We start from the raw sequence: 57,386 nt of genomic DNA, 5'->3' as shown, positions 1-57,386 counted from the left end.
GGCAAAGCCGCCCTGGAACCAGCCCCAGCTGACTCCCTTGTCGTTCAGCAGGTCACCGATGTTCTTGCCCTGCATGCCGGCGAGGTTGTTCTTGCTTGCATGGCTCTTGTTGGAGCAGTCGTCATAGACCGGATCCGGGTCCTCCGTCATGGTGCCTACGCCGTTGGCGTCGGGGAACTTGACCGTATAGTCGCTGCTTGCGGGCTTGACCGGCTGTCCGTCCGCAGTGAACTCCGTGACGCCGTGGGTTTGGCCAGACACCAAGTTGAGCGCGCCGGGGCTGGACGGGCCGAAGACGGTGCTGAAGTGGGAATCGCTCATGGCGAAGTTCTGGGCGTAGTTCCAGATTCCTGTGACCGTGTTGCCGTCGTAGTAGTCCATGGTGAGCCCAGGGCGGCCGAACTGGCCACCCGAGCAGGTATCCATGCTGGTGTTCTCGACGAACTTGTTCATCAGGCCACCGTTGTAGGCCTTCTGCTCCGCGGTGTACTCGTGGTCCTGGTCGCAGGTGATTGCCTGGCCTGGCGTCAGCCGCTGGGGCTGGGCCGAGTTGGGGTTGTTAGGTGCCAGCAACTTGTCGTGGGCGAGGGTGGCGATGTTCTTGGGGGTGTTCTTGGCCGCCGTGAACGTCGGAGCCGCTGCGCCACTGCCTTGCTGGGTTTCGCCCGCGGTGTTTGCGGCCTGGGGGTACGTCGCGAAGTAGTGGTCGAAGGAGACGTTCTCGCCGAAAATCACCACAACGTGCTTGATGGGCGTCGCGGTTCCTTTATGGTCGTCATTGGACGAGGCCGAGGCGGGCGTCATGCCGAACCCGATCATGCCGGCGGCGATCGTGGATGCGGCGAGGGCCGTCGCCCCGCTCGCCAGCAAAAAGCGCTTGTTTGGAATTTTCATGGAGTTCCCTTCAGGTCACGGGCAGCGCCCGGCCGGATATCCGGCTGTCGGGGTTGGTTGGGGGTGAAGACGCACAAAGTAATGTATCCCTCGAGCTTCGGCACAAACGCGGATTTGGAGGTCCAGCACGGACTGTTTGGGAAGTGTTCACGTTCCGCTAGCGACCTCTTGCGGGACGGTCGAAGCCGTATTCATGTCCCCTCCGACCGTGTGACAACAGGTCCAAGAGCCGCATCGGCTAAACTTGGCTGGTAAGAGCCCCGGAACTCTTGCTGATCCCGCCGGTGAACTTTTGCGAAAGTCTGCAGGCAGGGCCGAAAGATTCGGGGCGTTCTCATGTACGGCGCTGAGCCTTGGTGACCCCGCCAGGACCGGCCCGAAAGAATGGGGGAGGATCCCATGCCAGCTATCGTGATCGTCGGAGCCCAATGGGGCGACGAAGGCAAAGGCAAAGCAACCGACCTGCTCGGTGGCCGCGTTGACTACGTGGTCAAGCCCAACGGCGGCAACAACGCCGGGCACACCGTTGTGGTGGGCGGTGAGAAGTATGAGCTCAAGCTCCTTCCTGCCGGCATTCTGAGCCCGAACGCGATTCCGATCATCGGCAACGGCTGCGTGGTGAACCTCGAGGCGCTGTTCCAGGAGATCGATGGACTGGAAGCCCGCGGCGCGGACACGTCCCGTTTGCGCGTCTCAGCCAATGCCCACCTCGTAGCGCCGTACCATCAAGTGTTGGACAAGGTCACGGAGCGCTTCCTCGGCAGCCGAGCCATTGGCACCACAGGCCGTGGAATCGGCCCGGCCTACATGGACAAGGTGGCCCGCTTGGGCATTCGCGTCCAGGACGTCTTCGACGAATCGATTCTCCGCCAGAAGGTGGAAGGCTCGCTGCGCCAAAAGAACGAGCTCTTGGTCAAGGTCTACAACCGCCGCAACGTGGTGGTAGACGAGATCGTGGAGTATTTCCTGTCCTACGCCGAGCGCCTGCGGCCGCTGGTCATTGACAGCACCCTGGTCCTCAACAACGCTCTGGACGAGGGCAAGGTGGTCCTCATGGAAGGCGGCCAGGCCACGTTCCTGGACGTCGACCACGGCACCTACCCGTTTGTGACCTCCTCCAACCCGACTGCTGGCGGCGCGTCCGTCGGCTCGGGCATCGGACCCACCCGGATCTCGCGCTCCATCGGCATCATCAAGGCCTACACCACCCGTGTGGGCGCCGGTCCGTTCCCCACGGAGCTCTTCGACGAGATGGGCATGTACCTGCAGAAGACCGGTGGCGAGTTTGGCGTGAACACCGGCCGTCCGCGCCGCTGCGGTTGGTACGACGCCGTTCTGGCGCGCCATGCTTCCCGCGTCAACGGCTTCACGGACTACTTCGTCACCAAGCTGGACGTGCTCACCGGCATCGAGCAGATCCCCGTCTGCGTGGCCTACGACGTCGACGGCGTCCGCCACGACGAAATGCCAATGACCCAGACCGAGTTCCACCACGCCGTGCCGATCTTCGAGTACTTCGACGGTTGGACCGAGGACATCACCGGCGCCAAGACCCTGGAAGACCTCCCCGAGAACGCACGCAATTATGTGCTGGCCCTTGAGAAGCTCTCCGGCACGCGCTTCTCCGCGATCGGCGTCGGGCCGGACCGGGACCAGACGATCGTGGTGCACGATCTGATCGAGGATTAGACACCAAAGCCAAATCACGACGGCGGGTCGCCCTTTCAGGGGGCGGCTCGCCGTCGTGCGTTGAAGCTATTTGGAACCCAATATCTTCCTGCTTCCGATCGATGACTTGAGCTGGACAAACGTGATGAGGGTGTTCAGCTGTTGAGTGCAAGGACCCTTGTTGGGTGTGCCAAGGATGGTGATCGTGATGGTCTCTGCGGTTTCGGCGATTCTTGCCCGGTTGGGAGCGCTGCACTCGAAATTTGAGGTTGTTAAGTACACCCGATTGTCCGTATCATCGATTCGATTCAGGGTCCATGGCAGAATTGGCGAGCCATCCTCGGGGCCGGTCTCGATGGGCATCCCGGCGTTCGTGCTGGTCGGGGTGGAATCCGGGTATGGTCCGAGTGCGTTTTGATCGTTCCGACCGCAGCTGAGGAGCGTCCCTGCGAGACACACGGACACGGTCAGGGTCACAGTGCGTGCGCCTCGCGAGCGTGCTGACTTAACAATGGGCAACCGACACTCCAAAGGTACTGGGCACGTTGTTGATATGGGTGAAGTAAAGCTGGGTTCCACCCAACCTTAGGCCTTGATCAACGCCAAAAACGGGCTCGAAAAAAACTTTTGGAATACGCGTAACCCTTTGGGGTGCCCCGACGATTACCTCTTTGAAAGGCCGAGCTGAAATTTGTCCCCCATCAGGTTTCAGCTCGGCCCTTTTCATGTCTGAAGGGTTTCGTGGATGTACACAGTCCGGGAGAGGCGAGCCTCCGGAACGGAAAGCCGGTCCTTGGGCTTCATGGGAGCAGCGGTTAAGCTAGGTGAGGTTGTCCGGCCGTGCGGCATTTCGGCGGCAACAAGGATCTCGTTTCAATCCGGACATTTGCTCCCCAACGAAAGCCACGCTTCTGTGACCGACGTCTTGACCGATGCAGCCTTGCGCGCCCTGCAGGACCGGGAAGCTGAACTGTTCAGTGCCGTGTACCAAGCCTTCGCGGGCCAGGTGCTCGGCTACCTGACAGCAAAAGGCGTCTCGGATCCTGAAGCTGTCACCCAGGACGTCTTTCTTGCGGTCCTGCCGCGTGTTGAGACCATCACCGGCGGCGTCAGTGGTCTGCGGACATTTGTATTTTCGGTAGCCCACGCCCGGATGGTGGATGACCATCGTCGGCAAAGCAGGGCCCCGGAGCACCACGAGTTTGAACCTGAGCGTGACGCTCGCCAGTCGAGTTCGGCGGAAGCCGAAGCGATGGACCGTGTTTCGCCCCGGGAAGTCATGGGCCTGCTGGGCCTCCTTCGGGAAGACCAGCGGGAAGTCCTGTCACTTCGGATCGTTGCTGGTCTGACAGTGGAACAGGCCGCCGAAATCATGGGGAAAAGCCAAGGCGCGGTCAAGCAACTGCAGCGCCGGGCGTTGAATGCACTCCGCGAGCACTCGGTAGTAAAGGAATACGTGGCCCCATGATGCGTTGGGATTGCAAGGACATTGACCGCGACGCGATCATCCACGAGCTCCTGCTTGAGGCTGGACTGGCGGACGCTCCCGCGCTCACGGACTCCTTGAAGGCGCTGGAATCGTTCGCGTCCATGCCCGCGCCGATCCCCGGCCAGGCGCTTGCTGCGCTCCTGGCCGGTACCGCCGTGGGAGTTGGCCCCGTTGCCGGAGTTGGCCTGGCGGCCGGAACCGGGGCGGCCGGAACCGGGGCGGCCACTGCCGACCCTGCGGAAGAATATCCCCTCGATGAGCTCGGCAAGCGTCGTCAGCTGCGCAAACACCGCCCTGCCGTCATTGGTGCCGCGGTCCTGACCGCCATGGGCTTGGGCATCGGGGGCGTTGCGGCCTCGAGTTCCGGATTTAGCAAGGGCACTCCCGATTTCATGCAGTCGCTGATCTCCGACTGGGCGCCGGGCTGGACCACTGCTCCGCCGTCGCTGGTACCTCCAGCCCCGGCCGGCGATTCCCCGAAGGTCACCACCCACCCGGCGCCTGTCGATCTGCCTGCTCCTGCCGTAGCACCGGAACCGGTCATCGCGCCTGTCCCCGAAGCAGCCCCGCCGCCTGCGGTTGAGCCTTCCCCGGACGTGGTGCCGTCGCCCACGGATCCCGCCGAAATGAAGGATTCACCAAAGCAGGGGACCGTGGGGCGGCCCGGAGTACCGAAGACAGCGCACACCGAGCCCAAGACGGATTCCCAAGGCGTACTCAAGCAGGCAACGGACACCTTGCCGAAATGGAGCAGCAAGGAGTTCCAGGATGGACTGCAACAGGTCCTCCAGGACAGCAAGGCCGACCCCTCGGGAAAGTCCCAAGGAGCGTCCCTGCGCTGGCTCTTCGGACTGGCCCGCTAACATCGCCTGGCACGAATCCCAGTCAATAATTCGGCCAAGTGACCCGCAAAACCACGGTAGTAGGCTTGGGGTATGACACATGTCAACGATCCGGCAGTCATCGACCGGCTTATGCGAACAAAGGGCCGCTGGGCAATCGTGGGACTCAGCACGAATGAGTGGCGCTCCGCGTTCGAAGTGGCTCTCTACATTCGCGACACCATGGGCATGGAGATCGTCCCGATCAACCAAAAAGGCGAAGACGTCCACGGCGAAACCGGCTACAAGTTCCTTGCCGACGTGCCCCTCGAACAGCCCATCGACGTCGTCGACTGCTTTGTGAATTCCTCGCGCGTTGGCGGCGTGGTGGACGAAGCAATTGCGGTGGGAGCGAAAGCAGTGTGGCTCCAGCTCGGCGTGATTGACGAGGATGCGGCGGAGCGGGCTAAGAAGGCGGGCCTGGACGTCGTGATGAACGCTTGCCCGGCGCAGATGGGCTGGCGAAGCGACAACTAGTGGCGCCTTCTGTTAACCGGCCGCTGTTACACTCCGGGGGCAATCACCCGAATTCGAAACCAGGGAACCCAATGTGCGACGACCATCCCTCCACTGCCAGCCGACGTACTGCGCTCGGCCTCCTTGGGGCATCCCTCGTGGCAGGGCTCGGAGCTTGCGCTGCTCCCGGAAACCTGTCCGGAGAAAGCCCGACGGCGGCTCCCGGCAGTGCGGGCGCCGCGCCGTCGTCGTCGGGATCGCCAAGCATCGCATCGGGCCCCACGCCTAGCCCGGGGCTCCCCAAGCGGCTCCGGCGCTCCTTTGTCCCTGACTTTGCCCTGCCGCCTATCCAAGGCGGGCTGGCTCCTGTGATCACCAAAATCCCCACCAAACATCCCGTGGTGTTCCTGACGATCGATGACGGAGTGGTCAAGTCCCCGGAAAGCGTCCGCCTCCTCGCGGAGAATGACTACCCGGCCACACTGTTCCTGACGAGCAACACGGTCCGCGACAACCCCGGGTTCTTCAAGGCGTTCATGGCGCAGGGGAGCTTGGTCGAAAACCATACGGTGAGCCACAACGTCAACATGGCCACACAGTGGGGTTACCAGCGGCAATTGGATGACATCGCGGGCATGCAGGATTTTGCCGTCCAGCAGTACGGCCGCAGGCCCACCCTGTTCAGGCCACCTGGGGGTGGCTACTCCACCACCATGAGGCAGGCAGTGGCTGCCGCGGGCCTGAAAGCGATCATTACCTGGGAGGTCAAGGCAAATGCCGGGCGCATGGACTACCAATACGGAAATTCGCTACGTCCTGGCGACATCGTCCTGATGCACTTCCGCCCCGAATTCGCGGCCGATTTTGCGGCATTCCGTTCCGCGCAACTCGCCGCCGGACTGGAAGTGGTGCTCCTGGAGGACTTCCTGGGCGTTGCGTGAGGCTGGGTCTCCGTTAGTCTCAGTGCATGGATGCTGCTACCCTTCGCCGAATCTGCCTGGGCTTCCCCGGGGTTTTTGAGGACTTTCCCTTCGGCCCGGAAACGTCGGTTTTCAAAGTCCGTTCCGCCGTGTCCGGGGGAGCCAAGCAGGAGGGCAAAATGTTCGCGGCCTCCGCCATGGACGACCATAACCTGGCGGTGAGCCTCAAATGCGATCCTGCCCTGGCTGTGCAATTGCGGGCGGCCCATCCGGAAATCACTGGCGCCTGGCATATGAACAAGACGCACTGGAATGGCGTGCGGCTGGACGGCGCACTGCCGGACACCATGGTCCGGGACATGGTGGAGGACTCCTATGACTTAGTAGTTTCGTCATTGAGCCGCAAGCAGCAGGAACAGTTGGGCTGGGCTCGCCTCGCGAAGGAGTGACACGCGGACCCTGTCCACTGCTTCGGCTAGATTGTCATTGCACCGCACCTTCCAACGCCCCGAAGCAATCAAGAGGAGCCAGATGCTTGAACAAGAGACCCTCGATGAGCTGTGGGCTTTTGAGGACCCCGCGCTGTCGGAAGCCCGCTTTCGCGAAGCCATGGAGGATCCTGCCTACGATGCTTTTGAACGGGCCGAGCTCGCCACCCAATTGGGCCGGGCCATCGGTTTGCAGGGCCGCTTCGAGGAGGCGGATGCCCTCCTGGACGGGATCGACGCCGAAGAGGAGCCGACCCTTGCGGTGCGGATTCTCCTGGAACGTGGGCGCTTGCTCAACTCCGCGGGCCACCCGGCCATGGCGGTTCCGCTCTTTGAGCAGGCGGCCGAATTGGCGGACCTCTTAGGCGAAGATTTCCTCGCCGTCGACGCGCTTCACATGCTCGCTATTGCGGACTCCGGACACCAGGAATCATGGACGCGCAGTGCGCTCGAGTACGCCTCCGCCGTCGAGCATCCCCGCACCAAACGGTGGATGGTTTCCCTGCACAACAACCTCGGTTGGGCGATGTACGACGACGGTCGCCGCACCGAGGCAATGGTGGAGTTCCAGCTCGCGGAGCAGTGGGCTGAGCGGGTAGGAACCGAGCAACAGCGGCGATTGGCCCGCGAGGCCGTTGCTGAGTGTGCAAAATCCTTGAATTTACGGGGCTAAACAGGCCGAATGACCCCTCCGGAGCGGCAGTCTCGTCAGATCACATTTTGACAAAAGTTGATTGAAACTGCCCTCAAATATTGCTTTTCAATCATTCGTGGTGAAGTATGTCACACGAAGGGCGCGTCGCAGCGGCGGTGCCCGGACCGATCGACTGCCGGCCGAGGCGCCGTCAGAGTTCGGTACTACGAGTCTCTGGAGGGTTTTAGGATGAACGTTCAGCAGCAGTCCTTTGCACGTCGTGGTTTCCTCCGCGGCGCGCTTGCCGCGGCCGTGCTTGTGCCGTTGGCCGGCTCGGTGGCCTCCTGCGCAGCCGGTGGCGGCGGAGGATCCACCGGTCCTACGGGGACCGTTTCAGATGCCAACCCATTCGGTATGGCAGACAAGTCCACCGTTGACGCGGTGATCTTCAAGGGCGGTTACGGAATCGACTACGTCGACTTCGCGGGCAAGGCCTTCGAAAGCGCACATTCGGGTTCCACCGCCAAGATTGCTCCCTCCACGGACATCGCGCAGGAACTCCAGCCGCGATTCGTTGGAGGCAACCCGCCGGACTTGATCGATAACTCCGGTGCCAAGGCAATCGGCTTCAGTGCCATCCTGCCGCAGCTTGAAGACCTCACAAGCGTCATTAATGCCAAGAACCTCGAGGGCAAGGTCATCAAGGACACCCTCTACGGCGGCGTGCTCGCCCCGGGTACTTTCGACGGCAAGCTGGCCGCCTTGAACTACGTGCTGACCGTTTACGCCATGTGGTACTCGGATTCATTCCTCAAGGACAATGGTTGGACCGTGCCGAAGACCTGGGACGACATGTACGCCCTCGGCGAGCAAGCCAAGGCGAAAGGCAAGTACCTGTTCGTCTGGGGCAAGGAAGCAGCCACTTACTACCAGGAAATGGCGATTGCTTCCGCCATCAAGGAAGGCGGCCACGACGTTCGCCTCGGCCTTGAAAACCTGAAGGCGGACGCCTGGTCCCACCCGGCCATCCAGAGCGTCTTCAAGGCCTTGGACAAGATCGTCAAGGCGGGCCACTTCAAGCCAGGTGGCTCGGGTACGCAGTTCACGGCAGCACAGGCACAGTGGAGCAACGCCCAGGAAGCCGTGTTCTACCCGTCCGGCTCGTGGATCGAAAACGAGATGAAGGACCAGACCAAGTCCGGATTCAAGATGACCGGCGTTCCGATTCCCACCGTGACCTCGGGATCCAAACTTCCTTACGAGGCAATGCACAGCGCTTCCGGCGAGCCCTTCATTGTTCCTTCCCAGGGCAAGAACGTTGCTGGCGGCAAGGAATTGCTGCGTGTCATGCTCTCCAAGGATGCTGCCACCAACTTTGCCAAGACCAAGCTCGCCCCAACCATCGTCAAGGACACCGTTCCCGCCGATGGCTTCGGCTCCACTGCCCTGGTTTCCCAGACCACCCTTCTCAATGCGGCCGGATCGAACATCTTCACGTGGAACTTTGTTGACCTCTACGGGATGAACAAGGACCAGTTGGTTGTCTGGAACACCTTCCTGGACGGAAAGTCCGACGTCGCCACCCTGACGTCGGCCCTGCAGAAGATCACCGACAAGGTCCGCAACGACAGTTCGGTGACGAAGATTGAAGTGAAGTGACTCCAGTGAAAACCCGAACGAGCCGGAACGACGTCGGCCCCACCGCCGTCGTTCCGGAAAGTGCTCCACCGGTGGTCAGGCGGAGGCGCAAGCCCCTGACGTGGGACAAGGTCAGCTTCTTTGGAGTGTTCCTTGGCCTTCCGCTGGCCATCTACATTGTGTTTGTGATTTCGCCCTTCGCGCAGGCGTTCTACTACTCCATGACCGACTGGTCCGGGTTCTCGTCCAAGATGAACTTCATCGGCCTAGAGAACTATCGCAAGATCTTCACGGACGACATCTTCATGAAGGCCTTGGGCAACAACATCCTCCTGGTGATCTTCCTGCCGATCATCACCATCATCCTCAGCCTGGTGCTGGCGACCTTGGTGACGGTGGGCGGGAGCAGCAAAGGCCAGATCAAAGGCCTGAGGAATTCCAGCTTCTACCGGGTCGTGTCCTTCTTCCCCTACACGATCCCGGCGATTGCCATCGGCATCATGTGGGGCCAGATCTACGATCCTTCCGGCGGTCTGTTGAATGGCATGCTGACCTCCTTGGGGCTTGACCAGTTCAAGTCCTATGCCTGGCTGGGTGACAAGAGCACCGCCATGATCGCCACGATGTTCGTTATCGTGTGGGGTTTCGTCGGCTTCTACATGGTGCTGTTCGTCGCAGGCATCAAAGGCATTCCGGCCGAAACCTTCGAAGCGGCGAGGATTGACGGCGCAGGGCGGTTCCGTACTGCCGTGTCCATCACTATCCCGCTGATCCGCGACAACATCCAGACCGCCTACATCTACATGGGCATCCTGGCCCTGGATGCCTTTGTCTACATGGCTGCGCTGAATCCCGGCGGTGGTCCGGACAACTCCACGCTGGTGATGGCCCAGCAGCTCTTCTTTACTGCTTTCACCAAGAGCCAGTTCGGCCTGGCTAGCGCCATGGGCGTTGTGCTGGCCATAGCCACCCTGATCTTCTCGGGCATCGTGTTCCTGGTGAACAGGCTCACTGGCGGCGACAAGGATGTGTCCAACTAATGACTAGCAAACTCGCCTCGGAGCAGCGCACCTCGCTGCACTTCAACCCGAGCAAGTCGGCCACCACCACCAGCGACAAAGTGGTGGGTGCCGTTTCGCACACAGCGCTCACCATCTGGTCGCTCATTGTGATCCTGCCCTTGCTCTGGACTTTCATGTCTTCCTTCAAGACGTCGAGCGAGATCTTCGCCTCTCCGTTCGCCTTGCCCTCGCAGTGGCGATTCGACAACTACCTCCGAGCCTGGTCCGAAGCCGGCATTGGAAGCTACTTCCTGAACTCGGTCATTGTGGTGGGATCGGCCTTGGTGATCGTCATGGTACTGGGCGCCATGTGCGCCTACGTCCTGGCGCGCTACACCTTCCCGGGCAGCAGGGCCATCTACTACCTCATGTTGGCCGGGCTGACCTTCCCGATCTTCTTGGCCATGGTTCCGCTGTTCTTCATCATGAAGAACCTCGGCCTGCTCAATACCTTGCCGGGCCTCATTCTTGTGTACGTCGGCTTCGCTTTGCCCTTCACAGTGTTCTTCCTTTTCTCCTTCTTCAAATCCTTGCCCTTCGAAATCGGTGAGGCGGCTTCCTTGGACGGAGCGGGGGAGTGGCGGACGTTCTTCCAGGTCATGTTGCCGATGGCCAAGCCAGGTCTCGCTTCCGTGGCCATCTTCAACTTCCTGGGCTTGTGGAACCAGTTCCTGATTCCGGTAGCGATCAACGCAGCCGGACCGCGCGTTCTGTCCCAAGGGCTTGCTGCCTTCGCAGGCCAGATGGGCTATGCAGTGGACTTCGGCGCTTTGTTCGCTGCCGTCACGGTTACCGTGGTTCCCGTGCTGATCGTCTACGTCATCTTCCAGCGTCAGCTTCAAGGCTCCGTGTCGCAGGGTACGTCCAAGTAGCACGACCAAGCTAAATAAGCGCCCGACGGCGGTTCTCACCTTTGGTGGGGACCGCCGTCGTGGTTTTCCTCAGCGGTGGCGCCTCTAGGCGCGGGGCGCCATCAGAGCCGCTGGTAACGGGAGCGGAACAGGGAGAAGATCCCGTAAGCCATGAGTCCGAGGCTTACGAACACCAGCACCCATCCGCCGAAGGGTTGTTGCAGGAAGGCCTTGAGCGCCGCGTCGAGGCCGCCTTGTTGGGATGGGTCGTGCGCGGCCGTGGCGATCAGGACGAGCAGTCCGACGGCGCCGAGCGCGACCCCTTTCGCGCAATAGCCCACCACGCCCAGCACAGTGAAGGCATCCCCCAAAGGCCCGCACGGTTTTCCGCGCAGGTTCTTTTCGTACCTGCGCGTGATCCCCAAGAAGACGTAGGTGCCAGCAGTTGCCAGCAACGCCGCCCCGATGATCACCAAAAGCACAGTGCCCGGGGTACTGGACATGAGGTCTGCGCTGGCCGTCCGGGATTTCTCACTGCTATTGCTCGGACGGCTGAGCGCAAAACTGCCGAAGGTCACAGCGGCCGCAGCAAAGACGATCGCCTGCCCGGCCGCCTTGAGCCTCTTTTGCAACTTCTTGGAAGCACTGCGTCCGCTCCACCCCATGACCGCGTCGCTCGCCATGTAGAGCGCTAAGACTGCGCATGCCACCAGGCCTGCCCACAGGAGGACGACGCCGCCAGGCGTGGCAGCCATCTGGGCCACCGCTCCGCTTTGGTCGGCTTGCCCGGATTCGCCCAACGCGATCCGCAAGGCAATGAACCCGACCAAGAGGTGAATCAGCCCTAGGGCGACGAAGCCCGCCCGCGCCACTGCCCGGACGGCCGGTGAATCCTTGGCATCATCGACGGCGTCCCCCACCGATTCGGCACCCTGGGACACCGCGTTGCCAGCCTTGTTCGCATCATCGTCTTTGCCCACGGATCTCCTTCGGCCTGCCTTTATCTTGCCACCGTGAGCCTCCGGAAGGGAGGGAGGGCGGCTAGTCGATACCATGGGCGCATGTGGATCGCTTGGATCGAGTTCGACATCCTCCTCGGTGAGGTATTCAGCTTGAAGGAGAAACGCTCCCTCGTGCGTCCGCTTATCGCCGAGCTGAAGCGCCGATTCGAGGTCTCCGCCGCCGAAACCGGCCACCTGGACCAACATCGCCGAGCTCTCATCGGTGCAGCGGCGGTAGCCCCGGACCGGGCGCATCTCGTGGAGGTGCTCGACGCCGTCGAACGCTTTGTTGCCGCCCGCCCGGAACTGGAGCTGCTGAGTGCCCGACGCCGGGACCTCCATAGCGAGGACTGACCCCTTTTGCATCGATTGCTGAGCAACGGTCGTTTTGAAGGCCCAAAACGACCGTTCTGGAGCAATCGATGGAGGCTGTGGATAACTTCTGCGGGGGCGGGCTCTTTTCTGTTCTGATGGGGCCATGAAAACCCCGCGTCGCCTCCCGTTGAGTCTCCAGACTCGGCCGTTCACTATTTCCGAGGCGGCGCGGGAGGGTGTCAGCCCTAGGCGTCTGCGGCACGGCTCTCTGAACAGACTCGGCAAGGGGATCCGTTCGGAGAGCCCGACGGCGGAACTCCCCTTGTACGTCCGCGTGCGCCCTTTCGTCGAGGTCAATGAGCGATGCGCCGCGTCCCACCTCACCGCGGCAGAGCTTCTTGACCTGCCGCGACGTCGCCAGAAGGAGTCAACCCGGATGTTCCACGTGATCAGACCGGAGGGTGCTGCCCATCTCAACCGTCCACACGTCGTCGTCCATCGCATGAAGCTCTATGAGGACGAGGTCACGACGGTTGATGGCGTCCTTGTCACCACCGTGGAGCGCACTTGGCTGGACATGGCCGAGATGGTGACCGTGGACGAGTTGGTGGTGATGGGGGACAGCTGTGTGCGGATGCCACGGGTTGAATTCGAAGGGCGACACGCGCCGCTGTGCACTCTCGCGGATCTTCAGCGGATGATTGATCGCCACAAAGGCAAGCGCGGCCTGCGCAAAGCCAAGGAAGCGATCCGACTGATCCGCATGGGCTCCGATTCTCCGCAGGAGTCATTGCTCCGGCTAGCCATTGTCAGGGCAGGTTTGCCGGATCCCGAACTCAACGTGCCGGTTGAGGCCGGGGACGGCGGGAGGTTCCTGCAGCCTGACTTGTCGTACAAAAAGTACAGGATCGGCATCGAGTACGAAGGCGAGAATCACGGCAACGAAGCACAGGTGGTACGGGACATTAGCCGCTCGGAACGGTATGAGGCGTTGGGCTGGACGGAGGTCCGGATCTCAAAGCGCCACATGGTGAACGATGCCAAGTCGGCCGTGGCGAAGGTCCGGACCGCACTGATCCAGGCCGGTTGGCGTCCTACCCGTTCTTAAAAACGATTGCTCCGTAACTGCCCTTCTGAAGGTTCAAAACGGCAGTTACGGAGCAATCGATGAATCTCGGAGGGCTAGCCGAAGTACTTCGGCAGGGTGGCCTCGTGGGCTTCGTTAAGAGCGTCCAGGGACAGCTCGTCCACGCCGTTGATCTCCAGCTTGCCGCCGGCGGCGTCGACGACGCCGATCCGGAGGTGGGCGAAGCCGCGGGCGGTGCACATGTCCTTGAAGCGGACTTCCTCGGAGCGCGGAACGGACACGATTGCCCGGCCCTGTGACTCGGAGAACAGCGCCGTGAACAGGTCCACGCCGTCGCGCTCCACGAGTTCCTCCAGCGCAATCCGGGCGCCGACGCCGTAACGCAGCGAGGACTCCACCAGTGCGGCAGCGAGGCCGCCCTCGGAGAGGTCGTGTGCGGCGTCGATCATGCCATCCCGCGAAGCGTTGATGAGGATTTCGCCCAGCTGGCGCTCGATGGACAGGTCAACCTTCGGCGGCAAACCACCGAGGTGTCCGCGCAGGTTGGACCACTCCGAACCGTCCAGCTCCGCAGCCGTGGTGCCTAGCAGGTAGATGGCCTGGCCGTCTTCCTTCCAGCCGGACGGGGTGCGGCGCGCGACGTCGTCGAGCTTGCCCAGCACTGCCACCACCGGCGAGGGGTGGATCGGGACGGTACCTGTCTGGTTGTACAGCGAGACGTTGCCGCCAGTGACCGGGACACCGAGCTCCATGCAGGCGTCGGACAGGCCACGAATGGCCTCGGCCAGTTGCCACATGACATCGGGGTCCTCGGGGGAGCCGAAGTTCAGGCAGTCGCTGACAGCCATCGGGACCGCGCCGGAGGTGGCGACGTTGCGGTACGCCTCGGCCAGTGCCAGCTGCGCGCCGTGGTACGGATCGAGGTAGGTGTAGCGGCCGTTGGCGTCGGTGGCCAGGGCCACGCCAAGGCCGGTTTCCTCGTCCACGCGGACCACTCCGGCGTCGTCCGGGAACGCCATGGCGGTGTTGCCGCCGACGTAGCGGTCGTACTGCTTGGTGATCCAGGCCTTGCTGCACATGTTCGGCGAAGCAATGAGCTCTGTGATGGCGGCGGCCAGTTCCCCGGAGGACGAGGGACGGCCGGCGTCCTGCACGGAACCCGTGAAGGTATCGGCCTGCACGGAATCCTGCCATGAGGGGCGTGCGAACGGGCGGTCGTAGACCGGACCGTCGTGGGCAACGGTGCGCGGGTCGACGTCGACAATGACTTCGCCTTCCCACGTGATGATCAGGCGGCCGGTATCGGTCACCTCGCCCAGCCAGGAGTATTCCACCGCCCACTTGTCCATGACCGCTTCGAAAGCGGCAATGTTCTCGGGCGTGACCACAGCCATCATGCGTTCCTGCGACTCGGACATCAGGATTTCGCCCGGGGTCAGTGTGGGGTCGCGCAGCAGCACCGAGGTCAGTTCAACCTGCATGCCGCCGTCGCCGTTGGAAGCGAGTTCAGACGTTGCACAGGAGATGCCCGCGGCGCCGAGGTCCTGGATACCCTCAACCAGCGAACCCTTGAAGAGTTCCAGGCAGCACTCGATGAGCACCTTTTCTGCGAACGGGTCGCCAACCTGGACAGCGGGGCGCTTGGAAGGCTTGGTGTCATCGAAGGACTCCGAAGCCAGCACCGAGGCGCCGCCAATGCCGTCGCCACCGGTGCGTGCACCGAACAACACAACCTTGTTGCCCTTGCCGGAGGCGTTGGCCAGGCGGATGTCCTCGTGGCGCATGACGCCGACTGCCAGTGCGTTGACCAGCGGGTTGCCCTGGTACACGGAGTCGAACACCATTTCGCCGCCGATGTTCGGCAGGCCAAGCGAGTTGCCGTAGCCACCGATGCCGGCCACGGCGCCGTGCATGACGCGGGCCGTGTCCGGGTGGTCGATCGCACCGAAACGCAGCGGATCCATCACGGCCACCGGGCGGGCGCCCATGGAGATGATGTCGCGGACAATGCCGCCAATGCCGGTTGCGGCACCCTGGTAGGGCTCCACGAACGACGGCGAGTTGTGGGACTCGATCTTGAACGTCACGGCCCAGCCGTCGCCCAGGTTGGTGACGCCGGCGTTTTCGCCGATGCCCACCAGCATGTCCTTCTTCATCTCCTCGGTCACCTTTTCGCCGAACTGGCGCAGGTGGTTCTTCGAGGACTTGTAGGAGCAGTGCTCGCTCCACATGACGGAGTACATGGCGAGCTCGGCGCCGGTGGGGCGGCGGCCCAGGACCTTCACGACCTCGTCGAACTCGTTCTCCTTCAGGCCGAGTTCGGCCCAGGGGAGTTCGGTGTCCGGGGTCTTCGCCGCGTTCTCGACGGTGTCGATGTTGAACTTCTTGCCAACGGTTTCAGCAGAGGTAGTCACTGTGTGCCTCCCACGATCTTGTTCAGGACGGAGGTGAAGAAGCCCAAGCCATCCGTGCCGGCGTTGGACTCCGGACCGAATCCGGGCTCTACCGCGTGCTCCGGGTGCGGCATGAGGCCCACCACGTTGCCAGCGGCGTTGCTGATGCCGGCGATGTCGCGGCGGGAGCCGTTCGGATTCCAACCGACGTAGCGGAACACCACGCGATCCTCGGCCTCAAGGGCGTCCAGGGTCTTCTCGTCGGCGATGTACTGGCCGTCCTGGTTCTTCAGTGGAACCGTGATTTCCTGGCCGGCCTCGTAGTCCGAGGTCCAGAAGGTGGTGTTGTTCTCCACGCGCAGTACCTGGTCGCGGCACAAGAACTTCAAGTGGTCGTTCTTGATCATGGAGCCGGGGAGCAGGTGCGACTCGGTCAGGATCTGGAAGCCATTGCAAATACCCAACACGGGCAGCTTGGCGTCGCTGTTGGCAGCATCGATGATGCGGGACATCAGCGGAGCGAAGCGCGAAATCGCGCCGGCACGCAGGTAGTCACCGTAGGAGAAACCGCCCGGGATGACGACGGCGTCCACGTCGGCCAGGTGAGTGTCGGCATGCCATAGTGCGACGGCGGTGCCGCCTGCCATGCGTACCGCACGGGCGGCGTCGCGGTCGTCGAGCGTTCCGGGGAAGGTGACGACGCCGATCTTGGCCCCGCTCAATTGGGGTTCGACGGCCACAGGGGCTCCGCCGATCAAAGGAAGTTCAGTCATGTCAGGCCTCGACGACCTCGACGTTGACGACGTCTTCGATCACCGGGTTGGACAGGAGGGTCTCGGCGGCTTCGCGGGCCTGGGCGAGGATGGCGTCGGTCACCTCGCCATCGACGGTCAGTTCGAAGCGCTTGCCCTGGCGGACTGCGCTAAAGCTGGTGAAGCCGAGGCGTGGCAGCGCGCCCACGATGGCCTTCCCCTGCGGGTCCAGAATCTCGGGCTTGGGCATGACGTCGACGACGATCCGGGGCATCCGGTAACTCCTGTGCGTGAGCGTTGGTTAAACCTTGGTTAAAGGCTGCCGCGGAGTGGTGCCGTCTCACGCCGGAACCGCATCCAACAGAGTTCACGACAGTGTTTGGATGCAGTGTCTTACGGAATAAGGGGGGCGCTCCGCGAGCTTGCATGCCCATTCTACCGGCCAAATAGCCACATACCCTATTTGCGGGAGATCGGTGAAGAGGCCCCGCAAGCCGCGCCAATTGGCGGCGGCAGCCCGCCGTCGTCGGGAGTTTGTCAATGCCCGACGGTGGCTCCGGGCACTGAACGACGGCGGCTCTGGCCGGGGGTGGTTTGCGTCATTAGGATTGCCGCATGGCTGAGAACGCTAAGTCGATGGTTTTGCCCGTGGTCCTTGCCGCTGTGTTTGCCGGCCTGGGGAGGATGGTTTTCCAAAGGATCATGGCAGACCGGGCTGCCCGGGAAAACCGCATTTCGGTCCCGCCGGATGCTTCAACAAGGGCCAGAATCAGCGACGCCCTGCGGGGGATCCCGTCTTAGCGCGGCCCGTCCGCTGACACGACACCGGCGCAATAGGGCGCAATAGGGTACGCACAAATGCGCTAATCTTCCGGGTTCAAGGCGTGTATTCGGGAGTAGCTTGGAATTGCCGTCGAGGAATTTCCGCATCCAAGCAGGAGGAGCAATGACCGAACACGTCGCCGAAGTGTCCGCATGCAGCGTTGGCAGCTGCGGCTTCAACCATCATGGCTGTACCGCCTTCGGGATCACGATTGGCGGAACCGCGGACCACGCATCCTGTGCCACCTTCATTGACACTACGCTCATGGGAGGGCTCCCCAAGGTCTTGGCGCATGTTGGTGCCTGCCAGCGCTCGGAATGCACGCACAACAACAACCTCATGTGCGAGGCCCACGACGTCCGGATCGGCCCCGGCGCCGAGGCGGCTGATTGCTTGACCTACGAACACGCCTGAGGCTTCCTCCACGCCGCCTTCGTCATTTTTATCTGAATATCCGCACAGCGGGCACGTCCCTCCCGACAGGGGCGTGCCCGCTGCTGTGTGCAGATGTATTCTGATGCCAAATGACATGACAAAAGACGCGAAATGTGTCCTATGTCATATTCGGCTATCGCTCTGTACTCTATGAATCGGCTGGACTTTACCTGATTACAAGAACTGTCAATCGGTGTCCACCCACAGTTGATTGATCTTGACATGACCACCACGATCGCCCGGAAAGGTGCAATCACTCGTGAATTCACAAGGAAAGAGCTTCATTGGAAGCGGGGGGCTTCGAAAAGCTGCGGCGTTAGCCGTCGGATTACCGGTTCTGCTCTCCTCCGTGGCGTTGACACCCGCTCAAGCCGCTCCCGCTTCCGGATCAACCGCCGCCGGATTAGCGGTTGCCCGGAATGTGGACCCCACGTCTTATCAGGACGGCCGTTACGTCGTGGTGCTGGCAGAGAAGCCAGCAGCCACTTACGACGGCGGAACGCCCGGTTATGTGGCCACCAAACCGCAAGCGGGCAAGAAGCTCGACGTCGGCAAGGCCGAAGTGAAGCAGTATCAGGCCCACTTGCAGCAGAAGCAGCAGGAAGTGGCCAAGCAGCAGAACGTGAGTATCAATCGCGACTACACCACAGCCATCAATGGCTTCAGCGCCACCCTTTCCGCGAACCAGGCTGTCAATCTCGCGAAGGACCCCCAGGTCCTCCTTGTAGCTCCGGACACCCAGTCGGCTCCTGACTACTCCACCACGGATTTCCTCAAGCTCAGCGGACCCGACGGACTGTGGAATACCCAGTTCGGTGGCCAGGACCAGGCCGGCAAGGGCACGGTGGTCGGTGTGATCGACACGGGCTACACGCCCACGAGCAAGTTCTTCGCCGGTGATCCCGTCCAGCCACTGGTAGGGGACCCCCAGGTAGGGGTCCCGTACCGCACGAGTGACGGCAAGATCGCCATGCTGAAGGCCAACGGAGACACCTTCGTGGGCGAATGCCAGAAGGGCACCGACACCGGAGCAGCCTTTGACGGCAGCGCCTGCAATTCCAAGGTGCTCAGCGCCCACTACTTCGCCGATGCCTTCCTGCAAACGGTTCCGCCAGCTCAACGGGCACTTCAGGAACAGATCTCGCCCATCGACGTCGTGAGCCACGGTACGCACACGGCTAGCACTGCCGCGGGCAATCCCGGTGTGGAGACGTTCGTGGGCGGCCGCAGCTTTGGCAAGACGAGCGGCATTGCACCGGCCGCCAAGCTCTCCATCTACAAGATCTGCTGGGAAGACACCGACCCCAACACGGGAGGCTGCTACAGCTCCGCGGCCATTGCTGCCATTGATCAGGCCATTGCAGACGGCGTGGACGTTCTCAACTACTCCATCTCCGGCGCTACGGACACCACCACCGATCCCGTCTCGCTGGCGTTCCTCTCTGCCGCTTCGGCCGGCATCTTTGTCGCCGCCTCAGCAGGCAACTCCGGGCCGCAAGCCAGCACGGTCAACCACGGCGCGCCCTGGATGACCACGGTTGCCGCTTCTTCCTTCTCCCAGGAGCTGCAGGGAACGGTTGAATTCTCCGACGGCAGCAAGTTCCGCGGAGCCAGCATCATGAACCACCAGGTGAGCGGGGCCGACGTCGTGCTCTCCGCAAATGCTCCCTCAGGCACCGGTAACGCCGCACTCTGTGCGCCGGGTTCCCTGGACCCGGCGAAGATCGCGGGCAAGGTAGTGGTGTGTGACCGTGGCGTGGTTGACCGCGTCGCCAAGAGCGCCGAGGTGCTCCGTGGCGGCGGTGTGGGCATGATCCTCGTGAACCTCACCAGTTCCTCCTTGGACACGGACAAGCACGCAGTGCCCACCGTCCACGTGAATCCGCCGGCCTCGCAGGCCATCAAGGACAAGGTTGCGGCCAACCCTGGAATTACTGTTTCCCTGGTTGACCATGACACCACCGGGCTTCCGCTCGAGGCGCAGCCGCAGATCGCCGGATTCTCCTCCCGCGGCCCGCTCCTCGCCACCGATTCGGATCTACTCAAACCGGACGTTTCGGCTCCCGGCGTTGCTGTCCTGGCCGGGGTTTCGCCCATTGGCAGCAAGGGTGATGAGTACGGATTCATGTCCGGTACGTCCATGGCGTCCCCGCACATCGCAGGTTTCGGAGCTTTGATCCTGGCGAAGAATCCCACGTGGTCCCCGGCCGCAGTCAAATCAGCCATGATGACGACGGCGAGTGACGTCAAGCTGGCCGATGGAACCAAGAACCGGGATGTCTTCGCTACTGGCGCAGGAGAGATGAACCCGGCCAGCGTGCTGGATCCAGGCCTCGTTTACGACGCCGGAACCGAGGACTACCTGAAGTTCATCCAGGGCACCGGCGTCGATCTCGGCATACCGGGCCTTGGTTCCACCCTGCCGCGCGACATGAACCTTCCGTCGTTCGCCCTCGGAAACCTGGCAGGCAAGATCGAGGTCACGCGTACTGTCACGGCCTTGACCCCGGGCCTGTACCGGGCCACGGTCAATGTCCCTGGCGTTGACGTCAAGGTCACGCCATCCGTGCTGAATTTCAACTCGGTCGGCCAGAAGAAGACCTTCAAAGTGACCTTCGAAAACAAGAGTGCAGCCCTGGGTACATTCGCCATGGGTTCGCTGAAGTGGGAAGGCGCCAACAAGTCGGTGGTCTCTCCGATTGCGGTCCGTCCGCAGTCGGTGCTGGCCTCCAAGAGCGTCGGCTTCACGTCCCAGCAAGCGAGTGGTTCCGCCGACATCAACATCATCTCCGGTACCGACTCACCCACGGCTGTGACCATTGACGGTCTCTCGAAGGCCGATTCCTCGGCCGCCGAGCTTATTCCAGGTCCTGTGGCTATGCAAAGCGACGCCTCGAACTTCGTCACGACCGCCAAGGTTGTCCCTGGAACTCCATTCGCGAAGTTCTCGGTGATCTCCTCCGATCCCACCGCGGATTTTGATCTCTATGTGATTTCACCCTCGCATCAGCTGCTGACCGCTGCCACACCCAGTGCCAGTGAATCGCTCTCCCTCGACAACCCGGAGCCCGGGACGTACACCATCATCGCGAACCTGTATGCCAGCCCCAACAACCGGCCCACCAAGGCCACCGTTGATGCCGCCATCCTCGACGCGAAACTGGGCAAGCCCACGGTCACGCCTAACCCGATCCAGCTGCGAAACGGCAAGGCCGGGAAACTCTCCTTTGCCTGGAGCGATTTGACCCCTGGCTCCTACATCGGTCGGCTGACGTTTGCCGGCACCAGCGCACCCACCTTCGTGTCCGTCCTGGTCTCGACGAATGGCACCGTATCCGTGGTGCCGAAGGATGATCAAGAGGGCGAGCACGGCAAGAGCAAGCTGCGGAATGAGGACGAGGATCAGTCGAATAACGCCCGTTGATGCGGCAATGATGCTCTGACACATCTGCTTGATAGATAGGCCAGAAAGCGGCCGGCGGGATATCCCGCCGGCCGCTTCTTTTTATTCGACAGACGCTCGCTCACCTTTATGGTCGAAATCCAAGACGCTCGCTCACCTTTGAGCCCAAACGATCGAACGCTCCTGCAAATGATCCGGCGGAGGGTTGGGTTGGGGGCGTTATTTCTGCAGGAGCGTTCCGGTTTTGTTCCCTGTATGTGAGTGAGCGTTGGGTTGGGGGCCGTCATATGTGAGCGAGCGTCGGGTTTGGGTTCTGCCTAGGTGTTTCCCGTGGATCCGGAGATGCCGCCGAGGAGTGCGGCCATGGTGCGCCAGCGGGCGATCTCGCAGCCGTCCGTCCGGCTGAAACGGCTGTTGACGTCGCGTCCGCGGAACCGGCCCGTCACTACAGCCACCTGTGGACCACCGTATTGCTGAGTGCAAATCCGGTCCGGCCGCGGAACGGGGAAGAAGATCTCTTCGCCGAATTGCTCGACGGCGGCCAGCGCCGCGCGGGCGTCCGGAAGGGTTGAGCCTTCGGAGACTTCGCCGCCCGAGCCGAGCAGGACGAACTCGTGATCCGTAGCGCCAGGCGCCTCTGCCAGCGTGATGGTGAGTTCGACGTCGTACTTTCCATTGCTTGAAGTCATGAGTTTCCTTTGTGGGGTGCCGGTACCAGGAGTTCCAGAAGCGGCCGAACTTCCTCCAAGACCCGCGCGCGGAGCTCCTGGGCTTCGGCGGCGAATGCCCGCTGATACTCAACGTACTCGGCCTTGCCCTGCGGTGTCTCGATCCTGATGGCCGGATAGCCCCATTCTTCAAGGTCGTAGGGCGAGGCCTGCATGTCCATGGCCCGGATCCGCCAGGACAGTTCGAAGCAATCCATCATCAGCTCGCTGGGCAGCGCCGGGGTCAGCTTGTATGCCCACTTGTAGAGGTCCATGTTGGCGTGCAGGCAACCTGGTTGCTCCATGGTCCGCTGGGTTTGCCGCGTGGGGGTGAGTTCGTTGAGCGGGGTGGCGTCCGGAGTATAGAAGCGGAAGGCGTCGAAGTGCGAGCAGCGGATCCGGTTGTCTTCCACCACGGCGTCCGTGCCTTCGGAGCCGAGCCGCAGCTTGAGGTATTCGTGACGAAGGTGGAATTTGTCCTGGCGGTAGACCATGGCCCACTCGTGCAGGCCGAAGCAGCCAAACTGGGCGGGCCGCGCGACGGTCCCCGCCAGGATGATGCCCGCGAAGCGGACGGCCTCGGTGCGGTCGGCTACGAACCGGCTGCGATCGAAGGTGACCGCGACGGTGCCGGCAGGCAGTCCCGCGGAGGCCAGCGCGCCGTCGTCGAGCACTCGGTAGTACTTCCACCCGGTCCGCTCCGCCGCTTTGGGGCCGGAGAGGACGACGCCGTCACCCGGGTGCCAGCGCAGCAGCTGCCCTGGCTTCTGCGTGTAGTAGGTGAAGAGGAAATCTTCCACCGGATGCTTCTGGCCTGCGGAGCGCCGGGCCAAGTACGGCTTGGCGTAGCGCTCAACGCGGGCATGGTGGGCAGCCTCCAGCGCAAGCCATTTCTCTTGCGGGAGGTGCGCTTGCCTAGGCTCCGGCACCGCTGGAACCCAGGATGTCGGCGACTGCGGCCCATGCGGCGATTTCGCAGCCGTCGGTGAGTTTGTAGGAGGAATCGACGCCCACGCCATCCACTGCCCCGGTGACTGTTGCCGTCTGGGGGCCACCGTAGCGCTGGCTGCAGACTTGGTCGCTAGGGCGTGGCGAGCGCGTGAGGAGGGCAGGGTTCTTCTTCAGGGCCGCGCACGCTGCGGCGGCGGTGTGGTGGTGGCTTTCGGCCGCGGGGACGCCACTGGTGCAGACGAGCGTGTAGCTTTCCGGAGCTGCTGTGGGGGAGGGCTTGACGATGATGGAAAGCTCGGCATCTCCATGGCCGGGAGAGGTGGGTGTGCCCGGGGTGAAGGAAGGGGCCGGTTTGGGGGATTCAGTCTCGTCCGGGAGGAGTCCAGTGGGACTGGGCGACGGCGTGGAGGACGCGCTGCTGGCAGGGGCCGAGCTGCTGGGCGAGCCGCCCCCGGTGCCCGGCGTGCAAGCGGCGAGCCCCGCGACGGCGAGGACAGCCAGAACGTACCGGACTATTCGCAAACGCATGGGATCTCCTTGGTTCCTGCCAGTTTATCGCCCGGCGGACGCTCCGGGGAGTTGAGTGGCCGCGATGAGCCCGGTCATGGCCCGGTGCAGTTCCGCTACTTCGGCCCGCGTGAGGTGGAGCCGCTCCATAATGGTTCCCGGCACTGCGGTTGCCTGCTGCCTGAGGGCGGACCCGGCTTCAGTCAGGGTGATGGCGAGGGCGCGCTCGTTTCCGTGGATGCGGTTGCGGGTCACGAAGCCTGCTTCCTCAAGCCGGCGCAGGAGGGGGGAGAGGGTGGCCGGCTCGTGCAGGAGTGCCTCGCTGATGTCCTTGAGCGTACGTGGACTGCGTTCCCACAGAGCCAGCATCACGAGGTATTGCGGATGGGTCAGACCCATCTTTTCGAGCACCGGCTTGTAGACGCCCACCACGCTTCGCGATGCCACCGTCAGGGCAAAGCACAATTGACGCTCCAGCAACAGGTCATCGTCGGGCGGCGTGGCGGTTTCGGGGGCAACGGGTGTGCCGGCGGCAACCATGGCTTGCTCCATTCTGTGTCGGGCGTTGTTTCTGTTCTGGGTGTCCGGACCGGCCGGCGACCGGGGACGTGGCCGTTCTCTTCTAATAATTAGTGCACTAATTGTTAGTGTACTCTTAAGTCACAACATCCTTTGAGAGAGGGTAGACCAGGTGGCCAAAGAGACCATGACCCAGAAATTCATGCGTGCAACGGGCAAGCTGCGGATCATTTTCGGGCCGGCGCACAGCAGTTCCCTGGACCACGAAATGACCGAGGAGAACCGGCTCCTCCTCATCCGGCGCCAGGCCGAAGCGCAGCAATGGGAGACCATCCGCAGGCCCGACGGCAGCACCTACGTAGTCCCCAAGAACCCCGACGACAAGTCCCTCCGCTGACCTCCGCCCGGGCCTTTTACGGGTTCCGGGCGTAAAATTGGCCTCACTGGAACCACTCAGCTCCAACCGTACGGCTGGACCTCGCAGCGGGGAAGGAGGTGGGAATTGTGGGACATGCACTCGATAGCTTTATGAAGGTGACCGATCGACTGCGTTTCTGGTTCGGCCCGGCGACCCGGGGCGACATTGATACGCCCGTAGTCCACAAGCATGACGACTTCGAAAAGGCGTCGGAGCAAGACCTGGGGCATTTCGTCGTCGAAACAGATGACGAAGGCCACCACTACGGAGTCCGCAAGGAAGACGCCTGAGGCCTCGTTGCGGCTCGAAAGCCGCAGGAAAGAAAAAGAACCGGAGCGTGAGCCCCGGTTCTTTCACGTTTTAAGCAATCCAGATCCCGACGGCGGGTGCCTAACGGCGGCGTTCGGCTAGCGGCCGGTGCCGCCGTAGACGGTAGCCTCGGCTTCGCCGTCGAGCTCGAAGGCTTTGTGGATGGCCCGCACGGCGTCATCCAGCAGATCAGCATGCGTGACCACGGAGATGCGGATTTCCGAAGTGGAGATCATGTTGATGTTGATGCCCGCGTCCGAAAGCGCCTTGAAGAACGTGGCGGAGACGCCCGGGTGCGAACGCATGCCGGCGCCGATCAGGGAGAGCTTGCCGACGTTTTCGTTGTATTCGATGCTTTCGAAGCCGATTTCCGGCTGCGCCGCACGGAGTGCGGTGAGGGCGACCGCGCCTTCCACGATGGGCAGCGTGAAGGAAATGTCCGTGCGGCCGGTGCCGTGAGTGGACACGTTCTGAACAATCATGTCGATGTTCGAGTGTGCCTTGGCGATGACCTGGAAAATCGCGGCGGCCTTGCCGGGGATATCCGGGACGCCCACTACGGTGACCTTGGCTTCTGAACGGTCGTGTGCAACGCCGGAGATGATTGGCTGCTCCAAGGCAACTCCCTCTTGAATCGTGATCTTGTCATCGGCGCTGGGCAGGACCCAGGTGCCTTCGTTCTGGCTGAATGAGGAACGGACGTGCAGGGGTACGCCAAAGCGGCGGGCGTACTCCACGCAACGCAAGTGCAGGATCTTGGCACCAGACGCTGCCAATTCCAGCATTTCCTCGCTGGAGATACGGTCGATCTTTTGGGCGGTGGAGACCACTCGCGGGTCGGCTGTATAGATACCGTCGACGTCTGTGTAGATCTCGCAGACGTCGGCTTCAAGCGCAGCTGCGAGAGCCACCGCAGTGGTGTCGGATCCGCCGCGGCCAAGGGTGGTGATCTCCTTGGTGCTGTGGCTCATGCCCTGGAAACCGGCAACGATAGCGATGTGTCCCTTGTCCAGGGCAGTGCGGATACGGTGGGGATCGACGTCGATAATGCGGGCCTTGCCGTGGATACCGTCCGTGATCATGCCGGCCTGCGAGCCCGTGAACGACTGCGCGGAGGCGCCGAACTTGTTGATCGCCATGGCGAGCAGGGCCATGGAGATGCGCTCGCCTGCGGAGAGGAGCATGTCCATTTCGCGGGCGGGAGCCGAATCGGTGACCTGGGCGGCGAGGTCAAGGAGCTCGTCCGTGGTGTCTCCCATGGCCGAAACCACCACAACAACCTCGTTGCCGGCCTTTTGCGCGTCAACCACGCGGCGGGCAACACGCTTGATGCCTTCGGCGTCGGACACCGAGGAGCCACCGAACTTCTGCACGATCAACTGCTTTGTGATGGCAGTCTGAGCGGACAGGTCTTCGGTTTTCACATCGGTAGTGGGCAAACTCATGCGCGCACCCTCACTGCATCAATTGGGGATCATACGTTGCTTGGCCAGATAACGGCACGGCTACGTAGCTTATTTGGCCAGTTTATCGCCGGGTGCCGCGGGCAGGGGAATTGTGACCAAATCTCGGCCTTGGGGTGGATGTTCGGCCGTTTCCGCGTGGCGTACGATCAAGAAATACGCAGGCCTGAGGGCATGTGGGCTCGCAGGAAGTCAGCGTACTTGGTCTGTTTGGGGGAAACAGGTGAGTAGAGCATGTCCATAGCTGAAAGTTCAAACGTCCCGGGCGGTGGTGCCCTCGGCGTATCCGCGGAAGGCGTCTCACGCCGCTTCGGTACGGTCCATGCAGTGGAACACATTGATTTCCACGCGCCGGCAGGGAAGGTCACGGCACTCATCGGTCCCAACGGAGCCGGCAAGACGACGCTCCTACTCATGCTGGCCTCACTTCTCCGGCCCGACTCCGGGACCATCCGGATCGATGGCCTGGATCCACTCCGGGACAGTGCCGCCGTGCGGCTTCGGATCGGCTGGATGCCAGACACCCTGGGGGTATGGGAGTCCTTGACTGCGCGGGAAATCCTGGTCCAGATGGCACATTTCTACCGTCTGCCCCAAGCTGGTATTGGCCAGCGTGTTGACGAACTGCTCGAACTCGTCCGCTTGGATGCGCTTGCCGACCAGCCCGCACGGGTTCTTTCCCGGGGTCAACAGCAGCGGCTGAGCTTGGCCCGGGCCCTCATCCACGATCCCTCCGTGCTCCTGCTCGACGAGCCAGCTTCCGGCCTTGATCCGGGATCCAGGGTGGAGCTTCGGAACCTGCTGCGCAGCCTCGCGGGAGCCGGTAAAGCCGTGGTAGTTTCCTCCCACGTCCTGAGTGAGCTCGATGAAATCGCGGACGGTGCGGTGTTCGTCAACCAAGGCCGCACCGTGAAACAGCAGACCCTCGAGGAGGCGGCTCGGCAAGGCCGCCGCTACGCGATCACGGCCCTCGACAACCAGGCACTCGCGGTAAAGCTTGGAGAACTGGGCCTGGAATATCGCGTGGAGGCAGGCCTCCGTCCGTCGGTCACCTTGCTGTTGACGCACGACGACGGCGCTGCCGCCCTCCTCCGGGAACTCGTCACGGCGGGCATCGGGGTAGTTTCCTTCGCCCCGGCTGCGGGCGCCCTCGAAGAGACCTACATGAACTTGGAAACGGAGAGGCGATGAGCAACGTGACAGAAGCCGTGCCCAGTCCGGGACCGCAAGGAAGTCCAGCGGGACCGCGAGGAACTACGGGCGGTTGGAACGCCGTCGTCGGCTATCTTCGCGGGATCCGCGACGTTGTGGTCCTGGAGATGAAGCAACGGCTGCGTTCCCGCGGCTGGTACATCATGTTGGGCATCTGGTTCGTGGTCATCGCCGTAGTAACCTGGCTGACCTGGCTCGCCTGGAACGCGACCATGGAAGCACGGCGTTCCGTCACGGCTATGTCCCCGCAGGACGGGGCGGGGTCCATGATCTTCGAAGTGGTGCTCGCTTTTGTGCTCCTGTTTGCCCTGCTTGTGGCGCCCGCGCTGTCCGCCCATGCCATCGACGGAGACCGTGCCGGGGGCACCCTCGCCATCCTGCAGATCACCTTGCTGACACCGGGCCAGATCCTGTGGGGCAAGTTCTGCGCGGGCTGGCTGGCAGCGCTCGCCTTCCTGGCCACCAGCGCACCGTTCCTGGTTTTCGGAATGTTCCAGGGCGGGCTGACCGTAGGGCATGTGGTGGTTTCCTTGGTGATGCTGGCGGTGGAACTAGCCGTTGTCTGCGGGATCGGGGTGGGAATTTCGGCACTTGCGGGTCGGCCGTTGTTCTCGATCGTGGTGACTTACCTGGCAGTTGCCGCGCTTGTGGTCGGCTCCCTGATCTCCTTCGGGCTGGGATCGCAACTTGCGCAGGGCACGGTGTTGGCCAACACGCCGCAAGCACGCTCCGTCTTGTATGCTCCCGCGCAGCCAAACCAACAAGGGCAGCCGACCGAACCCGTCCAACCGGGGTACACCTGCGGGGGTCCCTTGGTTGAGCACCCAGCACTCCGGACCGAACGCGTGGCCTGGATGCTCGCTTTGAACCCCTATGTGGTGGTGGCCGACGCCATTCCGTACCCAGACCGCAGTGGAAGTGCGTTCTACTCGGCCGGCATGATCGAAAGCATCAGCCAGGGTGCCAGGTCCGCGCTAGCTGGCCCGGACCACACCTATCTGTGCGCCAACGGAGTGCCCCAGCCGCAGTACCTCAAGCAGACGACGCCCCTGTGGCCGTTGGGGCTTGGCCTGCAGCTGGTGCTGACGGGGTTGCTCATGTGGCTCGGCTGGCGTTCATTGCGGACTCCGGCAGGCCGATTGCCCCGAGGCACCCGGATCGCTTAAGGCCGAGTGGCCTGGGTCCCTCGGCGGACCGGGCATTGGTTACATGAGCGCGTTGCGGCGGCCCTCGAAGGCCCTTCCGAGGGTGACTTCGTCCGCATATTCCAGATCTCCGCCCACCGGGAGGCCGGAGGCGAGCCTGGTGACGGTGATGCCGATCGACTTCAACATTCGGGCCAAGTAGGTGGCCGTCGCTTCGCCTTCAAGGTTGGGGTCGGTCGCGATGATGATTTCCTGGATAGCGCCATCGTTGAGCCGCGTAAGGAGTTCACGGATGCGCAATTGTTCGGGCCCGATGCCGGCGATCGGATTGATGGCTCCGCCCAGCACGTGATAGCGGCCGCGGAAGGACCTGGTCCGTTCGACGGCCAGGACGTCCTTGGACTCTTCGACCACGCAGATCACTGAGGGGTCGCGGCGCGGATCGCGGCAGATGTTGCACAGCTCTTGCTCGGTGACATTGCCGCAGACAGTGCAGAACTTCACGCGTTCCTTGACTGTGGTGATGGCCGCGACCAGCCGCTTCATGTCCTCGGGATCGGCCTCAAGGATGTGGAAGGCAAGACGCTGCGCCGATTTGGGCCCGACGCCGGGGAGCCGGCCGAGCTCGTCGATCAGCTCTTGTACTGCGCCTTCGTACACAATGTCCTCGTTCGTTCTATGCAGGCGCCTGTTGTTGTTCCGAGGCGTTGCGGTTTGGTGGCATCTTGACGAGATGCCGGAGAGCTCGCATGGTGTTCCGTGGGTTTCCCCCTTGGACACCGTGCGATTAACGCAAGATGTTGTTGGGTTCCGGCTGTTAGCGGCGCATCAGGGGAGTGCCGTCCAGCGACCTTTCTTCCAGTAGCTTCCCGCCCAGAATACGCTCGACGGCGGCGCGCCCAAAGACTCCCGACTCCTCGATCGTCTCGTCGTCGGCACTCGGGATATCCTCCACCACGACGCCGGGGGCGGCAGCAGCCCGTGCCGGTGCCTTCTCGCGCCCAGCCATGGCTTCCGGGCTGTTCGAAAGCCGCTGGTAGAGGCTCTGCTTCCCGGTTCCCGAAGGTGATGATGTTGGCGTGTGGGCAGTGGCTGGAGCCTGAGCCGTGGACTGTCCGAGTGCTACGGACGAACGCGCGGTTTCGACGCCGGACGTCGCGGCCGCCGTCGGTGCGCCCGCTTGCGACGCACCTGCTTGCGGTGCGCCCGCGCTGGGGCCGGTGGGCTGTGGTGCCGACCAAGTCGTTGACCAATCGGCCGCTGGCGCCAGGGCCGGTGCCGAAGCCTGCGGCTGGCTCGGAATCTGCGCGGCGGCGGGCTCATAGACGGGACCTGCGGTTGCTGCCCCGGATGAAGGGGTTTGCCGTTCAGGGCCGGCAGAACTGCCTGTATCCGCGGAACCCACGTTGGTTTCGGTGCCGACCACCCATGACCCGGGCGCGTGCTCGACGGCCTTGGACCAGGGATCTTCCAGGACCTTGGACTTCTTCTCCTGAGTTGCTTTGGACGAGTCCTTGCTCGTTGGGGCAGGGCTACCGGCGGTTGAGCCGTTCAGCCCGGATGCCGCGGCTGGCGACGCGGCGTCCTGCGGAGCAGCGGCTTGGGGCGCGGCAGCTTGCGGCGTGGCGGTCCCCGCAGGCACCGCGGCGAAGCCCGGGGGAGCCGACGGCACCCAATCCATGGGCGGCTCTTCGTCGAGCGGGGGAGCGTCTTCGTCCCGCGGGGGACCCCAGTCATCGTCCGAATACGAGTAGTCCGCGCCCGGGTCGGTGCTTGGGGCCGCGGGTGCCGCTGTTGCCGAAGCCAGCGCGGTCGCTGCGGCCGACGCCATGGCTGCCACCGCGGCCGGGCCCTGTGCGGCGGAAACGGGTTGGTTGGCCGAAGCTACGTCTGGCGCTTGAGCAGGAGCTGACCCCTGGACCTGTTCGAACTCCCTGCCAATGGCCGAAGGAGCCTGCGCCGACGTTTCCGGTGCCGGTGGTGCCTGCTCTGCCGGGGCCGGTGCGGGCGCCAGGCCCGGTGCCGCGTCAACCGCGGCTGTTTCAGGGGCGGCAGCGGTGATTTGTGCCGCAGGGGCAAGTCCCCAGGCGCTGTCTACCGCAGACGACACTGTTGGAGGGGCGTTCCCGTTTTGAGGGGACGCCGGTTCAGCCGGTGCTTTTGGGTTTGGCTCAGAGCTACCTGAGCTGTTGCCGCCGACGACCGACGTGATTTGGCAGTCGATGCCGATCGTCTTGTGGATGGCTTGGCGAAGGTTCTCGGCATGGTCCGCCCGGCTAAAGGCGCTGGCAAGGCCGTCAGTGCTGAACGCCAGAGTCAGAAGTTGGCCATCGAATTGCGCCACCTGCGCGTTGGCTCCGACCAAAGCCCAGCTGCTGCGCTTGATCTTGGTCAGCGTCTGGAGAATCTCTGGCCAAGCGCGACGGATGACCTCGACGTCGGCACCACCGGCAGCGGACCGAGATTGCTGTGCGGACACCGGCGGTTGTGCGGGCGCCGGCGGTTGTGCGGGAGCTTGGGCTGGCGCGGATGCCGGGGTTGCTGCGAGAGCCTGGGCAGCTGCCTGCTCTTCAGGAACCGCGGCGGACGCTGGCGAATGGGTGGCGGGTTCGGCTCCGGGACGGCTGGCCGGTGGCCGGGCCTCATCCACGGGCCAGTCATTGGTAGACACACGAGGCGGTGTCAACTGGCCTCTGGACGGGGTTTCAGAGCCGGGCGGGGTTTCAGAAACGGACGGGGTTTCAGACATGAATGAGGTGCCAGATAACGGCGGGGCGTCGGAAACCGGAGCCTGTGCGACCGCAGGCACACCGGACACTGGTGAGGCGGAAGCGGTACTGGGAGCCGCCGTCGGGCGTTCCACTGGCTGTTCCGCGGGGCGGGCAGTCGGGGCCACGGCTGCGGGGGGAACCGCGGAAACGGCAGACGAACCTTGGGCTTCCGCCGGGGCAAGCGCTCCGCCGTAATTGAGGCGGCGTTCGACGCGATCGATCCGGGCCGCGATGCCGCGTTCGGTCTGCTCGGAACTGGGCAGCAGAATCCTGGCACAGAGCAGTTCCAGATGCAGCCGGGGCGAGGTGGCGCCCGTCATTTCAGTGAGTGCGGTATTGGTGACATCGGCGGCACGGGAGAGCTCAGCGGCACCGAGATTGTTGGCTTGGCTGCGCATGCGGGCGATCTGGTCCGCCGGCATGCCGCGGAGGATGGCTTGGGCGCTCTCCGGCATGGCCTGGACGATGATGAGGTCGCGGAATCGCTCCAGCAGGTCCTCGACGAAGCGGCGGGGATCGTGCCCTGTTTGGATGACCCGGTCCACGGCGCGGAAGACGGTGGCGGAATCGGACGCGGCGATTGCCTCGACGACGTCGTCGAGCAGCGAAGCGTGCGTGTATCCGAGCAGCGCGACGGCGAGCTCGTAGTCCAGGCCGTTGGGTCCGGCGCCGGCCATGAGCTGGTCAAGTACGGAAAGGGAGTCTCGCACGGAGCCGCCGCCAGCGCGGATGACGAGCGAGAGCACGCCCGGAGCCACAGGGACCTTTTCCTGCTGGCAGAGAAGCTCTAGGTATTGCATCAGGGGCTCGGGCGGCACCAGCCGGAAAGGGTAGTGGTGCGTGCGGGAGCGGATGGTGCCAATGACCTTGTCCGGCTCCGTGGTGGCAAAGATGAACTTGATGTGTTCCGGCGGTTCTTCGACGATCTTCAGGAGCGCATTGAAGCCAGCAGAGGTGACCATGTGGGCTTCGTCAATAATGAAGATCTTGTAGCGGTCCCGGACCGGGGCGAAGGTGGCGCGCTCGCGGAGATCACGGGCATCGTCCACGCCACCGTGGCTAGCGGCGTCGATCTCGATGACATCAAGGGATCCGGAGCCGCCACGGGCCAACTCAACGCAGCTGTTGCATTTGCCGCAAGGTGTGTCAGTGGGGCCTTCGGCGCAGTTGAGGCAGCGGGCCAAGATGCGGGCAGACGTGGTCTTTCCGCAGCCGCGGGGACCGGAGAAGAGGTAGGCGTGGTTGACGCGGTTTTTGCGCAGGGCCGTCATGAGCGGCTCGGTGACGTGTTCCTGCCCGATAACGTCCGCAAAAGAATCCGGGCGATATCTGCGGTAAAGAGCAGTAGTAACAGTCACAGGGGAAACCTACCTATAGGGACTGACATTTAAATAAGAGACCCCTCATGCACCCGCCAGAGCCCATCTACCCTTGCTACCTTCCGGTCCTGGGGGAGTTCAACAGGATGACGCCACATGAGGGGCCGTCGACAAGCTTACCCGAAGTTATCGAGCCCTCCGAATCCGCATCAGACTCCCCGGTTCGAGTGGACATGCCCCTTGTGAGGGCCAAGGAATGGACATGTCCATCTCGTGCTCCCTGGTTCCAAGGGACATGCGCCCTGCTAGAGCCAAGGAGTGGACATAGTGGGATTATGTCCAGTGCTCGTTGCCAAGGGAGGGCATGTCCATTGGAGGCTAGCGCCAACCGTTCACCGGCCACGTCATGAAGGCCGGTTCCTCGTAGGGGTGGGCTGAGCGCAGGGCCTGAATCACGGCGTCGAGCATGTCCACCTCAACCACGCACTCGACCCGGACTTCCGCCACCGTTTCACCTTGTCCCACGGCCCCGATAAAGGGTTGCGCCCCGGGTAACGGAGTGAAGCGTCCGGTGCCCGGAGTGGTGAAGGAGCAATGCGAATAGTCGCCGATTTTGCCTGCCCCGGCATCGCCGATCGCGGCCAGCAAGTCCTCACTGTGCGAGACCGGGACGTAGACAACGAGGGCATGCAGTTGGCTCATGCCACCATCTTCCCAGTGGCCGCCGAAAACAGGTCAAAGGATGGTTCTTGATCTCCATTGCCAAACCGCTGAACGGAGCGGACTATGGGTATGTACACCGATTGGGGCAATCTCAAGATTGTGAGCCGCAGGGCCTGGTTTCAGGGGCTGGACCCAGCAGCTCAACGGAGTGCCGGAGGAATGGACGCATTGGGGGCGTCCATTTTTACGTTTAAGGGCGAGGGAGGCCCGGTCCAGGCCCCGGAAGTCCCGATTGGGCGATGCCGAAATTCTCGGGTACAGTGGAGTCTGCTTTTGATTCAGAAGCATGGAGAATTCGCCTAGCGGCCTATGGCGCACGCCTGGAACGCGTGTTGGGTTAACGCCCTCGGGGGTTCAAATCCCCCATTCTCCGCGTCTGGCCCCGGTCCTTGGACCGGGGCCTTTTTGCGCTCTACACCCGTTCCGCAGCCACCCGCTCCAGCACCTCCCGGCACGCCAGGATTGCCGGGTGGATCCGGCCTGCGGTACGCGTTGAGGTGAAGACTGTCCGCTTGGGCAGTCCGGGGAGGTCCAGCAGTTGGACCGGCATGGTCCGCCCCGTCCAGACGAGGTCCGGCATGAGGGCCACGGCGTTGCCGGATTCGATGAGCCGGATCTGCGCCTGGAGGTCGGCAGTCTCGTAGCGGACGTCGGGCTCGAAACCCGCAGAGCGGCACGCCTGCTCCGCCCAGTGCCTCGACGCCGCGCCGCGCGGTTCCATGACCCACGGCAGCGCCGCTGTATCCGCTAGCGAGGAAATCGATTCGCCACCTAGGCCGAGCGGGGGAGTAGCCAGCCTGATCGCGTCGCTGGTCAGGGTGGCCCGATCGAGTCCTGGGTGGTGCGGGGCGGCGTGTCCGGGGTACTGCTCGGCCACCACAATGTCGAAGTCGCGGGCCCAGGTCTCGTAAAGTGCGGTCTCCGGTTCGCGCTGGATCATCTCCACGCGCACTTCCGGGTACTCGCTTTTCATGATGGTGAGGAAGTCGGGCATGAGAGCCAAGGCGGCCGTTTGGAACACTGCCAGCCGGACTGTGCCCGTGACCGTGGAAAGCGATGCCGCCAGGTCCGTCTCGGCCCGCTCCAGTGTGGCCAGCAAGGCCGCCGTGTGTTCCACCAGGATCTCGGCTTGCGGCGTGAGCTGCACGCGTCTTCCTGATTTCCGAAGCAGTTTCACGCCGGCTTCCTTCTCCAGCAAGGTCAACTGCTGGGACACCGACGACGGGCTGTACTTCATCGCGTCCGCCACCTCTGCGAGCGTTCCGCGGATCTTCAATTCGTGTAGCAAGCGCAGCCTGCGGACATCCAGCATTCGGCTCTCCAGAAGGTTCTAGAAATCTAATGAATATTCTTCAGAAAAGATCGCTTTTCCTAATCTGATTGTAGATCCATACTGATGGAAACAAAGCCCTCTCCGCACCAAAGGAACGAAGCGCATGAGCACACCAACCCGGGATTCGAGCATCGACGCCAGGACGCAGTCCGCCCCGGAATCCGGTCACCTCCAGGAGTTGGCCCACGAAGCCATCCGCCTGGTCCGCCACTGGCTCACTGAGGCCTCGAAGGTGCCCGTTGACGTTTCCGCACAGCGCCTCGCCGGCGTCCTGAAGGATCCGAATGGCCTGGACTTCACGGTGGGATTCGTCGACGGCGTCATCCGCCCCGAGGATCTGACCGTCGCCGGCCGCAACTTGGCCAAGCTTGCCCCGAAGGTCCCGGCCTTCCTGCCCTGGTACATGCGCGCCGCTGTACGCACCGGTGGCGTCATGGCCCCGGTCCTGCCGCAGGTGGTCATCCCGATCGCCCGCAAAGTCCTCCGTGACATGGTGGGCCACCTGATCGTGGATGCCACGGACGCCAAGCTTGGCCCGGCCATCGCCAAGATCAAGCAGAACGGCGTCCACCTGAACGTCAACCTGCTGGGCGAGGCCGTCTTGGGCGAGCGCGAAGCCAGCCGCAGGCTCGAGGGAACCCTCAAGCTCCTGGCTCGTGACGACGTCGACTACGTCTCCATCAAGGAGTCCTCCACTGTGGCCCCGCACTCGCTCTGGGCCTTCGACGAAGCCGTGGACCACGTGGTGGAGAAGCTCACCCCGCTCTACAAGCTCGCTGCATCATTCCCCAAGCCCAAGTTCATCAACCTGGACATGGAGGAGTACAAGGACCTCAGCCTCACCATGGCCGTGTTCACCCGGATCCTGGACAAGCCCGAATTCAAGAACCTCGAGGCCGGCATCGTGCTGCAGGCCTACCTCCCCGACGCGCTCTCGGCCATGCAGGAACTGCAGGAATGGGCTGCAGCCCGCCGGGCTAACGGTGGCGCTCCCATCAAGGTGCGCGTCGTCAAGGGCGCCAACCTGCCCATGGAGCAGGTCCAGGCATCCATCCAGGGCTGGCCGCTCGCCACATGGGGCACCAAGCAGGATTCGGACACCAACTACAAGCGCGTCCTCAACTACGCGCTCACCCCAGAGCACATCGACGCGGTGCGCATCGGCGTCGCCGGCCACAACCTCTTCGACGTTGCGTTTGCTTGGTTGCTGGCCAAAGAGCGCGGTGTCACGAAGGGCATCGAGTTCGAGATGCTCCTCGGCATGGCCACGGGCCAGGCCACGGCCGTCCGCAAGGACGTCGGAAGCCTGCTGCTGTACACGCCGGTGGTGCACCCGGGCGAGTTCGACGTCGCCATCGCCTACCTGATCCGCCGCCTCGAAGAAGGCGCCAGCCAGGACAACTTCATGTCTGCCGTGTTCGAGCTCAGCGAGAACGAATCGCTGTTCGAACGCGAGAAGCAGCGTTTCCTCGCCTCGCTCGCGGAGCTGGACGACGCCGTTCCGGCACCCAACCGTACGCAGGACCGCAACAAGCCCGCGGCGGCCACCCCAAACCAGGGCTTCGCCAACGCTCCGGACACGGATCCGGCACTTCCCGCCAACCGGGCCTGGGGCCGCGAGATCCTGAAACGCATCCCGGGATCCACTGCCGGCGACGCGATCGTTGAAGCCAGCAAGGTCAGCGACTCCCAGGAGCTGGACCGCATCATCGCCACCGCCGTCGAGGCTGGCGAAAAATGGGGTGCCATGCCGGCTGCCGAGCGGGCAGCCATCCTGCACCGGTCCGGCGACATCCTGGAATCCCGCCGTTCCGAACTCCTTGAGGTCATGGCGTCGGAGACAGGCAAGACGATCGAGCAGGGTGATCCAGAGGTCAGCGAGGCTATCGACTTCGCGCACTACTACGCCGAGCGCGCCAAGGACCTGGAAAAGGTCGACGGCGCCACGTTCGTCCCAGCGAACCTCACGGTGGTGACCCCGCCGTGGAACTTCCCGGTGGCGATTCCCGCGGGCTCCACGCTCGCCGCACTCGCGGCCGGATCCGCCGTCGTGATCAAGCCGGCAAAGCAGGCCCGCCGCTCCGGTTCCGTCATGGTGGACGCGCTGTGGGAGGCCGGCGTGCCGCGCGAAGTGCTGGCGCTCGTGCAGCTCGAAGAACGCGAGCTGGGCACCCAGCTGGTCTCGCACCCCAGCGTTGACCGCGTGATCCTCACCGGCGGGTACGAGACCGCTGAACTCTTCCGCTCCTTCCGCCAGGACCTCCCGCTGCTGGCGGAGACCTCAGGCAAGAACGCCATCATCGTCACCCCGCACGCGGACCTCGACCTGGCCGCCAAGGACGTCGCGTACTCGGCTTTCGGGCACGCCGGACAGAAGTGCTCTGCGGCTTCGCTCGTGATCCTGGTGGGTTCGGTTGCCACCTCGGAGCGCTTCCACAACCAGCTCATTGATGCTGCCCGCTCGCTCAAGGTGGGCTACCCGGAGGAAGCCACCACCCAGATGGGCCCGATCATCGAGCCGGCCAACGGCAAGCTCCTCAACGCGTTGACGACCCTCGGCGACGGTGAGACCTGGGCCGTGAAGCCGGAGAAGCTCGACGAGACCGGCCGTCTCTGGTCCCCGGGCATCCGGTTCGGCGTGAAGCGCGGCTCCTATTTCCACTTGACCGAGTTCTTCGGCCCGGTCCTTGGCGTGATGACCGCCGCCACCCTGGAAGAAGCCATCGCCATCCAGAACGAGATTGAATACGGCCTCACCGCTGGGCTACACTCGCTCGATTCTGCCGAAATGGGCGTCTGGCTGGACACCATCCAGGCCGGAAACCTCTATGTAAACCGGGGCATCACGGGCGCGATCGTCCAGCGGCAGCCGTTCGGCGGCTGGAAGAAGTCGGCCGTGGGCGCGGGCACGAAGGCCGGTGGCCCCAACTACCTGGTTGGCCTGGGCAGCTGGCTCCCGTCCGAGCCTGGCGCCAAGCCCGGTGCCACGCTCAAGGGTGCGGCAGCGTCGATCCTGGCCGCGGCCAAGGCCTCGGGCTCGCTTGTTGAACCGAGCGAAGCAGAGGCCCTGCAGAAGGCGCTCTTCAGCGACGCCGCGGCATGGGCCACGGAGTTCGGCACCCGCAAGGATGTCTCCGGACTGAGTGCTGAGCGCAACGTCTTCCGGTACCGGGCCGTCCCCGTGACCATCCGCCTTTCCGAGGGCGGGAAGCTCGTGGACCTGCTTCGCGTCGTAGCAGCCGGGGCAGTGGCGGGCTCCACGCTCACGGTGTCCACCGCCGTCGAACTCCCCGAAGCTGTTGTTGCGGCGTTCGCGGGGCTGGGCGTGAGCACCCGGATCCAGAACGACGCCGAATGGCTGGCTTCCGCGCCAGGCATCAACGGTGGCCGCATCCGCCTGATCGGCGGGGACAGCAGCGCGCTGAGCGCCGCGACCGGCGGTCGTCCCGACGTCGCGATCTACCACGGCACGGTGACCCCGGCCGGACGCATCGAGATGTTGCCGTTCCTGCACGAGCAGGCCATCAGCATCACGGCGCACCGCTTCGGCACGCCGAACCACCTGTCGGACGCGTTGATCTAGCGATTCGTCGAGGAAGCCCGGCGGGACGGCCCCAAACCGTTCCGCCGGGCTTCTTTGCGTCTATGCCTCGTAGCCCAGTCGCCGCAACCGTTGCCGGGCAGCCTGCTCGCTTGGGCCTCTGCGGCCCAAAGTCAGGCGTACGACGACGAGGACCGCCCGGGCGGCGAGGATCGACGGTAGCGGGATGGGGCCGAGATGGGCCTTTTCCAGGCCCAATAGCTCCCGATACTTTGGCTCAAGGCTGGCCACGGCCGCGGCAAATAGAATCCGATAGCCGGGTTGAAGCGACGCTTTCAGCGGGGGATTCCGGATGAAATCGACCGTTTCCTTGAGCCGTTGGTCCGAACGAAGATGGCCGGAGGCGTACCACTGGTCCATTTCCGACGTCACCTCGGCGAGGCTCAGGGGAGGGTTCTGTACGCCCATCAGGCGGCCTGCCTGCGCCCACTCGCGGATGTACGCATCGGCGCCGCCGGGGACAGCACCTCCCCAGATCCTGTGCGCCGTCACGAACGAATCCGCGTACGCAACGTGGACCCAGCGGAGAAGTTCGGGATCGTTGGCTGAATACTCGCGGGTGTGGCCGTGGGCGTCCACGTAGTTGCCCTTGACGGAATCATGGACCCTCCGCACGAAGTGGGTGGCCATGTTGGCCGCATCCTTGGAGCCGTAGCTCACGGTGAATATCCAACGGATGGTATTTGCCAGCCGGCCGAGGGGATCCCTTTTGAAGCCCGAATGGTCGTACACGCCTGCCAAGGCGCCCGGGTGCAGGGATTGGATGAGCAGTACCCGGATTCCGGCGACGATCGTGGACATGGAACCGTGGACGGCCCAGACGGCCGATCCGGGAAGGTGGTATCCGGCGTCGTTTCCGTCCGCAAGCTGCAGCACCCAGTCGGGAGTGGACTGCGGGTGACCCGTAAAAGTCATCCGCAGTTCCGATTGCCACTTCTTCAGGAAGTTGACCATGGTCCATTGTTGCGCAGCATCCTGTCGGCGCAAGCCGCGGCCTTGTTTACGTAGTGCCGGCCGCTGTGGAAACAGCGGCCGGCACATTTCACGCGAGTCTGCTTAGGCCGCGGGTTGCCCAGCAAGTGCCCGACGGCGGCGCGCCGGTGACGCTGCCACCAGCAGGGCGGCGATTGCCACGGCAGCGCTCAGGACCAAACCGGGCCGGTACTGATCGAGCATGGCCGCGGCGCTGACCGTGCTGCTAGTGCCTTCGGCCTGGCCGTGGCCACTCACGAGGGCGGTGGTCACGGCAAGTACCAAGGCCGCGCCAACTTGCGTGCTGGTCTGGATGAGTCCAGCGGCCAACCCTTGCTCCGAATCGCGGATGCCAGCAGTGGCTTGGACATTGATGGATGGGAACGCCAAGGCGAAACCGATGCCCAGCAGGATGACCGAGGGAAGGATGTCCAGGACGTAGTTGGGTGACGTGCCAACCCGGAGGAACAGGACGTATCCCAGTCCCATGGCAGTCAGGCCGGCGAGGATGAGCTTCGGGGCGCCGAATTTCTCGATGAACCTGTCTGCGAACGGGGCACTTGTTGCGACCAGGAGCCCGGTGGGAAGCAAGGCAAGAGCCATGCCTAGGGGAGACCAGCCGAGCACCGACTGCAGGTACATGGTGAGGATGAACTGGAAGCTCAGGTACGAACCGAACAGTCCGATGGCGCTCAGGTTGGCGCGGGCCACCCAGCCTTCACGCAGGATACCGAAACGGATGAGCGGGTGCTTGACGCGGTTTTCGATGACCGCGAAGGTTGCCAGCACGGCGGCGGAGATGGCGAATCCGGCGATTGTTGCCACAGATCCCCAGCCCTTTTCCGGAGCTGAAACCAAGGTGTACACCAGGCCAAGCATGCCAAGCGCAAGAGTGACGGCGCCCCAGATATCGTGCCCGCTCTCTACCGCGGAAGGCTTGTCCCGTGGGATGAACAGCATGCCGAGAAGCACCACCGCGACGGCGATTGGCACCGACACGAGGAAGGTCCAGCGCCAGCTTAGGCTGGTCATGAGCCCGCCAACAACCAGCCCGAGCGAGAATCCACTGGCGCCGAACGTCGTGAAGATGGACAGCGCCTTGTTGCGCTCGCGGCCTTCGGCGAAGTTGGTGGTGATGATGGAGAACCCTGTAGGGGCGGTGAATGCCGCGGCCAGGCCCTTGACGAAGCGCGTGGCGATCAAGATGGTGGGATCGTCGACGAGGCCGCCGAGGAGTGATGCCGCGGCGAATACGGTCAAGGCGATCAGGAAGATCCGACGCCGGCCCAGCAGGTCAGCGAGCCGCCCGCCCAGGAGCAGCAGGCTCCCGTAGCCAAGGACGTAGGCGGAGACGATCCACTGCAGGGAATCGGTTCCGAGGTGGAGTTCGCGGCCAATGGATGGGAGGGCTACGCCCACCATGGAAACGTCCAGGCCGTCGAGGGCAAGGACTGTGCACACCACCATCAGCAGCAGCCACTGGGCCCTGGTCCAGCGGACGGCTGTGTGGAGCTGCTCGGCAGATCGAGTGAGGGTGCTTGGTGAAGTCATGGCATCAATCTATATGACGCGTCATTCAATGACAAGGAATATGACTCAGAATATTATGACGTGGACTTTAATTCCGGTTTCGACTAGAATCGGGCCATGGCAACAACGCAGGATCGCCAGCTGGTTGAGCAATGGCGCAGCATCCAGAACTCGTACTTCCGCACCGCGGCCGCCATCGACCGCGCCCTCGAAGCCAAGTTCGACATCGGCCTGAACGAATTCGAAATCCTCGACCTCGTCGCCGAAAGCGTGGACTCTGCCTGCCGCATGAAGGCCCTAGGGGAACGCACTCCGATGACCCAGAGTGCCGTCTCCAAGGTGGTTGACCGGCTCGAGAAAGCCGGACTCGTCTCCCGCGTCACCTGCTCGGATGACCGGCGCTCGCTGTACCTCGAGCTGACCGAAGCCGGCCGTGCCCTCCATTCGGATGCCGCCGTCGAACACCGCGCGTTGCTGAAAGAGAACCTCGGCGAGTAGCCCGTCAAGGCCCGGCGAGTGTTGCGCAGGCCGGACAAGTATGAAGTCGAGTGTTCCAATTCGATTTCATAGCGGCCACAATGGGACAAGCGCGCCCGTACTGGGGATGAGCGCCCGTCTCAGGAGTGGCTGTGGGAAAGCATCATGAGTCTGGCCAGGTTGTGGATCTGGTGCTCTCAAGAACATTTGGCCGAGTCCTTTCGGGCTGCTTTCTCGCCGTCTTGATGATTTTCGCCGTTGGCTTCCAGGGCCCACGCCTGGGCGGACAATCGGCCGACGGATCGCTGGCCACGGGCCAAGTTGAACCCAGTATGCTCCCCGATGGCGCCACGTCCGGAGTGCAAGGGGCCACGCCCCAAAGCCCGTCGTCTGTCCCCGTTCCAGCTGGTGACAATGCGAGGGTGTCATTTGAACGTTCCCCGGTCCAAACCCTCGACAAGAACGGCGTAGGCAATCTCAACGTCGCTTCGAGCTCCCTTGACCGTCCCGCCGCCGGGAAACTCTACGCGCCGCTTGAAGTGCTGGTCCCTAGCTCCCCCTTCGGGTTGAGGATCGACCCATTCACCGGCCTGCCCGGGGAGTTCCACTGGGGCCAGGATTTCGCCGCAGCCTGCGGCACACTCGTTTACGCGGCCGATTCCGGCGTGGTCCGCGCCGTGGGCTGGCACCCGTGGGGCGGTGGTAACCGGGTGGAGATCGACCACGGCAACGGCCTGGTCACCACGTACAACCACTTACAAGGGATCGCGGTGGCCAAGGGGCAATCGGTCCGGGTAGGCGAGGTTATTGCCAGGGTGGGAACCACCGGGTCCTCCACAGGCTGCCACCTGCACTTCGAAACGATCCTCAACGGCGTCTATACCAACCCGATGAACTGGACGTTCCTGCCCACCAAGCAGGTTGACCCGCTCGGGGACATCGCCATGGTCAGCTACCAGCCGGGTTCCGCGACCGCGACCTCGGCAGGGTCCATCTGGTCCATCCCCGGGGCCGTGCCCACGGAACAGGCAGTGACCGGCGGGGCGCAGGAGGCGAAGGTTGCGCCGCCGAGCCCGTCTGCTACGGCCACAGCGACGCCGACCGCGTCACCCACCGCCAGTTCGACTAAGAAGCCGACTCCGTCACCGACTCCGACAGCTACGGCGACGCCGAGCCCGACGGGCACCGGGAGTCCGAAGACTTCGCCCAGCCCGACGGCGACTCCGACGCCCACCCGGACAACCACGCCGTCACCCGCACAAACGCCCAGCCCAACCAATACGCCGCGCATTACCCCCACGCCAAGCAAGTCCCAGAGCAGCACCCCGAGCCAACCCGTGGTGACGCAAGCTCCCGTGGTGACGCCGTCGCCCACGGTGACTGTCCCGCCCACGGTCGCGCCGTCGTCGAGCCTTCCCGCTCCGGTGCCCACAGTGACTCACCCCCACTCAACCCCGCCAGCGCCAGCACCCGCCCCGCCGGCCCTCGTCAGCCCCACGCCGTCGGCTACCTCCAAGCCAGCCGCCCCGGTGACCAAACCGTAGGGATCATCGCTTACCCCGAACCACGTCCCACCGCCCTGCCGCGCGTAGACTCGACTGCGGCAGTTTGCCAAGGTTCGACGTCGTAAGGAAGCCATTCAATGTCCCCGCTCTACAGCATCCCCCTGACGTTCAACGACGGCTCCCGGGCCGACTTTGGGCGTTTCGAGGGCAAGGCCGTCCTGGTTGTCAACGTGGCTTCGAAATGTGGTTTCACGCGCCAGTACTCGGGACTTGAGGAGCTCTACGGTAAATACCGTGACCGCGGATTCGAGATCCTGGGCGTGCCGTGCAATCAGTTCGGTGGCCAGGAGAAGGGCTCCGATGCCGAGATCTCGGACTTCTGCCAGCGCAATTTTGGCGTCTCCTTTCCGCTCTCCAGCAAGTCCAACGTCCGTGGCAAGCAGCAGCATCCCCTGTATGCCGAGCTGACCCAAACGGCAGACGGTTCTAAGCCGCAGAAGGTCAAATGGAACTTCGAGAAGTTCCTGGTGAGCCGCGACGGCGAAGTGCTCGCTCGCTTCCCCTCCGCCGTCGAGCCCGATTCCGAAGAGCTGATCGGCGCGCTCGAAAAGGCGCTCGCCTAGGCCGGCCGGAACGAACCCTGGGCGACGCCCGCGGCGAGAACAGGACGGTTGTCAACCACCACTTCGCCGTCAACAACCGTCAGGATCACCGGAGTCTGCGCGAATTCGTCGGGCGCCGTCGTGAGGGGATTGTGCCGCACCACCGTCAGATCGGCGCGGGATCCCCTTTCCACGATTCCGCCTTCTTCGCCAACCGATTGCCAGTATTGGCTCGTGTAACCTTCGATCGCGGCACGCGCGGATAGCGCCTGCTGCGGCTGGACGGGCTCGACGTCGGGCCTTCCGGCTGGGCGTCGGGTCTGGGCTGAGGCGATGATCGCACGTGGGTCGAAGGGGGCGATTGGCCAGTCCGAACCGAGGGCAACGACGGCTCCGGCGTCGCGGAGGTCGCGAGTCCGCCATGCATGGTTGGCCCGTTCGGTGCCGAGTCTGTGGGACCAGTTGTCGCTGTGGTCTGCGCGGCTGTACAGGGCGCAGTGCGTCGGCTGCAGGCTCGTTGCGGCGCCCGCGCTGACGATTTCCGCCAAGACTGAGTCCGGGATGGACTCGATGTGCTCGATCCGGTGGACTGTGCCGTTCTTCGGGAGGGAACCGATGGTCCGCGCCACGAAGGAGACGGCTTTGTCACCGATGGCGTGCGTGGTGGTGGGGATCCGGTGTTCGTGGAAGAACGTCATGGCATCTGCGAGAGCCTCGGGATCGTGCCAGAGCGGATGGAGGGATTCCCCGTGGGTGTCGGGTTCAAAGAGCCAAGCCGTGCCGTTGTCAATAGTGCCGTCCATCATGAGCTTGATGCCATGAACGTGCCAGCGCCTGCCGTGCCGGCCCTGCATTGCGAGCATGGCCCACAGGTCCTCCTCGGTGGCGCCCGGCATGACCCACGGGGAGATACGCAGCCGGATAGCGAGCTCGCCCCGTAGTTCAAGGGCCTCCAGCACTTCCAGGGTGTCGGGGGCGCCGAAGTCCAGCATTTGGCCCGCGACCAGGCCTGATTCGGCCATGGAGCGCAAGAGTTTCTCGAGTTCGTCGACGCGTTGTTCGAAGGAGGGCTGGGGCAGGATGCTCCGGACAAGGTCTTGAGCAGCCATTTCGTAGAGCATGCCGTTGGGCTTACCCTGCTGGTCGACACCGACGTAGCCGGTACTGGGGAGGACTTCTGCTCCCGTGACGCCGGCGACCTTGAGGGCGGCATCAGAGACGAGTGCAGCGTGGCCGTCGAACAGCGTAATGAAGACGAGTTCGCCGTCGAGGATGCCGTCAAAGAGGGAGTTATTGAATTCATTGTCACCGAAAATGACCGGGTCGAGCCCCCAGGCGAAAAGCCACTCGGAACCGACGGCGTGAGCCGTGGAAGCGGCGTGCCCCGCAAGGGCGGCCCGGACGGCGTTGAACTCGGTGATCCCGCTCAGGTCAAGTCCTCGCGCGATCTCCGCCCCGAGGATGGGGTGGATGTGGGCGTCAATCAAGCCGGGGCAGACCGTTGCGTCGCCGACGTCGATCACCTGCTCGGCTCGTGCGATCCATTCGTCGGCGGCCTCGGTGGGCCCGACGTGCGCGATGCGGCCATCGGAGACCGCGACGAAACCAGCCGTCTCTTTGAGCGACTCGCCGTGGAGGATGCGGGACGAGAGGATGATGAGATCGATGGGCTCTGGCGTGGTCAAGATATAACTCCTTGTTGTGTTCGGTGCCCGACGCCGGCCCGGGAAGGATCAGGCGTCGCCGATGGCTGCCCGCAATCCTGCCGAGAGGACATCGGCCAGGAAGGCGAATCGGTCTACGGGGTGCTCTGCGACGGCTTTCTGCGCCGCGAACAGGTGGGGATACGTGTCTTGCTCCTCATCAGCGATGCTCCACGCGGATTCCATGGTCATTGCGTCGAGGCTCGCGCCAATCGCGGCGCTGTCAAGGGTCTCCAATGTGGGGATGACCAGGTGCTTTGGCGTCCCCGCGAACTCGAACGCTTCGACAAACCGGTCGTAGAGTTCCAAGGCTGCCGGGTGTGACACCGGCTGCGTAAGCAACAGGGGGAGGAGCGCCGGCACCAGGCTGTACGCCTTTCGGAGGGCATCGAAGGTCAGACGGATGACCTCGTCCAGGTTGCCGGTCTTCAGCTCGGGCATAGGGGCCCTCTCAACCAACGCCCCACGGGCCAGCTCGACGATCTCCTGGCGGCCCGTGACGTGCTTGTAGAAAGATGACTGCCGGACGCCGAGACGTTCCGCAAGCCTGGGAATTGAGAGGCTCTCTTCCTCTTGGAACATCTCAAGCGCCGCACGGCCGATTGCTTTCCGCGAAAGCCGCGGAGTCCTGGGCCGTCCTAGCTGGCTGGTCTTGCTGGGAGTCTGCATCTCTCAAGCCTAGGCTCCGGGGCTCATTCGGCGTGGCCGATGCGTTGGTAGGCGGCTGGTTTCATCCGGCGCAGGACGAGGGCGAGCACGGTTCCGGCGCCGAACAGGAGGGGCGCGAAAACCAGGAGCGTGGTGTTGACGGGGTCTCCGGCAGGGAGGCCGGTGAGCAGTTGGGCGTTTGTGGCCATGAGGTAGGTCACCACGCACATGATGATGGTGGCAGCCACGGCGGAGGGGATGACGTACCAGCGTAGGCCGTGGTCCTTGAGTCGGGTGAAGAAGACCACGACGCCGACGCCGGTGAGTGCTTGCAGGAGGAGGATACCGATCACGCCCGGAGTGTTGGTCCAGATGAGGAACTGGGTGAAGGGGTCCAGGTGGAACAGGGCCGCGCCGATCACGAGGGCGAGGGCTAGGAGCGTCTGGTCGAAGCCGGCCACTGAGGGGGTGCGGTATCGCGGGCTGATCCGGCCTGCTCGTTTCGGGAAGATGCCCTCACGGCTGAGGGAAAGCGTGTAGCGGTTGATGGTGTTGTGGAAGGAGAGTTGGGCGGCGAAGATGCTGGTGACGATCAGCACGCTCATGAGGTTCACGCACCAGGGGCCGGCGAAGTTGCCCGCTGCGATGTAGGCGGTGTCCCCGGCGTCGAGGTGGCCTGCGGCGAACGCTTGGACGGCGTCCGCTCCGAAGGCCTGGACGATGATCCAGACGGCGAAGGCGTAGAACGCGCCGATGAAGGCGATGGAGATGTACGTGGCACGTGGAACGCTCCGGTCCGGGTCCCGGGCTTCTTCCCGGTAGAGCGCTCCGGATTCAAATCCCATGAAGGCTGAGAAGCCCAGGCCCAGGACGGCTGCGAACTGCGGAGAGAAGATGGCCTCGGGGCTGAACGATTCAAAGCCGATGCCGTGTGCGCCGCCCTGGGCCAGGACGAACGCGGCGACAATCGCGACGATCGCCGTTTCGAGGGTGAGCAGGACGGCGAGGACCTTCGCGCCGACGTCGATCCCGCGCCAGCCCAGGTACCAGACGGCCCCGATTGCCACGATCGCGTAGAGCCACCAGGGAAGTTCCACGCCGGTGAAGGACTTCACGGCGAGGTTCGCCTGGATGCCCAGCAGTCCGTAAAGGCCGATCTGCAGGCCGTTGTAGCTCATCCATGCGGTCAAGCCAGAGCCTAGGCCCACCACGCGCCCGAGGGTTTTCGAGATGTAGCCGTAAAAGCCGCTGTAGGACCGGACATGCCGGGTGAGTGCCATGAAACCGATGGCGAACAGGCCCAGACCCAGGGCCGCGGCGATGTAGATGGACGGGGCGCCGACGCCGCCGACCGCGAGTGCGAGTGGGGCAATGCCGACGACGATGGTCAGCGGTGCGGCCGCCGACACCAACATGAACACGATGTCGCGAGTGCCGATTGCGTTCTTCTTCAGTCCAGCCTCGGGGCTGGAAGTTACGGGCGGCGTCATTGCCGCCTCTTCTTTAGTGAAAGCCATTCACTTATTGTGAGGGGTACCACATGATTGAGTCAAGAGAGCGCCGACGCTCGCTCACCTTTGTCGCCTTTTTCGGTGACGCTCCCTCACCTTTGTCGCCTTTTTGAGCAACCCTCCTTCACTTCTGGGGCCCAAAGGGGCCGACGACGGCGGCCGGCGGCACTTCGGCGCGGCAGCCGCCGTCGGGCACTACCCCCACGACGCCCGCTCACTTTCGGCGTCTCTTTTGGCGACGCTCCATCTAGTGAGGGAGCGTTTGGCCGGAAGGGCCTAAAGGTGAGCGAGCGTTCCGGTTTTGTGCCCTAAAGGTGAGGGAGCGTTTGGCCGGATGGGCTTAAAGGTGAGCGAGCGTCGGGGGGAGGGCCCGCATAGGTGACGGAGGGTTGCTGTGACCCTAGCGCTGGCTGGAACCTCGGATGATGAAGCGGCCGTCGGTTCCGGCTTCGCTGCCTCTATTTGGAATCCCGACTAACTGTTCCACCAGTGCGGCGATAGCGGCCCTCGCCAGAACCTCCGGTTCGAGATCGATGGCGCTGATGGGCGGGACACTGTTGCGGGTCTGCTCTGAGTCTGAGCCGGCCACGATCAGGATGTCCGCGGGGGAAGCGATGCCGGCCTCTCCTAGTCGGGCCATCATTCCGGCCGCATGGCGCCCCGTGAGGCAGTAGACGGCGTCCGGCCGATCTGTCATCGAGAGAATCTCCTCGCCGATAGCCCTTCCGCCAAGGGTGCCGCTCGTTTCCCGCTGGGTCACGACGATTGGCTCTTGGCCCCGCTCGGAACACCATTCCCGGTAGCTGGCTTCAGTGGTGATGTTCCAGGAGTTGCGGTCGGTTCCGATGGCGATCGCCACCCGGGCTGCCCCGTTCTCCTCCAGGTGATCGAGGACGTGCCTGGTGATCTTGGCGGTGCGGGGCTCGATCCAGGCGTCGTAGTGGGGCCGGCCGAGGTCCTTGCCGACGGTGAGCAAGGGAATTCCTTCGGCTTGCAGTAAATCGATGACGGGATCGTTCTCCACAGGTTCCGTGATGATGAAGCCATCGGCCGCAAGCGAGATGCTCGGCGCATCCGGCAAGGTGGGGTCGCTGAGCAGCATGAGTCCGTAGCCGTGTTCGAGGGCGCTCAGTGAGGCGGCTCCAGCAAAGCGCAGAAAGTAGTCCACGCCCTCCGGCAGGAATGACTCGAGGGTGTCCAGCGGGCGAAGGACGAGCGCAAGGATGCCCAGGCGATTGTTTCGAAGACCGCTGGCGACGGCGTTGGGCCGGTAGCGCAGCCTCCGAGCGGTTTCGACGACCTTCGCACGCGTCGATTCTGCGACTATTCCCTTTCCGCTGAGCGCATGGGAAACGGTGGTCACGGAGACCCCGGCTTCCCTGGCGACTTCGCGGATGGTGGAGCGTGAGTTTCGCTGCGTCATGGCTGCAAGGGTATGCCCTCCGGAAGCCTCGCCGAAATCGTTTTGGTAATTTTCTCGAAAGTCTTGCCCAAAACGTTTTGGGTGATTAGCGTCACTACAGCAATCAGCAGCCGATTGGGGCGGCCCCCTACCAAGCGAAGTACGGGCGCTCATCACCGGACGCTCCCTCACTTTTTGTTGATCCCACACCCAAGCGAAGGATTACCTTGCAGAGCATTACCGACCGCCTACACGTCATCCGGCTCCTTCACCCTCTTCGACTCGCGAACCGCGGTCACCGCAGACATTACGCCGGTAGGGGTGTTCGTGATCGAGCCCGTCAACGGCACGGTGGTCCGAACCAACCATTTCCTGAGTCCTGAAGCGCAGGCCGACGAGAAGACCGAATACACCCAACCCGACTCCGGTGAACGCTACGACCTCATCCGGAGCCGTCTCAAAGAGTACCCAGCACCACGCACGAGTGACGACCTTCTCGCCTTCCTCTACTCGGATCCTGGGCAGCCACTTCTATGCCACCGACCTGACTTGTCCCTGCCGTTCGGTGAACGGGTGGCCACACTCGCTACCGTGCAGCTCGAGCCAGCTTCGCGCACCGCGCGTCTTGCGGCAGGCAGCCCGATTGAGGCTCGCAATGGCGTCTGGCGGACACTCGTCGCCTAAGACCAAGGCGACCTGCGTGCCCCGCGCGGTCACGAAGTCGAAAACTCTTGACCGTGATCCGCATCACTGTTCTAATAAACGAACGCCATTCATTTATCTCCCCTGAATGGCGATTTCCCCCTCCCCCCAGCGCTCCAGCTGACTCGAAGGCAAGGCAGGCCCCCGCAGTGGCTCCAAAGTTATATGTCAAAGCGCGGTTCTTCACCGCAGATCAACCTCCTTGGGCGGAAGCCCTCGTGGTCGACGGCAACAAGATCGCCTACGTCGGGAACGAGGAGACCGCGCGGCGCATCGCGGGCGCCGACGCGGAGGAGGAGGACCTCGGCGGCGCCCTCGTCCTCCCCGGCTTCGTCGACGGCCACGCCCACATCGTCGGGACAGGGGAGGCCGCAGGCCAGGCCGATCTGTGGGGCGCGCGTGACCTCGGCGAGATCCAGCGCCGCGTCGCTCGCTGGGCCGCCGAGAACCCCGACGCCCCGCGCGTCCGTGCCCAAGGCTGGCTCCCGGGCACGGTCCCGGGCGGGCGCCCCACCCGCCAGATGCTCGATGCGGTGGTCCCTGGCCGCCCGGTCTACGTGCAGACCTACGACTACCACTCGATCTGGCTCAACACCGCGGCCCTCACCGAGCTCGGCATCGACCGCAATACCGTGGCACCTGCGGGCGGCGCGATCGCGCACGACGAGGCAGGCGATCCGTCGGGCTACATCGACGAGACCGCGATGCAACAGCTCGTGTGGCCCCACCTCGACGGCAACGCGAGCGACGCCGACCGTGACCGCCATCTCGAGGCGGCCCTCGCGGGCTACCGCGCTACCGGCGTCACAGCGGCGACCGACATGGGCCTCGACGACGGCGACCTGGCCGCCATGGTCCGCGCCGAGGAAGCCGGGAGGCTCACGGCGCGCATCTCCGCCCATTACCGTGTCTACCGCTCTGAAGACCCCGCCGAGGATCTCGCCCAGGTCGCGCACGCCGTCGAGCTTGCCGCCCGGCACGATTCGCCGTGGTTGCGCGTCGTCGGGATCAAGGTCATGGTGGACGGCACGGTGGACGGCTGCACGGCGTCGCTCGGCCGCCCGTACGCCGACGGTTCGCTCGCGGACCCGATCTGGGACGTGGAATCCCTGGCGCTGGTAGTGACGGCGGCCGACGCCGCAGGCCTCCAAGTGGCGATGCACGCGATAGGCGACGAAGCCGTGCGCATCGCGATCTCCGCCGTCGAGCGGGCCGTTGCAGCCAACGGCCCGGCACCGCGCCGCCACCGGATCGAGCACCTCGAGGTCGTTGAGCAGGCCGACATCGCGCGCCTCGCGGCCCTCGGGATCACCGCGAGCATGCAGCCCGTCCATGCTGATCCGGCCATCCAGGCGAATTGGCGCGCCAAACTCGGCGACGAGCGGATCGAGCGTGGCTTCCCCTGGCCCGAGGTGACGGACGCGGGCGCGACCCTCGCCTTCGGCACGGATTCGCCCACTTCGCCCTACGCGCCGTTGCCCAACATGTTCGTCGCCGCCACGCGTCGCTCCGCGTTCGATCTCTCGCTCCCGGCGAACATCGAGGGCTACGCGCTCCCGCTCCACGAGGCCGTCACCCATGCGACGCGCGACGCCGCGTGGTCGTGCCGGGCCGAGGACAGGATCGGCCGACTCGCCGGGGGCCTCCTCGCGGACTTCGTCGTCGTCGACCGCAACGTCTTCGAGGGGCCCGTCGAGGAACTCCTCGAGGCCTCGATCGTACGGACCGTGGTCGGCGGGCGCGACGTCCACGCTGTGGTAGCGGCGGTGGCCCGATGAACTCGCCGGCAGCACGCGCCGCTTGGCACACGATCCGCTTCCTTGGCGGCCGCATCGGCGGGCTGCTCGCGACGCTTCTCGCGTCAAGTTTCGTCGTCTTCGGCGCCCTGTATCTCGCGCCGGGTTCGCCGATGACGTTCCTCACCCACGGCCGTTCGATGACGCCTGATGCCATTGCACAGATCAACCAGCAGTACCACTTCGACGAGCCGTTCGCGATGCAGTACGTCCGCTGGCTCGGCGGGATCCTCCAAGGCGACTTCGGCCGCTCGATCCTCTACAAGGACGCGGTGAGCTCGCTTCTCGCGCAACGGATCGGCACGACGGTCGCGCTTGTTGCCCTCAGCGCGCTCCTCGTTGCTTTCGTCGGCCTTGCGATCGGCATCTTCTCGGGCCTCAAGCCAGGTTTCGCGTCGAACGCCCTCATGGGGATGTCGACGGCGGCGATGGCCGTGCCGACGTTCGTCGCCGCAGTGGTGCTCACGCTCGTCCTCGCCGTCGAGCTCGGATGGTTCCCGGTCTTCGGTGTGGGGACAGATCCCATCGACATGGTGTATCACCTCGTCCTGCCGGCTTTCGCCCTCTCGCTCGCCTCGATCGCCTTCGTCGCACGGCTCTCGCAGGCGGCCATCCGCCAAGAGATCTCCGCCGACCACGTTCAGACCGCGATCGGTCGCGGCTTCCCGTACGGCGTCGTCGTCCGCCGCCATGTGTTGCGCAACGCATCGCTTCCGGTGCTCACAGTCCTTGGCCTCACGCTCGCGGGCATGATCTCGGGCACGGTCGTCGTAGAGCAGGTCTTCCAGCTCAATGGGGTTGGAAGCCTCCTGGTGAGTTCCGTCCAGCAGAAGGACTTCCCCGTGGTGCAGGCCATCTGCCTCGTCTATGTCGCCGCCTTCATCATCTTGAACACTGTCATCGACCTCGCGTATTCGATCCTCGACCCGCGCGTCTCGGTCGGAGGAGGAAAGCCATGACCGCCCTTGCTGCCATCGCCGAGGCACGCCGGCGCACCCGAAAGCGTCCCCTCGGACGCCACCTGAGCATTCTGGGGTGGTGCGCCGCGGCCGTGCTCGCCGTCGTCGCGCTCCTCGCGATCTTTGGGCCGCTCCTCGTCACGGTCGACCCCAACGCCGTCGACCTCTCGGGGGCCTACTCGGGCCCGAGCCCCGAACACCTCCTCGGCCAGGACGCGAGCGGACGCGACCTCTTCTCGCGCCTTCTCTCAGGTGCGAGCACCTCACTCGTAGGCCCGCTCCTCGTTGTCGTCGCCTCGACCGTCCTCGGGACGGCGCTCGCGCTGTCCGCCGTGTGGATCGGGGGCTGGTTCGACAGCGCCATTGCCCGCGTGATCGACGCCGTGTTCGCGTTCCCGGGACTCCTCCTCGCCATCCTCGCGACGTCGATCTTCGGCACGGGCCTCCAGGCCGCGGTCATCGCTCTCTCGATCTCCTACACGCCCTACATTGCGCGCATCGTGCGGGGCGCGGCCTTGCGAGAGCGCTCGCTTCCGTATGTTGCGGCACTCCGCGTCCAGGGCCTTCGGGGCACATCGATCAGCCTGCGCCACATCCTGCCGAACATCGCCGGACTCATCAGCGCGAACGCCACCCTCTCGTTCGGCTTCGCGCTCATTGACCTCGCGGCCCTGTCCTTCATCGGCCTCGGCGTCCAGGCGCCCACCGCGGACTGGGGCGCCATGATCGGAAGCGGCATGGCCGGCATCCTGCAGCTAGAGCCGCAGGAAGCCCTCTGGGCCAGTCTGCTTATCGTCATCACCGTCGCCGCCGCGAACAGCCTCGGCGACGAACTCGTCAAGCGATCGGAGAACCGCTCATGAGCGCCCTGCTCGAAGTCGACGGGCTGAGCGTCCAGCTCCCCGTCGCAGGGGAGTTCCGCACGGTCCTCCAGGATGTCTCGTTCAGCTTGGAGGCCGGGCAGACGCTCGGGCTCGTGGGCGAATCCGGCTCGGGGAAGTCGATGACGGTGCGCAGTATCGCGCGCCTCCTCCCGCCCGGCGCCCGCACCACCGGGTCCATCAGGTTCGACGGCGCGTCCGTCCTCGACCTGCGCGGAGACGCGCTCCGCAAGTTCCGCTCGCGCGACGTGTCGATGATCTTCCAAGACCCCCGGGCGCATACGAACCCCGTGCGAAAGATCGGCGACTTCCTCACCGAGGCCATGCGCATCAACGGCAAGGTCCCGCCACGCGAAGCGGAACGCCGCGCCGTCGAACTCCTCGCCGAGGTGGGAATCCACGACGGCGAGCGGCGCCTCAAGCAGTTCCCGCACGAGCTCTCCGGCGGTTTGCTCCAGCGCGTCATGATCGCGGCGAGCCTCGCGGTGAAGCCGCGCCTCATCCTCGCTGACGAGCCGACGACCGCGCTCGACGTGACCACCCAGAGCGAAGTCATGGCGATCCTCGCGCGCCTCCAGCGCGAGTACGGCATGGCAATGCTCTTCATCACGCACGACCTCGAGCTCGCGGCCGCGGTGTGCGACCGCACGGTGGTCATGTACGCGGGTGCGATGGTCGAACACCAGGACTCCTCTCGGCTCCACACGGATCCGCTGCACCCTTACAGTGCCGCGCTCATGCAGGCGCGCCCGGAGATCGACCGACGCGTGCCGCGCCTGCCCGCGATCCCCGGCCACCCGACGTCGGCCTTCGAAGCGCCAGACGGGTGCGCCTTCGCCCCACGCTGCCGTTTCGCGGAGGACGCGTGCCGCGCTGCGCTCCCGCCGCTCGAAAGCATGGGCGATGCTGCATACAGCCGCTGCCGCCGTGCGGCGGAGCTTCGCGGGCATCTCCTCGCGACTGCGGAACACAGCGGGGGACTTGGAGACGGTGCCGGCGTTGGGGACAGTGCCGGACTTGAAGAGGAGGTGGCGCGATGATCGCGGCACCCGGAACGGAACCGACGACGGCGGCATCCGGCGCAGGGCGCACGGAACCCATCCTTGCGGTTGATGGACTACGGAAGACGTTCGGACGCGGTCGCAAGGAAGCCGTGGCCGTCGACGGGATATCCTTCGAGCTCCACGAGGGCGGTTCGCTCGGAATCGTGGGCGAGTCCGGCTCCGGCAAGACCACCACCGCGCGCATGCTCATCGGCCTCGAACAACCCACCGCGGGCCGGATCCTCGTGGACGGTTCCGACCTTACCCGGCCCGCGCGCCGGATCAAGGACCTGCGTGCCCGCGGACGGCTCATCCAGATCGTCTTCCAGGATCCATACACATCCCTCGACCGGCGCCAGAAGGTCGGGGACTGCCTCGGCGAGGTCGTGCGGCTTCACTTCGGGCTCTCCGGCTCGGCCCTCAATGGGCGGGTGCGCGAGCTCGGCGAACTCGTAGGCCTTCAGGAGCGCCAGCTCCGGGCCCTCCCGCGCGAGCTTTCGGGCGGCCAGCGCCAGCGCGTCGCGATCGCGAGAGCGCTAGCGGCGGAGCCGAAAATCCTCATCCTCGACGAGGCCGTTTCGGCCCTCGATGTGTCGATCCAGGCCCAGATCCTCAATCTGCTGGCCGACATCCGCGAACAGCGTGGAGTCAGCTACGTGTTCATTAGCCACGATCTTGCCGTGATCCGGCAGATCACCGACACGGCCATCGTCATGCGGCACGGCCAAGTCGTCGAGCAGGGGCAGACCGCCAACGTGCTCGACAGCCCCCAGGACCCCTACACGAGGCTCCTGCGGGACAGCGTCCCCCACGCGGGATGGCAGCCCGGAACCGTCAAATGAGCAATCCGGCCCACCCCAACACCTGATCCACCCTGTCTGACTTTCGCCCCCCATCAGGAAGAACACATCATGAACCAGAACCGTGTCCGGTCCCGCGTGGCCGTCGCCGCTGCGGGCTTGCTCGTCACCGCCCTCGTCGGAGGGTGCTCGGGCGGAGGTCCCGCGAAGGCCAAGGACAACACAAGCGCCTCCGGCTCGACCATCATGACAGCCTCGGCCAAGTCCGAAGTCGAGAAGATCACGTGGAACGTCTTCGAAGGCGAGCCCCAGACGATCGACCCGTACAAGTCCGCCGACTACACACCGAACATGATCAACTCCAACATGTGCGAGAACCTCCTCCTGCAGACCCCGGACTCCCAGATCAAACCCAATCTCGCCAGCAAATTCTCGAACCCTGACCCGCTGCACTGGGTCTACGACCTCCGCAGTGACGTCAAATTCTGGGACGGCACACCGATGACGGCGGACGACGTCGCATTCAGCCTCCAGCACAACCTCACCGACAAGACGAGCCTCTACAACTACCTCTTCGGCAACGTCGACAAAATCGCCGTGACGGGACCGAACCAGGTCACCGTGACGCTCAAGTCGCCCGATTACCTCATCAACGACGAGTTCGCGAGTTACGCTGGCGTCGTCGTCGAGAAGAAGTTCTTCGAGGCCCACTCGGCGGACTTCGGCTCGCCGTCGACCGGCCTCATGTGCACGGGCCCGTTCAAGTTCGACAAGTGGACGCAAGGCCAGTCGATCTCGGTATCCCGCAATGACTCCTATTGGAACGCGGACCTCACGCCCAAGGCGAAGAAGATCGACTTCACGTTCGTGACCGACGGCGCGGCCATCACGTCGGGCCTCCTCGCGGGTCAGATCGATGGCACGTTCAACGTTCCGACTGCGAGCATCGCCCAGCTCAAGAACACCCCCGTTGGGACGTTCACGGAGGGTCCCGCCCCGTTCAACACCACGATGGTGTGGGCCAATCCGCAGGGTGCGGGCAGCAACGCGCAGGTGCGCAAGGCGCTCCAGGAGGCGATCGACTGGGCCGGCATCGCGAAGCAGACCTTCGGCGGGACAGGTGCCCCGATCAAGCTCCAGACGCCGTCGACCGTGTTCGGCTTCGCCAAGACGCCGATGGATGCGCTCGAAAAGTCCCTTCCGGACCCGGCGTCTGTCCAGTATGACGACGCGAAGAAGATCGTCGACGGACTCCCGGCAGACGTGAAGGCCAAGAAGATCGTCATGGTCGTCCCGGATGCCGCGGAGACACAACAACTGGGCATCGCAATCAAGGACGCGGCAGGCCGCATCGGCCTCAACTTCGAGCTCAAGGTCGTCCCGCAGACCGGCTACACCAACTACCTGTACGATCCCGCGACCCGCGCCGGAGTCGACATCCTCTACACGCAGTTCTGGCCGAACATCCCGAACCCCCTCGATTGGCTCGTGACCACAGCGGTCTCGGGCGGCCTGTTCAACCAGTACAACTACGACGGCGTCGACAAGCAGTACACCGAGGCCGTCGCAACCGCTGACCCTGACAAGCGCGCGCAGCTCGTGGCCGACATCGAGACGAAGCTCCACAACGAGCTGCTCCCGATGGTCCCGGGCGTCAAGCTCGACAACACGGTGTGGATGAACAAGAAGATCACCGGTGCGCCGGCGGCGTTCTCCTACGTCTACTACCCCTGGGCCGCGCATCTCGGCGGAACCCAGTAGCACCTACCGCGAAGCTGGAGCTCGTCACCCCCGGAGGGGGCCAAGTCAAACCCCAAACAGGATGGAATGAGTGAGCCGCGTACTGCTCGTCATCGACATTCAAAACGACTACTTTCCCGGGGGCGCATACCCGCTTGTCGGCTCAGATGCGGCGGTTGCTGCTGCCGCGTCTGTTGTTGCTGCCTTCCGCCGTGGTGGCGAGCCGGTGCTGCATGTTCAGCATGTGTGGGACGAGCCGGAGGCTAGCTTCATGCGACCGGGGACCGCCGGTGTCAAGATCCACGAAGCGGTGAAGCCGCTCCCAGGGGAAGTTGTGATCGTCAAGGCTTCGCCAAATGCCTTTGATGGCACTGAACTTTGCGATGTGCTCACGAGGCTTGACGCGAGTGAGTTGGTTGTGGCCGGGATGATGACAAGCATGTGTGTGGATTCAAGTGTGCGGGCGGCCTCGGAACAGGGGTTCGATGTTGCTCTGGTCCATGACGCATGCGCCGCCCCGGATCTTGAATTCGGCGGGGTCAGGGTCCCGGGCGAGATGGTTCACGCCGCCTTCGTCGCAGCCCTTGGCGACGGTTTTGCCCGCGTGGTCTCATTCCAAGACATCATCGCCCAGTAGGGGCCTTCGGTAGAAGACCTGACCACGCTGCGCACGGAACCTGGAACGACGGCGGGCTGCGGCACTTCGGTGCGGCAGCCCGCCGTCGGGCGTTGGCCCCCAGACGCTCGCTCACCTTTGTCGGCGATAGGTGCAGGAGGTGCAGGAGCGTTTGTGAATATTGCCGCAAAAGTGAAGGAGCGTTCGGGAAAATGCTGCATAAGTGAAGGAGGATCGCCGGCGGATTCAAGTGGTCGTTGCAACACGTCCTTATGCTGCTGATTCTTCCAGAATTCCTTGGAGGGCTTGGGCGGGGGTTTTCCAGCCGAGGG

51 protein-coding genes, 1 tRNA gene and 1 other RNA gene (1 of these 53 running past the window's edge) are annotated in these 57,386 nt (G+C 63.9%); 32 read left to right on the top strand and 21 right to left on the bottom strand.

The genetic code is table 11. From position 1 onward, the window contains the following. Nucleotides 1-894, bottom strand: partial view of a phospholipase C gene (locus HNP00_RS19445; RefSeq protein WP_184741362.1) — the 5' portion only. The gene continues 804 nt to the left of window position 1, outside the view; the window shows 894 of its 1,698 coding nt (coding positions 1-894); its start codon is at nt 892-894; the stop codon falls past the left edge of the window. 399 nt (nt 895-1,293) lie between these two features. Here HNP00_RS19445 and HNP00_RS19440 point away from each other — a divergent pair, with 399 nt between their 5' ends. From HNP00_RS19440 to HNP00_RS19395, 10 genes are all read left to right on the top strand, one after another. Continuing rightward, on the top strand, nt 1,294-2,583 hold the full coding sequence (locus HNP00_RS19440; RefSeq protein WP_184741361.1) for an adenylosuccinate synthase: 1,290 nt from the start codon (nt 1,294-1,296) through the stop codon (nt 2,581-2,583). Nucleotides 2,584-3,475: 892 nt separating this feature from the next. Further along, nucleotides 3,476-4,030, top strand: a complete 555-nt coding sequence (locus HNP00_RS19435; RefSeq protein WP_184741360.1) for an RNA polymerase sigma factor — start codon at nt 3,476-3,478, stop codon at nt 4,028-4,030. After that, a complete protein-coding gene (locus HNP00_RS19430) occupies nt 4,027-4,914 on the top strand; it encodes a hypothetical protein (RefSeq protein WP_184741359.1) in 888 nt (295 codons plus the stop codon). Before HNP00_RS19435 ends, HNP00_RS19430 begins: the two co-directional genes overlap by 4 nt. Before the next feature lie 72 nt (nt 4,915-4,986). After that, complete coding sequence (locus tag HNP00_RS19425; RefSeq protein WP_184741358.1) at nt 4,987-5,409, top strand: CoA-binding protein; 423 nt, start codon at nt 4,987-4,989, stop codon at nt 5,407-5,409. Nucleotides 5,410-5,480: 71 nt separating this feature from the next. Further along, nucleotides 5,481-6,329 carry a polysaccharide deacetylase family protein gene (locus HNP00_RS19420; RefSeq protein ID WP_184741357.1) on the top strand — a complete coding sequence of 283 codons (849 nt, stop codon included), beginning with the start codon at nt 5,481-5,483 and terminating at the stop codon, nt 6,327-6,329. Nucleotides 6,330-6,355: 26 nt separating this feature from the next. Continuing rightward, on the top strand, nt 6,356-6,757 hold the full coding sequence (locus HNP00_RS19415) for an MmcQ/YjbR family DNA-binding protein (protein ID WP_184741356.1): 402 nt from the start codon (nt 6,356-6,358) through the stop codon (nt 6,755-6,757). 82 nt (nt 6,758-6,839) lie between these two features. Further along, nucleotides 6,840-7,469 (top strand): hypothetical protein, encoded by a 630-nt coding sequence (locus tag HNP00_RS19410; protein WP_184741355.1) that lies wholly within the window; start codon nt 6,840-6,842, stop codon nt 7,467-7,469. 210 nt (nt 7,470-7,679) lie between these two features. After that, a complete protein-coding gene (ngcE, locus tag HNP00_RS19405; protein ID WP_184741354.1) occupies nt 7,680-9,089 on the top strand; it encodes an N-acetylglucosamine/diacetylchitobiose ABC transporter substrate-binding protein in 1,410 nt (469 codons plus the stop codon). Between the two features lie 5 nt (nt 9,090-9,094). Next, complete coding sequence (locus tag HNP00_RS19400) at nt 9,095-10,108, top strand: sugar ABC transporter permease (protein ID WP_311770623.1); 1,014 nt, start codon at nt 9,095-9,097, stop codon at nt 10,106-10,108. Then, nucleotides 10,108-11,001 carry a carbohydrate ABC transporter permease gene (locus tag HNP00_RS19395; RefSeq protein ID WP_184741352.1) on the top strand — a complete coding sequence of 298 codons (894 nt, stop codon included), beginning with the start codon at nt 10,108-10,110 and terminating at the stop codon, nt 10,999-11,001. The genes HNP00_RS19400 and HNP00_RS19395 overlap by 1 nt, the downstream gene beginning before the upstream one ends. Before the next feature lie 101 nt (nt 11,002-11,102). On the opposite strand, the gene HNP00_RS19390 is transcribed toward HNP00_RS19395, so the two are convergent. Beyond that, on the bottom strand, nt 11,103-11,960 hold the full coding sequence (locus tag HNP00_RS19390; protein ID WP_184741351.1) for a DUF1206 domain-containing protein: 858 nt from the start codon (nt 11,958-11,960) through the stop codon (nt 11,103-11,105). A gap of 81 nt (nt 11,961-12,041) precedes the next feature. Between HNP00_RS19390 and HNP00_RS19385 the strand changes: the two genes are divergently transcribed. Both HNP00_RS19385 and HNP00_RS19380 read left to right on the top strand, forming a co-directional pair. Beyond that, complete coding sequence (locus HNP00_RS19385; protein ID WP_184741350.1) at nt 12,042-12,335, top strand: DUF503 domain-containing protein; 294 nt, start codon at nt 12,042-12,044, stop codon at nt 12,333-12,335. Between the two features lie 124 nt (nt 12,336-12,459). Then, nucleotides 12,460-13,404 (top strand): hypothetical protein, encoded by a 945-nt coding sequence (locus HNP00_RS19380; protein ID WP_260405071.1) that lies wholly within the window; start codon nt 12,460-12,462, stop codon nt 13,402-13,404. 74 nt (nt 13,405-13,478) lie between these two features. Here HNP00_RS19380 and purL read toward each other — a convergent pair whose 3' ends face one another. The 3 genes from purL to purS are packed head-to-tail and all read right to left on the bottom strand — an operon-like array spanning nt 13,479 to nt 16,802. Continuing rightward, on the bottom strand, nt 13,479-15,797 hold the full coding sequence (gene purL, locus HNP00_RS19375) for a phosphoribosylformylglycinamidine synthase subunit PurL (protein WP_184741349.1): 2,319 nt from the start codon (nt 15,795-15,797) through the stop codon (nt 13,479-13,481). Then, a complete protein-coding gene (purQ, locus tag HNP00_RS19370) occupies nt 15,794-16,549 on the bottom strand; it encodes a phosphoribosylformylglycinamidine synthase subunit PurQ (protein WP_184741348.1) in 756 nt (251 codons plus the stop codon). Before purQ ends, purL begins: the two co-directional genes overlap by 4 nt. Nucleotide 16,550: 1 nt before the next feature. Then, complete coding sequence (purS, locus tag HNP00_RS19365; protein WP_028265707.1) at nt 16,551-16,802, bottom strand: phosphoribosylformylglycinamidine synthase subunit PurS; 252 nt, start codon at nt 16,800-16,802, stop codon at nt 16,551-16,553. 341 nt (nt 16,803-17,143) lie between these two features. Between purS and HNP00_RS19360 the strand changes: the two genes are divergently transcribed. From HNP00_RS19360 to HNP00_RS19350, 3 genes are all read left to right on the top strand, one after another. Beyond that, the gene (locus tag HNP00_RS19360) at nt 17,144-17,329 is read left to right on the top strand and encodes a hypothetical protein (protein ID WP_184741347.1); all 186 of its coding nucleotides are present in this window, start codon (nt 17,144-17,146) and stop codon (nt 17,327-17,329) included. Between the two features lie 145 nt (nt 17,330-17,474). Beyond that, the gene (locus tag HNP00_RS19355; RefSeq protein ID WP_184741346.1) at nt 17,475-17,765 is read left to right on the top strand and encodes a DUF1540 domain-containing protein; all 291 of its coding nucleotides are present in this window, start codon (nt 17,475-17,477) and stop codon (nt 17,763-17,765) included. 370 nt (nt 17,766-18,135) lie between these two features. After that, on the top strand, nt 18,136-21,210 hold the full coding sequence (locus HNP00_RS19350; RefSeq protein ID WP_311770622.1) for a S8 family serine peptidase: 3,075 nt from the start codon (nt 18,136-18,138) through the stop codon (nt 21,208-21,210). 296 nt (nt 21,211-21,506) lie between these two features. Here the strand turns inward: HNP00_RS19350 and HNP00_RS19345 are convergent, their stop codons facing one another. The 4 genes from HNP00_RS19345 to HNP00_RS19330 are packed head-to-tail and all read right to left on the bottom strand — an operon-like array spanning nt 21,507 to nt 23,894. Beyond that, nucleotides 21,507-21,878, bottom strand: coding sequence for a serine protease inhibitor (locus tag HNP00_RS19345; RefSeq protein ID WP_184741345.1), 372 nt, complete (start codon nt 21,876-21,878; stop codon nt 21,507-21,509). Next, complete coding sequence (locus HNP00_RS19340) at nt 21,875-22,915, bottom strand: 3-methyladenine DNA glycosylase (RefSeq protein WP_260405070.1); 1,041 nt, start codon at nt 22,913-22,915, stop codon at nt 21,875-21,877. Before HNP00_RS19340 ends, HNP00_RS19345 begins: the two co-directional genes overlap by 4 nt. Beyond that, complete coding sequence (locus tag HNP00_RS19335; protein ID WP_184741343.1) at nt 22,812-23,375, bottom strand: SSI family serine proteinase inhibitor; 564 nt, start codon at nt 23,373-23,375, stop codon at nt 22,812-22,814. The genes HNP00_RS19340 and HNP00_RS19335 overlap by 104 nt, the downstream gene beginning before the upstream one ends. A gap of 24 nt (nt 23,376-23,399) precedes the next feature. After that, nucleotides 23,400-23,894 carry a MarR family winged helix-turn-helix transcriptional regulator gene (locus HNP00_RS19330; protein WP_184741342.1) on the bottom strand — a complete coding sequence of 165 codons (495 nt, stop codon included), beginning with the start codon at nt 23,892-23,894 and terminating at the stop codon, nt 23,400-23,402. Between the two features lie 166 nt (nt 23,895-24,060). Here HNP00_RS19330 and HNP00_RS19325 point away from each other — a divergent pair, with 166 nt between their 5' ends. After that, on the top strand, nt 24,061-24,270 hold the full coding sequence (locus tag HNP00_RS19325; protein ID WP_221451661.1) for a hypothetical protein: 210 nt from the start codon (nt 24,061-24,063) through the stop codon (nt 24,268-24,270). Between the two features lie 131 nt (nt 24,271-24,401). Next, entirely contained in the window at nt 24,402-24,581 is a 180-nt protein-coding gene (locus tag HNP00_RS19320) for a hypothetical protein (protein WP_184741429.1), read from the top strand. Nucleotides 24,582-24,698: 117 nt separating this feature from the next. Here HNP00_RS19320 and HNP00_RS19315 read toward each other — a convergent pair whose 3' ends face one another. After that, nucleotides 24,699-26,045, bottom strand: a complete 1,347-nt coding sequence (locus HNP00_RS19315) for an aspartate kinase (protein WP_184741340.1) — start codon at nt 26,043-26,045, stop codon at nt 24,699-24,701. A 252-nt stretch (nt 26,046-26,297) separates the two neighbouring features. On the opposite strand from HNP00_RS19315, the gene HNP00_RS19310 reads away from it, so the two are divergent. Together HNP00_RS19310 and HNP00_RS19305 are read left to right on the top strand one after the other, a co-directional pair. After that, a complete protein-coding gene (locus HNP00_RS19310) occupies nt 26,298-27,254 on the top strand; it encodes an ABC transporter ATP-binding protein (protein WP_184741339.1) in 957 nt (318 codons plus the stop codon). After that, nucleotides 27,251-28,441: an ABC transporter permease gene (locus HNP00_RS19305; RefSeq protein WP_184741338.1), complete on the top strand. Its 1,191-nt coding sequence runs from the start codon at nt 27,251-27,253 to the stop codon at nt 28,439-28,441. The genes HNP00_RS19310 and HNP00_RS19305 overlap by 4 nt, the downstream gene beginning before the upstream one ends. A 39-nt stretch (nt 28,442-28,480) precedes the next feature. Here the strand turns inward: HNP00_RS19305 and recR are convergent, their stop codons facing one another. From recR to HNP00_RS19285, 4 genes are all read right to left on the bottom strand, one after another. Beyond that, nucleotides 28,481-29,080 (bottom strand): recombination mediator RecR, encoded by a 600-nt coding sequence (gene recR, locus HNP00_RS19300; RefSeq protein WP_028265726.1) that lies wholly within the window; start codon nt 29,078-29,080, stop codon nt 28,481-28,483. 157 nt (nt 29,081-29,237) lie between these two features. Further along, a complete protein-coding gene (locus tag HNP00_RS19295) occupies nt 29,238-32,549 on the bottom strand; it encodes a DNA polymerase III subunit gamma and tau (protein ID WP_184741337.1) in 3,312 nt (1,103 codons plus the stop codon). A gap of 33 nt (nt 32,550-32,582) precedes the next feature. Then, an RNA gene (gene ffs, locus HNP00_RS19290) (signal recognition particle sRNA small type) lies at nt 32,583-32,679 on the bottom strand. A 209-nt stretch (nt 32,680-32,888) separates the two neighbouring features. Beyond that, nucleotides 32,889-33,212 (bottom strand): hypothetical protein, encoded by a 324-nt coding sequence (locus tag HNP00_RS19285; RefSeq protein ID WP_184741336.1) that lies wholly within the window; start codon nt 33,210-33,212, stop codon nt 32,889-32,891. A gap of 309 nt (nt 33,213-33,521) precedes the next feature. On the opposite strand from HNP00_RS19285, the gene HNP00_RS19280 reads away from it, so the two are divergent. Then, nucleotides 33,522-33,606 (top strand) — tRNA-Ser (locus tag HNP00_RS19280). 39 nt (nt 33,607-33,645) lie between these two features. Here the strand turns inward: HNP00_RS19280 and HNP00_RS19275 are convergent. Then, nucleotides 33,646-34,545: a LysR substrate-binding domain-containing protein gene (locus tag HNP00_RS19275; protein ID WP_184741335.1), complete on the bottom strand. Its 900-nt coding sequence runs from the start codon at nt 34,543-34,545 to the stop codon at nt 33,646-33,648. Nucleotides 34,546-34,669: 124 nt separating this feature from the next. Here HNP00_RS19275 and HNP00_RS19270 point away from each other — a divergent pair, with 124 nt between their 5' ends. Further along, nucleotides 34,670-38,149, top strand: coding sequence for a bifunctional proline dehydrogenase/L-glutamate gamma-semialdehyde dehydrogenase (locus HNP00_RS19270; RefSeq protein ID WP_184741334.1), 3,480 nt, complete (start codon nt 34,670-34,672; stop codon nt 38,147-38,149). A gap of 60 nt (nt 38,150-38,209) precedes the next feature. Here HNP00_RS19270 and HNP00_RS19265 read toward each other — a convergent pair whose 3' ends face one another. Beyond that, entirely contained in the window at nt 38,210-39,121 is a 912-nt protein-coding gene (locus HNP00_RS19265) for an oxygenase MpaB family protein (protein ID WP_184741428.1), read from the bottom strand. Between the two features lie 102 nt (nt 39,122-39,223). Beyond that, nucleotides 39,224-40,690: an MFS transporter gene (locus tag HNP00_RS19260; protein WP_184741333.1), complete on the bottom strand. Its 1,467-nt coding sequence runs from the start codon at nt 40,688-40,690 to the stop codon at nt 39,224-39,226. 96 nt (nt 40,691-40,786) lie between these two features. Between HNP00_RS19260 and HNP00_RS19255 the strand changes: the two genes are divergently transcribed. The 3 genes from HNP00_RS19255 (at nt 40,787) to HNP00_RS19245 (ending at nt 43,274) form a co-directional block, all read left to right on the top strand. After that, on the top strand, nt 40,787-41,167 hold the full coding sequence (locus HNP00_RS19255; protein WP_184741332.1) for a MarR family winged helix-turn-helix transcriptional regulator: 381 nt from the start codon (nt 40,787-40,789) through the stop codon (nt 41,165-41,167). A 401-nt stretch (nt 41,168-41,568) separates the two neighbouring features. Beyond that, complete coding sequence (locus HNP00_RS23515; RefSeq protein ID WP_311770621.1) at nt 41,569-42,690, top strand: peptidoglycan DD-metalloendopeptidase family protein; 1,122 nt, start codon at nt 41,569-41,571, stop codon at nt 42,688-42,690. A gap of 98 nt (nt 42,691-42,788) precedes the next feature. Beyond that, on the top strand, nt 42,789-43,274 hold the full coding sequence (locus HNP00_RS19245) for a glutathione peroxidase (protein ID WP_184741331.1): 486 nt from the start codon (nt 42,789-42,791) through the stop codon (nt 43,272-43,274). On the opposite strand, the gene HNP00_RS19240 is transcribed toward HNP00_RS19245, so the two are convergent. From HNP00_RS19240 to HNP00_RS19225, 4 genes are all read right to left on the bottom strand, one after another. Beyond that, complete coding sequence (locus tag HNP00_RS19240) at nt 43,271-44,938, bottom strand: amidohydrolase (protein WP_184741330.1); 1,668 nt, start codon at nt 44,936-44,938, stop codon at nt 43,271-43,273. The genes HNP00_RS19245 and HNP00_RS19240 overlap by 4 nt on opposite strands. Nucleotides 44,939-44,986: 48 nt before the next feature. Then, nucleotides 44,987-45,625: a TetR/AcrR family transcriptional regulator gene (locus tag HNP00_RS19235; RefSeq protein WP_184741329.1), complete on the bottom strand. Its 639-nt coding sequence runs from the start codon at nt 45,623-45,625 to the stop codon at nt 44,987-44,989. Between the two features lie 23 nt (nt 45,626-45,648). Then, entirely contained in the window at nt 45,649-47,121 is a 1,473-nt protein-coding gene (locus HNP00_RS19230) for an APC family permease (protein WP_260405069.1), read from the bottom strand. A gap of 394 nt (nt 47,122-47,515) precedes the next feature. Beyond that, the gene (locus HNP00_RS19225) at nt 47,516-48,538 is read right to left on the bottom strand and encodes a LacI family DNA-binding transcriptional regulator (protein WP_184741328.1); all 1,023 of its coding nucleotides are present in this window, start codon (nt 48,536-48,538) and stop codon (nt 47,516-47,518) included. Between the two features lie 12 nt (nt 48,539-48,550). Between HNP00_RS19225 and HNP00_RS19220 the strand changes: the two genes are divergently transcribed. The 8 genes from HNP00_RS19220 to HNP00_RS19185 all read left to right on the top strand — a co-directional run bounded on the left by HNP00_RS19220 (nt 48,551) and on the right by HNP00_RS19185 (nt 57,075). Beyond that, nucleotides 48,551-49,201, top strand: a complete 651-nt coding sequence (locus tag HNP00_RS19220) for a C45 family peptidase (RefSeq protein WP_260405068.1) — start codon at nt 48,551-48,553, stop codon at nt 49,199-49,201. Nucleotides 49,202-49,368: 167 nt separating this feature from the next. Then, nucleotides 49,369-50,997 (top strand): amidohydrolase, encoded by a 1,629-nt coding sequence (locus HNP00_RS19215; protein WP_184741326.1) that lies wholly within the window; start codon nt 49,369-49,371, stop codon nt 50,995-50,997. Continuing rightward, nucleotides 50,994-51,974: an ABC transporter permease gene (locus tag HNP00_RS19210; protein ID WP_221451659.1), complete on the top strand. Its 981-nt coding sequence runs from the start codon at nt 50,994-50,996 to the stop codon at nt 51,972-51,974. Before HNP00_RS19215 ends, HNP00_RS19210 begins: the two co-directional genes overlap by 4 nt. Continuing rightward, the gene (locus HNP00_RS19205) at nt 51,971-52,837 is read left to right on the top strand and encodes an ABC transporter permease (protein ID WP_184741325.1); all 867 of its coding nucleotides are present in this window, start codon (nt 51,971-51,973) and stop codon (nt 52,835-52,837) included. Before HNP00_RS19210 ends, HNP00_RS19205 begins: the two co-directional genes overlap by 4 nt. Then, a complete protein-coding gene (locus HNP00_RS19200) occupies nt 52,834-53,895 on the top strand; it encodes an ABC transporter ATP-binding protein (RefSeq protein WP_184741324.1) in 1,062 nt (353 codons plus the stop codon). Before HNP00_RS19205 ends, HNP00_RS19200 begins: the two co-directional genes overlap by 4 nt. After that, a complete protein-coding gene (locus HNP00_RS19195; protein WP_184741323.1) occupies nt 53,892-54,740 on the top strand; it encodes an ABC transporter ATP-binding protein in 849 nt (282 codons plus the stop codon). Before HNP00_RS19200 ends, HNP00_RS19195 begins: the two co-directional genes overlap by 4 nt. A gap of 69 nt (nt 54,741-54,809) precedes the next feature. Then, the gene (locus HNP00_RS19190; RefSeq protein WP_184741322.1) at nt 54,810-56,459 is read left to right on the top strand and encodes an ABC transporter substrate-binding protein; all 1,650 of its coding nucleotides are present in this window, start codon (nt 54,810-54,812) and stop codon (nt 56,457-56,459) included. A gap of 70 nt (nt 56,460-56,529) precedes the next feature. Further along, entirely contained in the window at nt 56,530-57,075 is a 546-nt protein-coding gene (locus HNP00_RS19185) for a cysteine hydrolase family protein (protein WP_184741321.1), read from the top strand. Nucleotides 57,076-57,386 lie beyond the last annotated feature (311 nt).

Origin of the sequence: Arthrobacter sp. AZCC_0090, from assembly GCF_014207375.1 — a bacterium.
Lineage (GTDB): Bacteria > Actinomycetota > Actinomycetes > Actinomycetales > Micrococcaceae > Arthrobacter.
Note: the sequence above shows the minus strand (reverse complement) of the source record. Positions and strands in the feature narration are given on the sequence as shown.

Coding starts and splice junctions, on each gene's coding strand:
- HNP00_RS19440 (WP_184741361.1), top strand. CDS start 1,294: ATGCCAGCTATCGTGATCGTCGGAGCCCAATGGGGCGACGAAGGCAAA.
- HNP00_RS19190 (WP_184741322.1), top strand. CDS start 54,810: ATGAACCAGAACCGTGTCCGGTCCCGCGTGGCCGTCGCCGCTGCGGGC.
- HNP00_RS19355 (WP_184741346.1), top strand. CDS start 17,475: ATGACCGAACACGTCGCCGAAGTGTCCGCATGCAGCGTTGGCAGCTGC.
- HNP00_RS19420 (WP_184741357.1), top strand. CDS start 5,481: ATGTGCGACGACCATCCCTCCACTGCCAGCCGACGTACTGCGCTCGGC.
- HNP00_RS19345 (WP_184741345.1), bottom strand. CDS start 21,878: ATGACTTCAAGCAATGGAAAGTACGACGTCGAACTCACCATCACGCTG.
- ngcE (WP_184741354.1), top strand. CDS start 7,680: ATGAACGTTCAGCAGCAGTCCTTTGCACGTCGTGGTTTCCTCCGCGGC.
- HNP00_RS19395 (WP_184741352.1), top strand. CDS start 10,108: ATGACTAGCAAACTCGCCTCGGAGCAGCGCACCTCGCTGCACTTCAAC.
- HNP00_RS19195 (WP_184741323.1), top strand. CDS start 53,892: ATGATCGCGGCACCCGGAACGGAACCGACGACGGCGGCATCCGGCGCA.
- HNP00_RS19330 (WP_184741342.1), bottom strand. CDS start 23,894: ATGGTTGCCGCCGGCACACCCGTTGCCCCCGAAACCGCCACGCCGCCC.
- HNP00_RS19415 (WP_184741356.1), top strand. CDS start 6,356: ATGGATGCTGCTACCCTTCGCCGAATCTGCCTGGGCTTCCCCGGGGTT.
- HNP00_RS19385 (WP_184741350.1), top strand. CDS start 12,042: ATGTGGATCGCTTGGATCGAGTTCGACATCCTCCTCGGTGAGGTATTC.
- HNP00_RS19235 (WP_184741329.1), bottom strand. CDS start 45,625: ATGCAGACTCCCAGCAAGACCAGCCAGCTAGGACGGCCCAGGACTCCG.
- HNP00_RS19410 (WP_184741355.1), top strand. CDS start 6,840: ATGCTTGAACAAGAGACCCTCGATGAGCTGTGGGCTTTTGAGGACCCC.
- HNP00_RS19425 (WP_184741358.1), top strand. CDS start 4,987: ATGACACATGTCAACGATCCGGCAGTCATCGACCGGCTTATGCGAACA.
- HNP00_RS19340 (WP_260405070.1), bottom strand. CDS start 22,915: ATGGCGTGGGCGTCGATTCCTCCTACAAACTCACCGACGGCTGCGAAA.
- HNP00_RS19230 (WP_260405069.1), bottom strand. CDS start 47,121: ATGGCTTTCACTAAAGAAGAGGCGGCAATGACGCCGCCCGTAACTTCC.
- HNP00_RS19305 (WP_184741338.1), top strand. CDS start 27,251: ATGAGCAACGTGACAGAAGCCGTGCCCAGTCCGGGACCGCAAGGAAGT.
- HNP00_RS19205 (WP_184741325.1), top strand. CDS start 51,971: ATGACCGCCCTTGCTGCCATCGCCGAGGCACGCCGGCGCACCCGAAAG.
- HNP00_RS19255 (WP_184741332.1), top strand. CDS start 40,787: ATGGCAACAACGCAGGATCGCCAGCTGGTTGAGCAATGGCGCAGCATC.
- HNP00_RS19225 (WP_184741328.1), bottom strand. CDS start 48,538: ATGACGCAGCGAAACTCACGCTCCACCATCCGCGAAGTCGCCAGGGAA.
- HNP00_RS19320 (WP_184741429.1), top strand. CDS start 24,402: ATGAAGGTGACCGATCGACTGCGTTTCTGGTTCGGCCCGGCGACCCGG.
- purQ (WP_184741348.1), bottom strand. CDS start 16,549: ATGACTGAACTTCCTTTGATCGGCGGAGCCCCTGTGGCCGTCGAACCC.
- HNP00_RS19210 (WP_221451659.1), top strand. CDS start 50,994: ATGAACTCGCCGGCAGCACGCGCCGCTTGGCACACGATCCGCTTCCTT.
- HNP00_RS19265 (WP_184741428.1), bottom strand. CDS start 39,121: ATGGTCAACTTCCTGAAGAAGTGGCAATCGGAACTGCGGATGACTTTT.
- purS (WP_028265707.1), bottom strand. CDS start 16,802: ATGCCCCGGATCGTCGTCGACGTCATGCCCAAGCCCGAGATTCTGGAC.
- HNP00_RS19430 (WP_184741359.1), top strand. CDS start 4,027: ATGATGCGTTGGGATTGCAAGGACATTGACCGCGACGCGATCATCCAC.
- HNP00_RS19285 (WP_184741336.1), bottom strand. CDS start 33,212: ATGAGCCAACTGCATGCCCTCGTTGTCTACGTCCCGGTCTCGCACAGT.
- HNP00_RS19270 (WP_184741334.1), top strand. CDS start 34,670: ATGAGCACACCAACCCGGGATTCGAGCATCGACGCCAGGACGCAGTCC.
- HNP00_RS19380 (WP_260405071.1), top strand. CDS start 12,460: ATGAAAACCCCGCGTCGCCTCCCGTTGAGTCTCCAGACTCGGCCGTTC.
- HNP00_RS19325 (WP_221451661.1), top strand. CDS start 24,061: ATGACCCAGAAATTCATGCGTGCAACGGGCAAGCTGCGGATCATTTTC.
- HNP00_RS19220 (WP_260405068.1), top strand. CDS start 48,551: ATGCCCTCCGGAAGCCTCGCCGAAATCGTTTTGGTAATTTTCTCGAAA.
- HNP00_RS19360 (WP_184741347.1), top strand. CDS start 17,144: ATGGCTGAGAACGCTAAGTCGATGGTTTTGCCCGTGGTCCTTGCCGCT.
- HNP00_RS19200 (WP_184741324.1), top strand. CDS start 52,834: ATGAGCGCCCTGCTCGAAGTCGACGGGCTGAGCGTCCAGCTCCCCGTC.
- HNP00_RS19260 (WP_184741333.1), bottom strand. CDS start 40,690: ATGACTTCACCAAGCACCCTCACTCGATCTGCCGAGCAGCTCCACACA.
- HNP00_RS19245 (WP_184741331.1), top strand. CDS start 42,789: ATGTCCCCGCTCTACAGCATCCCCCTGACGTTCAACGACGGCTCCCGG.
- HNP00_RS19335 (WP_184741343.1), bottom strand. CDS start 23,375: ATGCGTTTGCGAATAGTCCGGTACGTTCTGGCTGTCCTCGCCGTCGCG.
- HNP00_RS19310 (WP_184741339.1), top strand. CDS start 26,298: ATGTCCATAGCTGAAAGTTCAAACGTCCCGGGCGGTGGTGCCCTCGGC.
- HNP00_RS19315 (WP_184741340.1), bottom strand. CDS start 26,045: ATGAGTTTGCCCACTACCGATGTGAAAACCGAAGACCTGTCCGCTCAG.
- HNP00_RS19275 (WP_184741335.1), bottom strand. CDS start 34,545: ATGCTGGATGTCCGCAGGCTGCGCTTGCTACACGAATTGAAGATCCGC.